Annotated in this window: 58 protein-coding genes and 5 tRNA genes (2 of these 63 running past the window's edge); 29 read left to right on the plus strand and 34 right to left on the minus strand. The window is 53.8% G+C overall.

All coding sequences use genetic code 11. The annotated features are described in order from the left end of the window. Positions 1–205: the 5' portion of a methylglyoxal synthase gene (locus AC6I8A_RS07410; RefSeq protein WP_497818259.1), read on the minus strand. Its footprint begins 257 nt before the window's first position; 205 of the gene's 462 nt are visible here — the first part of the coding sequence; its start codon is at positions 203–205; its stop codon lies off the left edge, out of view. Positions 206–273: 68 nt separating this feature from the next. After that, positions 274–900, minus strand: a complete 627-nt coding sequence (locus tag AC6I8A_RS07415) for a YccT family protein (RefSeq protein WP_479489938.1) — start codon at positions 898–900, stop codon at positions 274–276. Positions 901–1,078: 178 nt separating this feature from the next. On the opposite strand from AC6I8A_RS07415, the gene AC6I8A_RS07420 reads away from it, so the two are divergent. Next, positions 1,079–1,492, plus strand: a complete 414-nt coding sequence (locus tag AC6I8A_RS07420; protein ID WP_154181458.1) for a CoA-binding protein — start codon at positions 1,079–1,081, stop codon at positions 1,490–1,492. 32 nt (positions 1,493–1,524) lie between these two features. Here the strand turns inward: AC6I8A_RS07420 and hspQ are convergent, their stop codons facing one another. Next, on the minus strand, positions 1,525–1,842 hold the full coding sequence (gene hspQ, locus AC6I8A_RS07425) for a heat shock protein HspQ (protein ID WP_008101422.1): 318 nt from the start codon (positions 1,840–1,842) through the stop codon (positions 1,525–1,527). A 59-nt stretch (positions 1,843–1,901) separates the two neighbouring features. Then, entirely contained in the window at positions 1,902–3,092 is a 1,191-nt protein-coding gene (gene rlmI / locus AC6I8A_RS07430) for a 23S rRNA (cytosine(1962)-C(5))-methyltransferase RlmI (protein WP_256696128.1), read from the minus strand. Positions 3,093–3,177: 85 nt separating this feature from the next. On the opposite strand from rlmI, the gene yccX reads away from it, so the two are divergent. Continuing rightward, positions 3,178–3,456, plus strand: coding sequence for an acylphosphatase (yccX, locus tag AC6I8A_RS07435; protein ID WP_497818260.1), 279 nt, complete (start codon positions 3,178–3,180; stop codon positions 3,454–3,456). Here the strand turns inward: yccX and tusE are convergent, their stop codons facing one another. Then, entirely contained in the window at positions 3,457–3,783 is a 327-nt protein-coding gene (tusE, locus tag AC6I8A_RS07440) for a sulfurtransferase TusE (protein WP_061717573.1), read from the minus strand. It lies immediately after the preceding gene. Positions 3,784–3,881: 98 nt separating this feature from the next. Beyond that, entirely contained in the window at positions 3,882–4,535 is a 654-nt protein-coding gene (yccA, locus tag AC6I8A_RS07445) for an FtsH protease modulator YccA (RefSeq protein WP_007887332.1), read from the minus strand. A gap of 222 nt (positions 4,536–4,757) precedes the next feature. Between yccA and AC6I8A_RS07450 the strand changes: the two genes are divergently transcribed. The 3 genes from AC6I8A_RS07450 to agp all read left to right on the plus strand — a co-directional run bounded on the left by AC6I8A_RS07450 (position 4,758) and on the right by agp (position 6,845). Continuing rightward, positions 4,758–4,845, plus strand: a tRNA-Ser gene (locus AC6I8A_RS07450). Positions 4,846–4,883: 38 nt separating this feature from the next. Next, a tRNA-Ser gene (locus AC6I8A_RS07455) sits at positions 4,884–4,971 on the plus strand. A 257-nt stretch (positions 4,972–5,228) separates the two neighbouring features. After that, the gene (gene agp / locus AC6I8A_RS07460; protein ID WP_256696130.1) at positions 5,229–6,845 is read left to right on the plus strand and encodes a bifunctional glucose-1-phosphatase/inositol phosphatase; all 1,617 of its coding nucleotides are present in this window, start codon (positions 5,229–5,231) and stop codon (positions 6,843–6,845) included. A gap of 54 nt (positions 6,846–6,899) precedes the next feature. On the opposite strand, the gene AC6I8A_RS07465 is transcribed toward agp, so the two are convergent. The 3 genes from AC6I8A_RS07465 to wrbA are packed head-to-tail and all read right to left on the minus strand — an operon-like array spanning position 6,900 to position 9,181. Continuing rightward, positions 6,900–8,273 carry an NAD-dependent succinate-semialdehyde dehydrogenase gene (locus AC6I8A_RS07465; protein ID WP_008109425.1) on the minus strand — a complete coding sequence of 458 codons (1,374 nt, stop codon included), beginning with the start codon at positions 8,271–8,273 and terminating at the stop codon, positions 6,900–6,902. Positions 8,274–8,329: 56 nt separating this feature from the next. Next, positions 8,330–8,560: a YccJ family protein gene (locus AC6I8A_RS07470; protein WP_007887329.1), complete on the minus strand. Its 231-nt coding sequence runs from the start codon at positions 8,558–8,560 to the stop codon at positions 8,330–8,332. 21 nt (positions 8,561–8,581) lie between these two features. Then, complete coding sequence (gene wrbA / locus AC6I8A_RS07475) at positions 8,582–9,181, minus strand: NAD(P)H:quinone oxidoreductase (RefSeq protein ID WP_256696132.1); 600 nt, start codon at positions 9,179–9,181, stop codon at positions 8,582–8,584. A gap of 297 nt (positions 9,182–9,478) precedes the next feature. Here wrbA and AC6I8A_RS07480 point away from each other — a divergent pair, with 297 nt between their 5' ends. Together AC6I8A_RS07480 and AC6I8A_RS07485 are read left to right on the plus strand one after the other, a co-directional pair. After that, complete coding sequence (locus tag AC6I8A_RS07480; RefSeq protein ID WP_061717065.1) at positions 9,479–9,643, plus strand: con-10 family general stress protein; 165 nt, start codon at positions 9,479–9,481, stop codon at positions 9,641–9,643. Between the two features lie 109 nt (positions 9,644–9,752). Then, the gene (locus AC6I8A_RS07485; RefSeq protein ID WP_256696133.1) at positions 9,753–10,667 is read left to right on the plus strand and encodes a DMT family transporter; all 915 of its coding nucleotides are present in this window, start codon (positions 9,753–9,755) and stop codon (positions 10,665–10,667) included. Here the strand turns inward: AC6I8A_RS07485 and rutG are convergent. From rutG to rutA, 6 genes are read right to left on the minus strand one after another with little or no spacing between them, the layout of a single operon-like run. After that, positions 10,664–11,989, minus strand: a complete 1,326-nt coding sequence (gene rutG / locus AC6I8A_RS07490; protein ID WP_256696134.1) for a pyrimidine utilization transport protein G — start codon at positions 11,987–11,989, stop codon at positions 10,664–10,666. The genes AC6I8A_RS07485 and rutG overlap by 4 nt on opposite strands. Before the next feature lie 45 nt (positions 11,990–12,034). Continuing rightward, positions 12,035–12,556 (minus strand): NADH-dependent FMN reductase RutF, encoded by a 522-nt coding sequence (rutF, locus tag AC6I8A_RS07495; protein WP_265297129.1) that lies wholly within the window; start codon positions 12,554–12,556, stop codon positions 12,035–12,037. Positions 12,557–12,571: 15 nt separating this feature from the next. Beyond that, positions 12,572–13,375 (minus strand): pyrimidine utilization protein D, encoded by an 804-nt coding sequence (rutD, locus tag AC6I8A_RS07500; protein ID WP_436332259.1) that lies wholly within the window; start codon positions 13,373–13,375, stop codon positions 12,572–12,574. After that, positions 13,375–13,770 carry a pyrimidine utilization protein C gene (gene rutC / locus AC6I8A_RS07505; RefSeq protein WP_265297126.1) on the minus strand — a complete coding sequence of 132 codons (396 nt, stop codon included), beginning with the start codon at positions 13,768–13,770 and terminating at the stop codon, positions 13,375–13,377. The genes rutD and rutC overlap by 1 nt, the downstream gene beginning before the upstream one ends. A 42-nt stretch (positions 13,771–13,812) precedes the next feature. Further along, the gene (rutB, locus tag AC6I8A_RS07510; protein ID WP_179451326.1) at positions 13,813–14,523 is read right to left on the minus strand and encodes a pyrimidine utilization protein B; all 711 of its coding nucleotides are present in this window, start codon (positions 14,521–14,523) and stop codon (positions 13,813–13,815) included. Continuing rightward, complete coding sequence (rutA, locus tag AC6I8A_RS07515) at positions 14,523–15,614, minus strand: pyrimidine utilization protein A (protein ID WP_008109441.1); 1,092 nt, start codon at positions 15,612–15,614, stop codon at positions 14,523–14,525. The genes rutB and rutA overlap by 1 nt, the downstream gene beginning before the upstream one ends. Positions 15,615–15,921: 307 nt before the next feature. On the opposite strand from rutA, the gene rutR reads away from it, so the two are divergent. Next, complete coding sequence (gene rutR / locus AC6I8A_RS07520; RefSeq protein ID WP_036649823.1) at positions 15,922–16,557, plus strand: HTH-type transcriptional regulator RutR; 636 nt, start codon at positions 15,922–15,924, stop codon at positions 16,555–16,557. A 22-nt stretch (positions 16,558–16,579) separates the two neighbouring features. Beyond that, the gene (locus tag AC6I8A_RS07525; protein ID WP_479486898.1) at positions 16,580–17,554 is read left to right on the plus strand and encodes a metal-dependent hydrolase; all 975 of its coding nucleotides are present in this window, start codon (positions 16,580–16,582) and stop codon (positions 17,552–17,554) included. A gap of 79 nt (positions 17,555–17,633) precedes the next feature. Here the strand turns inward: AC6I8A_RS07525 and cycA are convergent, their stop codons facing one another. Further along, a complete protein-coding gene (cycA, locus tag AC6I8A_RS07530; RefSeq protein ID WP_265297121.1) occupies positions 17,634–19,025 on the minus strand; it encodes a D-serine/D-alanine/glycine transporter in 1,392 nt (463 codons plus the stop codon). A gap of 408 nt (positions 19,026–19,433) precedes the next feature. On the opposite strand from cycA, the gene AC6I8A_RS07535 reads away from it, so the two are divergent. Beyond that, positions 19,434–20,132, plus strand: coding sequence for an extensin-like domain-containing protein (locus tag AC6I8A_RS07535; protein WP_256696139.1), 699 nt, complete (start codon positions 19,434–19,436; stop codon positions 20,130–20,132). Here the strand turns inward: AC6I8A_RS07535 and AC6I8A_RS07540 are convergent, their stop codons facing one another. After that, complete coding sequence (locus AC6I8A_RS07540; RefSeq protein ID WP_265297120.1) at positions 20,133–20,807, minus strand: DUF4396 domain-containing protein; 675 nt, start codon at positions 20,805–20,807, stop codon at positions 20,133–20,135. 565 nt (positions 20,808–21,372) lie between these two features. On the opposite strand from AC6I8A_RS07540, the gene AC6I8A_RS07545 reads away from it, so the two are divergent. Both AC6I8A_RS07545 and AC6I8A_RS07550 read left to right on the plus strand, forming a co-directional pair. Further along, a complete protein-coding gene (locus AC6I8A_RS07545; protein WP_256696141.1) occupies positions 21,373–22,095 on the plus strand; it encodes an autoinducer binding domain-containing protein in 723 nt (240 codons plus the stop codon). Positions 22,096–22,216: 121 nt separating this feature from the next. Next, positions 22,217–22,828 carry an acyl-homoserine-lactone synthase gene (locus AC6I8A_RS07550; RefSeq protein ID WP_256698392.1) on the plus strand — a complete coding sequence of 204 codons (612 nt, stop codon included), beginning with the start codon at positions 22,217–22,219 and terminating at the stop codon, positions 22,826–22,828. Between the two features lie 32 nt (positions 22,829–22,860). Here the strand turns inward: AC6I8A_RS07550 and AC6I8A_RS07555 are convergent, their stop codons facing one another. Then, positions 22,861–23,088 (minus strand): DUF2594 family protein, encoded by a 228-nt coding sequence (locus tag AC6I8A_RS07555; RefSeq protein ID WP_007887303.1) that lies wholly within the window; start codon positions 23,086–23,088, stop codon positions 22,861–22,863. A 430-nt stretch (positions 23,089–23,518) separates the two neighbouring features. On the opposite strand from AC6I8A_RS07555, the gene uvrY reads away from it, so the two are divergent. The 6 genes from uvrY (at position 23,519) to AC6I8A_RS07585 (ending at position 27,179) form a co-directional block, all read left to right on the plus strand. Then, a complete protein-coding gene (gene uvrY, locus AC6I8A_RS07560; RefSeq protein WP_008102320.1) occupies positions 23,519–24,178 on the plus strand; it encodes a UvrY/SirA/GacA family response regulator transcription factor in 660 nt (219 codons plus the stop codon). Further along, complete coding sequence (uvrC, locus tag AC6I8A_RS07565) at positions 24,171–26,003, plus strand: excinuclease ABC subunit UvrC (protein ID WP_265297119.1); 1,833 nt, start codon at positions 24,171–24,173, stop codon at positions 26,001–26,003. Before uvrY ends, uvrC begins: the two co-directional genes overlap by 8 nt. A 68-nt stretch (positions 26,004–26,071) precedes the next feature. Further along, the gene (gene pgsA, locus AC6I8A_RS07570; protein WP_265297118.1) at positions 26,072–26,620 is read left to right on the plus strand and encodes a CDP-diacylglycerol--glycerol-3-phosphate 3-phosphatidyltransferase; all 549 of its coding nucleotides are present in this window, start codon (positions 26,072–26,074) and stop codon (positions 26,618–26,620) included. 270 nt (positions 26,621–26,890) lie between these two features. Beyond that, positions 26,891–26,966: transfer RNA gene (locus AC6I8A_RS07575), tRNA-Gly, on the plus strand. A gap of 42 nt (positions 26,967–27,008) precedes the next feature. Continuing rightward, positions 27,009–27,082, plus strand: a tRNA-Cys gene (locus AC6I8A_RS07580). A gap of 11 nt (positions 27,083–27,093) precedes the next feature. Continuing rightward, positions 27,094–27,179 (plus strand) — tRNA-Leu (locus AC6I8A_RS07585). A gap of 127 nt (positions 27,180–27,306) precedes the next feature. Here AC6I8A_RS07585 and AC6I8A_RS07590 read toward each other — a convergent pair. The 3 genes from AC6I8A_RS07590 to AC6I8A_RS07600 form a co-directional block, all read right to left on the minus strand. After that, on the minus strand, positions 27,307–27,477 hold the full coding sequence (locus AC6I8A_RS07590) for a hypothetical protein (protein ID WP_265297117.1): 171 nt from the start codon (positions 27,475–27,477) through the stop codon (positions 27,307–27,309). A gap of 166 nt (positions 27,478–27,643) precedes the next feature. Further along, on the minus strand, positions 27,644–29,143 hold the full coding sequence (locus AC6I8A_RS07595) for a SulP family inorganic anion transporter (protein ID WP_265297116.1): 1,500 nt from the start codon (positions 29,141–29,143) through the stop codon (positions 27,644–27,646). A gap of 151 nt (positions 29,144–29,294) precedes the next feature. Continuing rightward, positions 29,295–29,552 carry a biofilm/acid-resistance regulator YmgB/AriR gene (locus AC6I8A_RS07600; RefSeq protein WP_008102310.1) on the minus strand — a complete coding sequence of 86 codons (258 nt, stop codon included), beginning with the start codon at positions 29,550–29,552 and terminating at the stop codon, positions 29,295–29,297. Between the two features lie 484 nt (positions 29,553–30,036). On the opposite strand from AC6I8A_RS07600, the gene AC6I8A_RS07605 reads away from it, so the two are divergent. The 6 genes from AC6I8A_RS07605 to AC6I8A_RS07630 all read left to right on the plus strand — a co-directional run bounded on the left by AC6I8A_RS07605 (position 30,037) and on the right by AC6I8A_RS07630 (position 37,438). Continuing rightward, the gene (locus tag AC6I8A_RS07605; RefSeq protein WP_265297114.1) at positions 30,037–30,468 is read left to right on the plus strand and encodes a MarR family winged helix-turn-helix transcriptional regulator; all 432 of its coding nucleotides are present in this window, start codon (positions 30,037–30,039) and stop codon (positions 30,466–30,468) included. Between the two features lie 2 nt (positions 30,469–30,470). Next, complete coding sequence (locus tag AC6I8A_RS07610; RefSeq protein WP_256696151.1) at positions 30,471–32,138, plus strand: MFS transporter; 1,668 nt, start codon at positions 30,471–30,473, stop codon at positions 32,136–32,138. Then, positions 32,135–33,226: an HlyD family secretion protein gene (locus tag AC6I8A_RS07615; RefSeq protein ID WP_293796061.1), complete on the plus strand. Its 1,092-nt coding sequence runs from the start codon at positions 32,135–32,137 to the stop codon at positions 33,224–33,226. The genes AC6I8A_RS07610 and AC6I8A_RS07615 overlap by 4 nt, the downstream gene beginning before the upstream one ends. After that, positions 33,223–34,593 carry an efflux transporter outer membrane subunit gene (locus AC6I8A_RS07620; protein WP_436332253.1) on the plus strand — a complete coding sequence of 457 codons (1,371 nt, stop codon included), beginning with the start codon at positions 33,223–33,225 and terminating at the stop codon, positions 34,591–34,593. Before AC6I8A_RS07615 ends, AC6I8A_RS07620 begins: the two co-directional genes overlap by 4 nt. A gap of 157 nt (positions 34,594–34,750) precedes the next feature. Beyond that, entirely contained in the window at positions 34,751–36,952 is a 2,202-nt protein-coding gene (locus AC6I8A_RS07625) for a TonB-dependent receptor (protein WP_256696167.1), read from the plus strand. Positions 36,953–37,264: 312 nt separating this feature from the next. After that, positions 37,265–37,438 (plus strand): hypothetical protein, encoded by a 174-nt coding sequence (locus tag AC6I8A_RS07630; RefSeq protein ID WP_256696168.1) that lies wholly within the window; start codon positions 37,265–37,267, stop codon positions 37,436–37,438. Here the strand turns inward: AC6I8A_RS07630 and AC6I8A_RS07635 are convergent. Further along, positions 37,435–38,583 carry a beta-glucosidase gene (locus AC6I8A_RS07635; RefSeq protein ID WP_497818261.1) on the minus strand — a complete coding sequence of 383 codons (1,149 nt, stop codon included), beginning with the start codon at positions 38,581–38,583 and terminating at the stop codon, positions 37,435–37,437. The two genes, AC6I8A_RS07630 and AC6I8A_RS07635, sit on opposite strands and share 4 nt — an antisense overlap. Before the next feature lie 160 nt (positions 38,584–38,743). On the opposite strand from AC6I8A_RS07635, the gene AC6I8A_RS07640 reads away from it, so the two are divergent. Then, positions 38,744–40,207, plus strand: a complete 1,464-nt coding sequence (locus AC6I8A_RS07640; protein ID WP_312182303.1) for a phospholipase D-like domain-containing protein — start codon at positions 38,744–38,746, stop codon at positions 40,205–40,207. Positions 40,208–40,238: 31 nt separating this feature from the next. Here AC6I8A_RS07640 and mdoC read toward each other — a convergent pair whose 3' ends face one another. Further along, a complete protein-coding gene (mdoC, locus tag AC6I8A_RS07645; protein WP_497818262.1) occupies positions 40,239–41,363 on the minus strand; it encodes a glucans biosynthesis protein MdoC in 1,125 nt (374 codons plus the stop codon). A 278-nt stretch (positions 41,364–41,641) separates the two neighbouring features. Between mdoC and AC6I8A_RS07650 the strand changes: the two genes are divergently transcribed. From AC6I8A_RS07650 to AC6I8A_RS07660, 3 genes are all read left to right on the plus strand, one after another. Continuing rightward, positions 41,642–43,177 (plus strand): glucan biosynthesis protein G, encoded by a 1,536-nt coding sequence (locus AC6I8A_RS07650; protein ID WP_256698395.1) that lies wholly within the window; start codon positions 41,642–41,644, stop codon positions 43,175–43,177. Then, positions 43,170–45,719, plus strand: a complete 2,550-nt coding sequence (gene mdoH / locus AC6I8A_RS07655; protein WP_256696171.1) for a glucans biosynthesis glucosyltransferase MdoH — start codon at positions 43,170–43,172, stop codon at positions 45,717–45,719. Before AC6I8A_RS07650 ends, mdoH begins: the two co-directional genes overlap by 8 nt. 134 nt (positions 45,720–45,853) lie before the next feature. Further along, positions 45,854–46,093 (plus strand): YceK/YidQ family lipoprotein, encoded by a 240-nt coding sequence (locus AC6I8A_RS07660; protein WP_256696172.1) that lies wholly within the window; start codon positions 45,854–45,856, stop codon positions 46,091–46,093. Between the two features lie 6 nt (positions 46,094–46,099). On the opposite strand, the gene AC6I8A_RS07665 is transcribed toward AC6I8A_RS07660, so the two are convergent. The 3 genes from AC6I8A_RS07665 to AC6I8A_RS07675 form a co-directional block, all read right to left on the minus strand. Continuing rightward, a complete protein-coding gene (locus tag AC6I8A_RS07665; protein WP_008103134.1) occupies positions 46,100–46,495 on the minus strand; it encodes a MysB family protein in 396 nt (131 codons plus the stop codon). Positions 46,496–46,614: 119 nt separating this feature from the next. Continuing rightward, a complete protein-coding gene (locus tag AC6I8A_RS07670) occupies positions 46,615–46,881 on the minus strand; it encodes a hypothetical protein (RefSeq protein WP_008103132.1) in 267 nt (88 codons plus the stop codon). Positions 46,882–47,440: 559 nt separating this feature from the next. Beyond that, positions 47,441–48,364 carry a Kdo(2)-lipid IV(A) acyltransferase gene (locus AC6I8A_RS07675; protein ID WP_008103130.1) on the minus strand — a complete coding sequence of 308 codons (924 nt, stop codon included), beginning with the start codon at positions 48,362–48,364 and terminating at the stop codon, positions 47,441–47,443. Positions 48,365–48,631: 267 nt separating this feature from the next. On the opposite strand from AC6I8A_RS07675, the gene trhO reads away from it, so the two are divergent. Further along, positions 48,632–49,687, plus strand: a complete 1,056-nt coding sequence (gene trhO / locus AC6I8A_RS07680; protein WP_497818263.1) for an oxygen-dependent tRNA uridine(34) hydroxylase TrhO — start codon at positions 48,632–48,634, stop codon at positions 49,685–49,687. A gap of 44 nt (positions 49,688–49,731) precedes the next feature. Here trhO and AC6I8A_RS07685 read toward each other — a convergent pair whose 3' ends face one another. The 8 genes from AC6I8A_RS07685 to AC6I8A_RS07720 all read right to left on the minus strand — a co-directional run. Continuing rightward, positions 49,732–50,307: a YceI family protein gene (locus AC6I8A_RS07685; protein ID WP_436332249.1), complete on the minus strand. Its 576-nt coding sequence runs from the start codon at positions 50,305–50,307 to the stop codon at positions 49,732–49,734. Between the two features lies 1 nt (position 50,308). Next, positions 50,309–50,881 carry a cytochrome b gene (locus AC6I8A_RS07690; protein WP_497818264.1) on the minus strand — a complete coding sequence of 191 codons (573 nt, stop codon included), beginning with the start codon at positions 50,879–50,881 and terminating at the stop codon, positions 50,309–50,311. Positions 50,882–51,173: 292 nt separating this feature from the next. Then, entirely contained in the window at positions 51,174–52,289 is a 1,116-nt protein-coding gene (gene solA / locus AC6I8A_RS07695) for an N-methyl-L-tryptophan oxidase (protein WP_479486907.1), read from the minus strand. 106 nt (positions 52,290–52,395) lie between these two features. Beyond that, a complete protein-coding gene (gene bssS / locus AC6I8A_RS07700; RefSeq protein WP_008103119.1) occupies positions 52,396–52,650 on the minus strand; it encodes a biofilm formation regulator BssS in 255 nt (84 codons plus the stop codon). Between the two features lie 277 nt (positions 52,651–52,927). Continuing rightward, positions 52,928–53,197 (minus strand): hypothetical protein, encoded by a 270-nt coding sequence (locus tag AC6I8A_RS07705; protein ID WP_008103116.1) that lies wholly within the window; start codon positions 53,195–53,197, stop codon positions 52,928–52,930. Positions 53,198–53,340: 143 nt separating this feature from the next. Continuing rightward, positions 53,341–53,586: a DNA damage-inducible protein I gene (dinI, locus tag AC6I8A_RS07710; protein WP_007893661.1), complete on the minus strand. Its 246-nt coding sequence runs from the start codon at positions 53,584–53,586 to the stop codon at positions 53,341–53,343. A gap of 68 nt (positions 53,587–53,654) precedes the next feature. Further along, complete coding sequence (pyrC, locus tag AC6I8A_RS07715; RefSeq protein WP_256696177.1) at positions 53,655–54,701, minus strand: dihydroorotase; 1,047 nt, start codon at positions 54,699–54,701, stop codon at positions 53,655–53,657. Positions 54,702–54,836: 135 nt separating this feature from the next. Beyond that, positions 54,837–55,390 carry the 3' portion of a lipoprotein gene (locus AC6I8A_RS07720; protein WP_008103112.1) on the minus strand. The gene runs 10 nt beyond the window's last position, so 554 of the gene's 564 nt are visible here — the last part of the coding sequence; its start codon lies off the right edge, out of view; the stop codon is at positions 54,837–54,839.

Consider the following 55,390-nt stretch of genomic DNA (forward strand, 5'->3'; position numbering starts at 1 on the left):
CCATCGGGCCGCTCAGCATGGCGTTAACGTCTAATCCCGTATGACGATTAATCAGATTTCCGGTGGTGCCGGTAGCGTAAAGCACATGCTGTTGCAGCGTGCTTTGGTTGATTTTCACCCATTCCAGTAGCGAGGCTTTGCAGTGATCGTGTGCAACGAGGGCGATATGTTTATGAACCTGAAGGGTACGAACGGTCTGCTCCATAGGGCTTCCTGTTTCTTCTCATGCATTATGTGTTAATGCAGGAGTTTACCCTTGGCGTTTCATCACTATCAACTTGTGCGTAAGGTTTTCATCCAGCTAATAAAACGCAGACGTGTGGCAGCATCAAAACGCTTAAACCAGACTTGCAAAGAGGGAAGATCGCTAACGTCCTGCCAGGCGTAATCCATATCCAATTGCGCCTCGCTTACGCTCAGCGAATGCAAGGCAAAACGTGGAACCGAAGCGGCGTGGGCATCACGATTATAATTCACCATCGCCTTTTCGAAATCGTTATCACTTTCCTTCGGCAAATGGTCGCGCAGGCTGGTGATCTCTATGCCACGTTCATCAATCAGCTGGAAGTTGAGCGTTTTGTCGAAGGTGGTGCGTTCGCGGCGATTATTGAGCGCGGGCAAACGAATCGCCACCGAATGGGCGTTAGCGTTAAAAGTGACGATCATCGGTACGGATTGAAAGTGCGCGGCGTCAGCGCCCGGTTTTTCCACACGAAACAGAAACTGATGCTGCCCACGCTCCAGCTCAAGGCTGCCAGCACCTTTCAGCAGTGAGCCTGAGATTTTACGCCCGTCCAGCACCAGCAGTTCGATCTCGGGATCGAGCTTGAGAGTGATGGCCTGGCATGAGGCTGATACGAGCAACAGCAGTAAACCCGTAGCAGTTAAAGACAGCTTCATTTCAACTCCCGGCAGAAGGGGGGTAAATCGATTATGTGTAGCAAAGTATTACATTATGGCAGTAAATTTACATTTTTACATATTTATTCGTGCTGCTGTGCAAAGTTCTCATGCCCGGCAGTTGCAGCCTAATGCGCAATGCCATCTACACTTAAGCGAATGAACCAGGAGAAAAAAGATGAATGATCAAACGATTCGCGATGTGCTGACTAAAACCAAACGTATCGCATTAGTGGGTGCCAGCGATCGCCCCGACCGCCCAAGCTATGGCGTGATGAAATACTTGCTCGATCAGGGATACGACGTGATTCCAGTGAGCCCTAAACTGGCGGGTCAACAACTTCTTGGTCAAACCGCTTATGCCACGCTGGCGGATGTTCCTGGAAAAGTGGATATGGTGGATGTGTTTCGCAATGCCGAAGCGGCGTGGGGGGTAGCGCAGGAAGCGATTGCCATCGGTGCAGACACGTTGTGGTTACAGCTGGGCGTGATTAATGAGCAAGCGGCGGTGCTGGCGCAGGACGCGGGTATGACCGTCGTGATGGATCGCTGTCCAAAGATTGAAATTCCGCGACTGGGTATCACGCGCTAAAACAAAAACGGCGACCTGAGTCGCCGTTGTCATTAATGTCGCAGGCTGGGTGCCTGCAGCTGCTGCCGAATTGACGCGGCCAGCTCATCCATTGAAGGTTGTTCGGGATGTTCAAAGGAGGTTTCTCCCGCCAGCTGAACTTCCGCCACGTAGGTATGCACCTGATCGCCTTCTTCATCTTCCATCACTACATGATACCAGGGCGCGGCGCGCAGCGTTTCGCTGGCAGCGACATCATCAACTTCTGGCTCATCAAGCGAAAACTCCGGATCGACATCCACGATAACGCCGAGCACGCCGGAGAGACGATGTCGGACCTGCTGTCCAATTCCAAATTTAGTCGTAATCATTGTGACCTCCCAAAAGACTGCCCTGTTACCAATATGGAGGCAGGGACAGCGTTTTCAAGTCACAGCACGCGGCAGGCAAAACCTTTCAGATAAAGCCCTTCAGGATAGCTGGCGATCACTGGATGGTCGGCTGCCTGACGGAACTGCTCAATAAATTGTACATCACGACCGGCATCAACGGCGGCATCCGCGATGATTTTCTGGAACAAATCGGTCGGCATCAGGCCAGAACAGGAGAAGGTCAGCAACACGCCGCCGGGATTCAACAGCTGAATAGCCAGCATGTTGATGTCTTTATAGCCGCGACACGCGCCCATCAACTGGTTCTTGTTCTCAACGAATTTCGGCGGATCCATGACGATCAGGTCGAACTTCTCGCCGCTGTCGCGATAACGACGCAGCAGCTTGAACACATCGTCACGCACGAACTGGGCGCGCGACACATCCAGACCATTAAGCTCAACATTCTGTTTCGCCACGTCGAGTGCGTCCTGCGAAGTATCAACGCTGATCACTTCACGGCAGCCGCCCATCAAGGCCGAAACCGCAAATCCGCCGGTGTAAGAGAAGCAGTTCAGCACGCGTGCATTCTCTGCGTAGCCACGCGTGGCAAAACGGCTGTCACGCTGATCAAGGTAATAACCGGTTTTATGGCCGCCCTGAATATCCACCAATAGCTTCATACCGTGTTCGGTAATCGGCAGCAGCGGTGGCGGCAGTTCACCCGAAACCGCGCCTTGCGCCAGCTCCAGTCCCTCTTTTTTACGCACCGCCACGTCTGAGCGATCGTAAATAGCGCAATCCGGGAAGCACTGCTGCAAAGCTGAAACGATGGCTGGACGTTGATACTCGGCACCCGCAGATAACAGCTGCAGCACCAGGAAGTTACCGAAGCGATCGATGGTAACGCCCGGCATGCCATCGGACTCACCGGCAATCAGGCGATAGCTGTCCAGCCCGTCACGTTTTGCCAGCCAGTCACGCCACAGCTGCGCTTGCTCAAAGCGGCGCACGAAGAAGGTGATGTCAATTGACTCATCCTGTTGCCAGCTCCAGACGCGTGCGCGAATTTGTGATTGCGGAGAGTACGCGGCGCGAGCCAGCCATTTGCCATTGCTGTCACAGACATCAATGGTTTCACCAGACTGGGCTTTACCTTCCATACGTGCAACGGCACCAGAAAACACCCACGGATGGCGGCGGAGCAGGGATTTTTCACGTCCCTTTGCGAGAATCAATCGAACGGTCATAGTTTGCTATGCTTACCTGAAAAAATGAGGCGCCATTTTCCGGCGGATGGCGGCAAATTGCAACGCAAGGTGATGGGAGAACGCAATGGCAACCACATGCTGCAAAATTTGGGTACATGGCATCGTGCAGGGCGTGGGGTTTCGCTACCACACGCAAGCGCAGGCCAAACAGTTGAATCTTAACGGTTATGCGCACAATCTGGCGGACGGCAGCGTTGAAGTGCTGGCGTCCGGTGAAGCGCAGCAGGTCGATGAATTGATCAGTTGGCTAAAAGCAGGTGGGCCGCGTAGCGCGCGCGTGGACAAAGTGCTGGTGGAGCCACATCAGCCCAGGGAAGTGCCTACCCGATTCACCACTGGCTGATTACAAACACTTGGCCGGTTTTGGCAATCCGGCAATTTTGGTCGCTTGCTTCGCTGGGCCTTCCGGAAACAGGCGGAACAGATAGCGGCTGTTGCCTTTCTCCTCCCCATACTTTTGCGCCATGGCTTTCACCAGCATGCGTACCGCCGGCGAGGTATTAAATTCCTGATAAAACGCGCGCACAAAGTGCACCACTTCCCAGTGCGCTTCACTCATCACGATCGCCTCTTGCTCCGCAATGGCGGCGGCCAGCGGTTCGCTCCAGTCCGCGCTATTTTTCAAATAGCCTTCCGCATCGGTGGCAATCTCTTTACCGGCAAAATTCACAGTCATTCCTCATTGCGTTAATGGACACATTGTAAATTCGCCCAGCCATAAAAAGCAAAAACCCCGCCGAAGCGGGGTTTGATAACGGTTACGGCATCTTAATCGCGGTTAGCGAAGCCCAGCAGGCTCAACAGGCTAACAAAGATGTTATACAGCGAGACATACAGACTCACGGTGGCGCGAATGTAGTTGGTTTCGCCGCCGTGAATGATGTTGCTGGTTTCCCACAGAATGGCACCGGCAGAGAACAGAATAAATAGGGCGCTAATCGCCAGATGCAGCGCAGGCAGTTGCAGGAAGATGTTGGCAACTACCGCTACCAGCAGCACCACAAAGCCCGCCATCATCATGCCGCTCAGGAATGACATGTCGCGGCGCGTGGTCAGTACATAGGCTGAGCAACCGAAAAATACCAGCGCCGTGCCGCCCAAGGCCATGGCGATCACATCACCCATGCCCGCAGTGAGGAACGAACTGAGGATTGGGCCAAGGCAGTAACCGAGAAAACCGGTAAAGGCGAAGGCGGCCAGAATACCTGCTGGGCTGTTAGCCAGTTTATGCGTCAGGAACATCAAACCATAAAAGCCCACCAGCATCAGAATCAGACCCGGCGAAGGCAATGCAAACACGGTGCTCAGTGTTGCGGTAACCGCCGAGAAGGCCAGCGTAAAGCCAAGTAACAAATAAGTATTGCGCAGCACCTTGTGGGTGCTGACTAACGACTGCTGCGACGAGCTAAAAATTCTTTCCATCACGCGCTCCTTAAAGAGAGAAACACCAAATATGGCACGAGGATACGCAGCGCCTGAAAGACAGAAAAGGCGTTTTACCCATCTTTACGCGATAAATTGCTGTTTCGCTGAGCAGAATGGCGAAATTGACGCCGAATAAATAGAATTTGGCTGTTTTTCAGCCGAACGATTCATTGCAGGCTTTACATCGTTATAGGGGATGTTTATAGTGCGCCTCATTGCGGAGGGGTGGCCGAGTGGCTTAAGGCAACGGTCTTGAAAACCGTCGATGGGAAACCATCCGAGAGTTCGAATCTCTCCTCCTCCGCCATCTCTCTTGCTGAGAGATGACGCAACAAAAAAATCCCCGGAGGGATGGCCGAGTGGCTTAAGGCAACGGTCTTGAAAACCGTCGATGGGAAACCATCCCAGAGTTCGAATCTCTGTTCCTCCGCCATATTAAAGAAGCCCGCAGAAATGCGGGCTTTTTGCTTTTCTACGTTCACAGATTCCGAAAAACATCGCGTTGCTTTTCAATCTGCTGCCCTTGCCCAACGCCAGGCGCGTTTACTGCTATATTCCATGCACGGTTTTTTGCAAACATCTGGCGATTTTCCGATGCAAGCTGAGTTACACTGTGCGGTAATTCGCTCTTTGGCGGGCTAATCGTTTGAAAGCCAGAGTGTTTCACTGATGAATTATGGAATAGGCACAATGATCAAGAAACTGAGTCTTTGCGCGTTGTCAGTCATCGCTGCGCTCCCGATGGGCATGTCCGCCTATGCTGCGGATGGAGATATGCAACTCCAGCAGGTGCTGATGTTAAGCCGTCATAACCTGCGTGCGCCGCTCGCCAATAACGGCAGCGTACTGGAACAATCCACCAGGAAGAGCTGGCCGCAGTGGGATGTCGCGGGCGGTGAGCTCACCACCAAAGGTGGCGTGCTGGAAGTCTACATGGGGAATTACACCCGTCAGTGGCTGGCACAGCAGGGCTTAGTCCAGAACGGAACTTGCCCGGACAGCAGCAACATCTTTGTCTACGCCAACAGCCTGCAGCGCACCGTGGCGACCGCGCAGTACTTTATCACTGGCGCCTTCCCAGGCTGTGATATCGCGGTAACGCATCAGGATGCGATGGGCACCATGGATCCTATCTTCAATCCGGTCGTCACCGACGGCAGCGAGGAATTCAACAAGAAAGCGTTGGCTGCGATGACCGCCGCCAATGAAAAGCTGGCACTGAAACCTGCCTTCCAGCATCTGGAAAAAATCGTTGATTACAAATCTGCCCCGGCCTGTAACGGCAAAAAGCAGTGTGATTTGAGCAGCGGCGATAACACCTTCAGCGCGGATAACGGTAAAGAGCCAAACGTAAGCGGTCCGCTGAAAATCGGCAACTCGCTGGTGGATGCGTTTACGCTGCAATATTACGAAGGTTTCCCGGCCGATCAGGTTGCCTGGGGCCAGATCAAAACGCCTGAGCAGTGGAAAGAGCTGGCGTCGATCAAAAACGGTTATCAGGATGCGCTGTTCGCCTCTCCTGAAGTGGCGCGCGAAGTGGCCGCACCGCTGGTGGATTACATCCGCAGCCAGTTAGTCGATCAGGACAAAGCCAACGCGCCAAAAGTGACGCTGATGGTCGGTCATGATTCCAACATTGCCTCCTTACTCAGCGCGCTGCAGGTTAAACCTTATGAACTGCCGGGCAACGATGAGAAAACGCCAATTGGTGGCCAGGTGGTATTCGAACGCTGGCACGATGTGAAGAACAACAAAGATCTGCTGAAAATTGAGTATGTCTATCAAACGGCCGATCAGCTGCGCGATGCCGATGTGCTGAGCCTGAAAAATCCACCGAAGCGCGTCACGCTGCAACTGGCAGGCTGTGAAACGGATGCCAACGGCTACTGCAGCTGGGATCAATTCACCGGCGCTCTGAATGGCGCTCTGCAAGGTACGCCACTGCAGCCTGCTGCTGCACCAGCTCCGGCAGAACAGCCAGCACCAGCGGCGGCGGCACCGGCCGCAGATGATGCCAAGCAGAAAGCCGATCAGGCCGCTGCCGATAAAGCGGCTGCAGACAAAGCAGCAGCGGATAAGGCCGCAGCACAGAAGGCCGCAGATGCGAAAGCGGCTGAAGAGAAAGTGAAGGCGGATAAAGCTGCCGCGCAGAAAGCCGCTGACGAGAAAGCCAAAGCCGAGAAAGCCACTGCCCAGAAAGCAGCGGATGACAAAGCTAAGGCCGATGCGGCAGCTGCACAGAAAGCACAAGCCGATGCGACGCCAGCCAAGCCAGAAGAGCCGGCCAAGGCGGCGACCAGCAACTGAGTTTGCTGAAAAAACAAAACCCCGCCGAAGCGGGGTTTTTTTATGCCTGTGAACTTAACCGGCAACCACCACCAATTTTTGGTTGGCGAACTCTTTAATACCCAAATCCGACAACTCACGTCCGTAACCCGAACGTTTCACGCCACCAAACGGCAGCTCTGCTGAGGTATCGCTCTGCGAATTGATGAACACCATGCCCGTTTCAATCTGCGACGCCATCTTACGTCCGCGCGCAATATCTTTGGTCCAGACCGAACCGCCAAGGCCGTAATTTGAATCATTCGCCAGCGCCACAGCGGCACGATCGTCCGCCACCACATACACCTGCGCCACCGGGCCAAAAAATTCCTGATAGTAAGCCGGATTATCTGGCGTCAGACCGGTAAGCACCGTTGGCTGGTAATAGCAGCCGACGCCATCAATGGCGCGTCCACCAAATTCCACGCGCGCGCCATTTTTCACTGCTTCATCAACCTGTTTCACTAAACGATCGCGCGCATCTTTAGAAGAGAGTGGACCGAGCGTGGTCTTCTCGTCGAGCGGATCGCCCGGCGTGGCCGATTGCAGAGCCGCGCTGAATTTGGCCATAAACGTATCGGCAATTTTCTCGTGCAGAATAAAGCGCTTGGCGGCGGTACAGACCTGGCCGCAGTTGCTGAGGCGAGCTTGCGCGCCCTGACGTACCGCTTCATCGATATCGGCATCGTCCAGCACCACAAACACATCGTTACCGCCCAGTTCCAGCGTCGATTTCTTCAGATGTTTACCGGCCTGTTCCGCCACGGCGCTACCGGCGCGTTCGGAACCGGTCAGCGCCACACCTTGCACACGTGGATCGGCGATGAGATCCGCAACCTGATCGGTAGAGATAAACAAGTTTGTCCACGCGCCTTTTGGCGCCCCGGCTTCTTCCACCAATTTTTCAAATACATCGGCGCAGTGCGGCACGATGTTGGCGTGTTTTGCCAGTACCGGATTGCCCAGCGCCAGGTTTGGCGCCAGCACGCGCATCAGCTGATAGTAAGGGAAGTTCCACGGTTCAACCGCGACAATCACGCCAATCGGATGATATTCAAGCCAGGCATCGCCCACATCGCTGGCGTAGGGTTGTGGCTGTAAAAAGGTCGCGGCATGTTCCGCGTAGTAGCGGGCGATCTGCGAACAGATTTTCACTTCACCGCGACTTTGCCCAATTAACTTGCCCATCTCTTTACTGGCGATGGTCGCCAGCTCTTCGACGCGTTGGTCGATCAGGTCGGCTAAACGGTGCAGCACCTGCAAACGCGGCTGAATATCGCCTTTACTCCACGCGGAATGATAAAGCGCATCTGCGGTTTTCAGCGCCTGTTGTGCATAGGCATCATCGTGCTCGTTCCACGCTTTTAGCAGTTGGTTATTGGCTGGATTGATACTTTGATAGGCAGACATACAAGGCTCCTTGGTGATGTAAAGGTAACAAAGGCGGGACAATGCCCGCCTGTCACTCAAACGTTTTTGCGCTCGACCGTTTTGTCGTCCCAGGTCAGAACATCCTGGTCGGTCTTTTTGAAGGCGCGAATCAGTACTTCATCGCTGCCTTGCTGGCTCCAGATCTGCTCGGCTAAACGTTCGTCGTAGTTGGCTACCTCAAAAATGGCTTCAGCGATTTCGCGTGAAGTGTGGCGCAGTGATGCCCATTCGCCCACGTGATGCTCTTTCGACTGTTCTGTTGTCATGAAGGTCTCCTGTTGTGGATTTTATCCCTGTAGCTTAACCGCCAGTCCGGCGACGTGTTGGCCCTGATAACGGGCAATATCCAGTTCTTCCGCCGAAGGTTGACGTGATCCATCTCCGCCCGCCAGCGTAGTCGCGCCGTAAGGCGTTCCGCCGCGTACGTGAGAAATGTCGAAAAGTTCTTTAGTGCCATAACCGATAGGAACGATCACCATGCCGTGGTGGGCGAGGGTGGTCCAGACGGAGGTGATGGTTTGTTCCTGGCCGCCGCCGGTGCCGGTGGAGGCAAAAACGCTGGCGATTTTGCCGTACAGCGCGCCCGAAGCCCACAGACCGCCAGTGCGATCCCAGAAGTTACGCATCTGGCCCGCCATGTTGCCGAAACGCGTGGGAGTGCCAACGATGATGGCATCGTACTGCGGCAAATCTTCCGGCTTCGCTTCAGGCGCAGCCTGATTCACTTTGCCGCCAACCTGAGCGAAACGCTCGGCATCCATGCTTTCCGGCACGCGTAATATCGTGACTTCCGCGCCACTCACGCTCTTTGCACCGTCGGCCACGGCTTGCGCCATGGTTTCAATATGTCCGTACATCGAATAATAGAGCACCAAAATCTTTGCCATAGTTTTCATCCTGCTGGGGTGATGAGTAATCAGAAGTATAGAAGAGCCTGCGCAGGCTGCTGTACAGAGGTTAAGCAGGCGCCAATTAGTGTCGGCTAACTGCTTGTAACGCGGCGGTAAATTTGGTTTTTCGCAGTGAAATGAGTGGATTATCTGTTTCAAATTATGAATATCAGGCTCATTTCAGCGTTGCGTTGTCTATTCTTTAATCAGGCGTGCGGGATATCCGCCGCCGTGCTCTTCACGGCAGCATCGTGATCAGCCCCTAACCTGAACGCTCAATCCCTGGAGGAAATGATGGCCGAACATCGTGGAGGATCAGGCAATTTCGCAGAGGACCGTGAAAGGGCCGCAGAAGCGGGTCGCAAAGGCGGCAAAAACAGCGGGGGTAATTTCAGAAACGACCCACAGCGCGCTTCTGTAGCCGGAGAAAAAGGGGGACGCAGCCGCGGCAAGAAATAGCGCGACTGTCCGTTGATCCCCGGCCGCCGGGTTCGCCCGGCGGTAACAAGCATTGCAATTTCCCCGCTCTCTGAGCAAACTGACCGCCAACTGATTATTCTGGTGCGTTATGTCCGCTTCCTCTTCTCGTCTCAGCCTGCGTATTTCGCGTCAGGAGCTGGTGCTCATTTTTATTACCATGGTTTGGGGCGGCACCTTTTTGGTTGTACACCGCGCGATGGCGCATTCCGGTCCATTCTTCTTTGTCGGATTACGTTTTGCCACGGCATCGCTGCTGCTGGCCTTTTTCTTCCGTCGTTATCTCAAGCAGGTGACCTGGCTGGAAATTAAAGCTGGTGCGTTGATCGGGTTGTCGATTGCCGGCGGCTACGGTCTGCAAACCTGGGGCATGCAAACCATTTCCAGCAGCCAGTCGGCATTCATTACCGCGCTGTATGTGCCGGTGGTGCCGCTGCTGCAGTGGTTATTCCTGCGTCGTCCGCCGGGATTAATGGCGTGGCTGGGCATTTTGCTGGCGTTTACCGGTTTAGTGCTGGTGGCCGGTCCGCAGGATGGCAGTTTGACGCTGAACGCCGGTGAAATCGCTACCTTGCTGAGTACGCTGGCGATCGCGGCAGAGATCATCCTGATCAGCCGCTATGCCGGACAGGTTGATGTGCGCCGCGTCACGCTGATTCAGCTGATGGTGGCATCGGCCTGTGCCTTTGTTCTGATGATCCCGAATGGCGAATCGGTTCCTGCTCTGTCAACGCCGCTTCTGTTGAGCGCGTTGGGTTTGGGCGCAGCCAGTGCCTTAATTCAGGTGACGATGAACTGGGCGCAACGCAGCGTGTCGCCGACGCGTGCCACAGTGATTTACGCCGGTGAACCGGTGTGGGCGGGCGTAGTGGGACGTTTGGCGGGTGAGCGTTTACCTGCGGCGGCGCTGCTGGGCGCGGCATTGATTGTTTGTGGGGTGATCGTCAGCGAACTGCGTCTTCGTCGCAAGAAAGCGGTGCCCGATCAGGCACCGCTGGAACCTTAAGGATGTTGCCGTGCCGTCTGGTTCGCCAGTGCGGCGCCGCGACGTTGTAAAATGGCGTTCAGGATGATGGCACCAAAGGTGGCAGTGCCAATGCCGCCGATGGTGAAGCTGCCAATCTTCAGAGCAAAATCACCCGCGCCGAGCACCAGCGTGGTCGCTACCATGATCAAATTGCCATTCTGATTGAAATCCACGTGGTTCTGCACCCAAATGCGTGCGCCTGCCACCGCAATCAAACCAAACACCACAATCGATGCGCCACCAATCACCGGACCAGGAATGGTGTGAATCAGTGCGCCAAATTTCGGTGAGAAACCGAGCACCAAAGCAATCGCTGCTGCGGCCACGAAGGCCAGCGTGGAATAGACTTTGGTTACTGCCATCACGCCGATATTTTCCGCGTAGGTGGTGACGCCGCTGCCGCCGATTGAGCCCGACAGCATGGTTGCCAGGCCGTCGCCAACAAAGGCGCGCCCCATCCAGGGATCGAGGTTGCGTCCGGTCATGCCCGCTACGGCTTTGATGTGGCCAAGGTTTTCCGCCACCAGAATGATCGCCACCGGCGCGATCATCACGATGGCCTGCATATCAAAGATCGGAGCGGTGGTGTGCGGTAGGCCAAACCACGGCGCGTTGGCAAGGCCGCTGAAATCCACCGGTTTGCCAAAGCCCATCACGTTGGTCAGCAGCGCGTAGATCGCCCACGCGACAATCAGGCCGACCAGAATCAGCAGGCGCTGGATCATACCGCGTGTGAACACCGCCACCAGACCAATGCACAGCACCGTCATCACCGCCATCCAGCTGTCGAACATCGATCCGGAAACGCCGTGCACCGCAATCGGTGCCAGGTTCAGACCAATTGCCATCACCACCGCGCCCGTGACCACCGGCGGCATCAGACGCTCGATCCAACCGGTGCCGACTTTCATCACGATCAGGCCAATCACGGTATAGAGCGCGCCGCAGGCGATAACGCCGCCCAGCGCCAGCGCCAGATTGGGGTTGAGTCCCTGGCCGTTAAAGCCGGTTACCGCAATGATTACGCCGACAAACGCCGCGCTGGATCCGAGATAGCTGGGTACGCGTCCGCCGGTGATCAGGAAGAACAGCAGCGTACCGATGCCCGAAACCAGAATCGCCAGATTGGGGTCCAGTCCCATTAGCAACGGCATCAGCACCGTTGCGCCAAACATTGCCACAGCATGCTGCAGGCCAAGGACGACCGTCTGCGCAAACGGCAGCGTTTCGTCCGGCGCAATCAGCCCATCATCGGTCAAGGCTGACTTTTTCTGCCAGCGGGGGAACCAGGAACTCGCCATCGTCATCTCCAGGGTGTCAGTGAAAGCGGGCCGCACAAGGCGGCGTTAGCGGGCGTCCTGCCGTAAAAGGTGATGATAGCCACGGTCAAACCATGCCAGACCGTGGGTTTCATCATTGCGTACCAGCGCCTGCACTTCGCAAAACAGAATGTCGTGCGTGCCCACGCTGACCACTTGCGCCACTTTGCAATCAAACGACACCAGCGCGCCGTCTAACAGCGGTGAACCGCTGGCCAGCGTGTGCCAGTCAGCGGCGGCAAAGCGGTCTGCCATTGGCGTTTTGCCGCCAAACAGCGTCGAGAGTTCTTCATGCCCAGCGGCAAGTGTGTTGACGCACAGATAACCGTTGTCGCGGAAAATCGGCCACACCGACGCTGAGCGATTAAGACAAACCAACAGCGTCGGCGGCGAATCGGTGACGCTGCACACCGCCGAGGCGGTAAAACCGGCGCGTCCGGCGGGGCCGTCGGTGGTGATGATATTGACCGCTGCGCCTAAGCACGCCATCGCGTTGCGAAATGCATCGCGTTCTACAGCGGGTAAAACCGGCAGTTCATGCACGCTCATTGGCTGCTCCTGTGATTAGCTGGCCGCACGCTGAGCAGGCGCAGCCGTGTCGGCCAGCCAGCGCAGCAGCAGCGCATTAAAGTTGTCGGCATCGGTGACGCTCATCGCATGTCCACCCCAGGCCATCTCAATCAGGCTGCCGTTGGGCAGCGTCTGCGCCAGCTGCGGTGAGCAGCTCCACGGCACCAGCAGATCGTCCTGGCTGCAAATCGCTAATACTGGCTGGGTGATGCGCGCCACCTGTGGCCGGAAATCCGCGCTCTTTAGCGCATGCAAGCGGCGCAGCAGGTTTTCCATGCCCTGGAAATGGGCAACATGGTGTGCATCTTCCGCGTTAATGCGCTCCTGATTGCGCGCCAGCCATTCAGCGGGATAGAGGAACAGCGGCTGTGCACGCACAAAGGCTTCGACGCCGACGTTCATCAGCAGATCCTGACGTACCTGGAAGCAGCGTTGCGTGTGCGCATCGAGCGAAAGCCAGCCGTTGATCACCACCACGCGGCCCACGCGCTGCGGGAAGTCCAGCGCCAGCTGCAGGCCGATTAAGCCGCCCAGCGCATGGCCGATAATGTCGTAACGCTGGATGCCGTGCTGTTCCAGTGCCTCCGCCAGTTCTGCTGCCATCATCGCCATGCTGTAGCCGTCCGGCAGCGTATCTGCGCTGCGGCCGGTGCCGCGCTGATCGTAGGTCACCACGCGATAATGCGGCGTCAGCGCCGCCAGCTGCGGCTGCCAGAAACCGGCGACGCCGCCCAAACCAGAGGCGAGCACCAGCGTCGGCGCATCTTCAGTGGTTAAACCCTGAATCTCCAGATGCATCACGCCTCCTGTTTCCCAATATGCGCAACGGTGGCAATTTCAATCAGCGCATCCGGTTTCACTAAGCCGCACTGGATGCAGAAGCGTGCCGGTTTATCGCCGGGGAAATATTCGGCATAGATTTGGTTAATCGCCGCGTAGTTGCTCCAGTCGGTGAGAAAAATCGAGTTGAAGGTCACGTCGTCCATCGTGCCGCCAGCGGTTTCGATCACCTTTTTGATGGTCTCCAGCACGTGACGCGTTTGCGCGGCGGCATCACCGATGTGCACCACATTGTTGTTGGCATCGAACGGCAAGGTGCCGGAGACGTACACAATACCGTCAGCTAAGGTGCCGGGCACGAATGGCGCGATTGGCGTACCGCTGCCGGGCGGAATAATCACACTTTTAGGCATGGCGAAATCCTCTTCTTATTGATGTGCAGGTGAATTGAGGCGTTAACTTTTCAACGTTTCGCAGAACGTGTCGGTATCGCTGACCCAGCCAAAAAACGTTTCAATGTTGAAAATGGCTGCCTGCTGCGCAAACGCCGGGCCTGCCTGATAGGTCGCGTCCTCCAGCACCACGCCGAAATACTCCAGGAAGAAGCCGTCACGCAACGTCGATTCCACACAGACGTTGGTAGCAATGCCGGTAAACACCAGATGGCGAATGCCACGGCTGCGCAGCATGCTGTCGAGCGAAGTGTTGAAAAAGCCGCTGTAACGCGGTTTCGGCAGCACGATATCGCCTTCCTGCGGCACCAGTTCATCGACCAGCGCATAATCCCAGCCGCCTTTCGACAGCAGCGTGCCCTGCAATTCCGGGCGCTTGCGCATGGTTTTCAGCGCGTTGGATTTGTGGAAGTTCGGGGATCCCGCGTCACCGGCTTCAACGTATTGGTCATCCCAACCGTTCTGGAACCAGATGATCTGCATCCCGGCGGCACGCGCGGCGGTGACCGCCTGATGGATTTTGGCAATCACCGGTTTGGTGGCGGAGACATCAAAGCCCGCCAGATCGAGATAGCCGCCTTGCGTGGCGTAGGCGTTTTGCATATCCACCACAATCAGCGCACTTTGCGCGGGCGGCAGCGCGATGGCTTCCGGGCGCGCCGGCAAGGTGACGTTCGGTAACGTTGAGGTGTGGGCGCAAACAACGGTACTCATCAGGCAACCTCCTGCTGGGATGCGATTAAATCGTGGCGACACTGCATTAAGGGCTGAATACGTTCACCGAAATCTTCGATGCCTTGCAGGAAGTCGTCAAAGGTGAGCAACACGCCTTGCGTACCATCGACTAAAGCAACCTCATCCAACATTCGTGCCACATTGGCGTAAGAACCCACCAGCGTGCCCATGTTGATGTTGACGGCGGAGGTCGGATCGGCCATCTGGCGCACGTTGGTGTCGCTACCGGATTTGGTGTCCTGCTGACTTTGCGTGGTGAGCCAGGCGAGCGCCTCTTCATCGGCACCGGCTTTGTAGTGCTCCCATTTGGCGCGTGCAGCTTCGTCGCTCTCGGCGGCAATGATCATAAACAGCACATAAGAACCGACGTCGCGGCCCGCTTTATCAGCAGCCTGCTTCATACGCGCGGCGGTTGGCGCGAAGGCGGTTGGCGTGTTGACGCCTTTGCCAAAGCAGAAGTTGTAATCGGCATGCTGCGCCGAGAACGCCATGCCCGCATCGCTCTGGCCGGCGCAGATCACTTTCATCGGTTTCTGCGGCTGCGGGCTGACGCGGCAATCGTTCATGGTAAAGAACTCGCCTTTGAAGTCGCTTTGGCCGGTGCCCCACAGATCGCGCAGCACGGTGACGTATTCGGTCAGGTATTCGTAACGACTGGAGAAGTAGGCATCGCCCGGCCATAAGCCCATCTGCTCGTACTCGGGTTTCTGCCAGCCGGTAACGAGGTTGACGCCGAAGCGGCCATTGGAGATGGAGTCAATGGTGGACGCCATACGCGCCACAATCGCGGGCGGTAAGGTGAGCGTGGCGGCGGTGGCGTAAATCTCAATGCGTGAGGTCACCGCCGCGAGTCCCGCCATCAGCGTGAAGGATTCGAGGTTGTGATCCCAAAACTCGGTTTTACCGCCAAAGCCGCGCAGCTTGATCATCGAAAGGGCAAAGTCGAAATGATAATGCTCTGCTTTCAGCACGATCTCTTTGTTCAGTTCAAAAGTCGGTTTGTATTGCGGTGCATGGGTGGAGATCAGCCAGCCGTTATTACCAATCGGGATAAAGACGCCAATTTTCATGTGAAACCTCTCTGCATTAGACGGGGACTGCTTCACGCGCTGCGCTGCTTCCTGCACGCATCCTGCGGGCGGCGCTCCATCACAAAATTGCAAAGGCTGTGCCACATTTTCAAAAGACTTAAATAACAATGTGTTAAAAGTAGCGATGTTTGTAAACTGGAGTGATTGGTCCAATTTAGACCGTTTGGTCAAAACGTTCTGCACGTTTTTCATGCGCGACATGGTCAAAAAAGGTGCAGGCGGGCGATTAGGCAGGAAAGAAGGCCTTTGTTATGATGCGTTCACGCAGGACGGAAGAGGTAACAGTGTGAAAAGCGATGAAAAAAAACCGGGACGCCGTTCGCGTGCGGTCGCCGCAAAGCGGGCAGCCATTCTGGAAGCGGCATTAGCCTTCTTCTCGCAATACGGCATTCACGGTACCAGCCTGGATAAAGTGGCGGAGCGCGCCGATGTCTCGAAAACCAATCTGCTGTATTACTATCCATCGAAAGAAGTGCTGTATGTGGCGGTTTTAAAAGAGATTCTTGATGTGTGGCTGGCGCCGTTGCGTGCGCTGCAGCACGATCACGATCCGCTGACGGCCATTCGTCAATACATTCGCCTCAAACTGGAAGTCTCGCGCGATCATCCACAAGCTTCGCGGTTGTTCTGCCTTGAGATGTTGCAAGGCGCGCCGCTGCTCAAAGGTGAACTGGCCGGTGATTTAAAAGCGCTGGTGGATGAGAAGGCAGCGATTATCGAGCAGTGGATCGCCGAAGGGCGGCTGGCGGGCGTGCAGCCACAGCACCTGTTTTTCCTGCTGTGGGCGACCACGCAGCACTATGCGGATTTCGCCTCGCAGGTGGAAGCGATTACCGGTCAGACGTTGAACGATGCGGCGTTCTTTGAACAGACGCTGGAAAATGTGCAACGCATGATTATTGAAGGGATCCGCGTGCGCTGATCCCGCTGGTTCAGGAGAGTGCATGGATTCGTTATCACAACTGACGTTAGGCGCGGCGGTCACCGTTGCGGTGATGGGCAAACGCGTTCCGCTGTGGCAAGCCGCGCTGGTGGGCGGGGTGGCGGGCACTTTGCCGGATCTCGACGTGTTTATCGATCACGGCGATGCTATCCGTAATATGACGCTGCATCGTACCGAAAGTCATGCGCTGATATTTCTCACTTTATTTGCACCGCTGCTCGGCTGGCTGGTGGCCGGTGCGACACGCAGTCGCGCGCACTGGCGCGGCTGGACGCTGGCGATGTGGCTGGCGCTGATAACGCATCCGCTGCTGGATCTCACCACGGTTTACGGCACGCAGTTGGGCCTGCCGCTCACCGATTTCCCCTATGCCATTGGCAGCATGTACATCATCGATCCGCTGTATACCTTGCCGTTGCTGATTGCGCTGCTGGTCGCCCTGTGGCGACGCGATGCGGTGGGGTTGCGCTGGAATCAGGCGGGATTACTGGTGAGTACGCTCTATCTCGGCTGGAGCATGGTGGCACAGAGCATTGCGACGCAGCACATTGAGCAAGCGCTGACGCAGCAATCGGTGCAGCCGGAGCAACTGCTGGTGACGCCGACCGCGTTTAATACGCTGGTGTGGCGCACGGTGATCATGACGCCGGATCGCTATGGCGAAGCCTATTGGTCGCTGCTGTCACCGGAGCGTCCGCTGCAAATCAGCTGGCACGATCGTCAGCCCGCGCTGTTTGCGCCGTTCAAAGGGCAATGGCATGCCGAGCGTGTGGCGTGGTTTAGTCATGGTTTTTACGCGATGAAGCAGCAGGGCGATCGTACGTTGATCAGCGATTTGCGCATGGGGGAAGAGCCGGATTACACCTTTACTTTTAATCTGGGGTCGCCGCAGTCGCCAGCGCTCGCGCCACAACGTGAACCGTCGATGCGTCCCTCGCTGTCGCAAGCATGGCACAAACTCCGCGAACGACTCTGATTCCGTAGGGTCGCCATTCATGGCGACCAATGCTTATGGGGAATCGATCGCCATAAATGGCGACCCTACGACTAACGTTTTACGCTTTACGGCGGCGCAGCAACCAGCCCATGGTCAAGATCACAAACCACAGCGGCGTTATCATCAGCGCCTGACGGGTATCTTCCTGCAGCGTCAGTAGCACCAGCACAAAGGCGAAGAACGCCATGCACGCCCAGCACATAAACTTACCCAGCGGCATTTTGAACGTCGATTCGGCATGACGCTGTGGATGCTGCTTACGGTACGCCAGATAGCTGCACAGGATGATGGTCCAGACGAACATAAACAGAATCGCCGACACCGTAGTAACCATGGTGAACACCGTCATCACATCCGGAATCAGGTAGATCAGCGCCACGCCCGCCAGCAGACACAGGCAGGAGAAGAACAGGCCGGTGGTTGGCACCGCACGCGCGGAGAGGCGACCAAAGGCTTTATGCGCCACGCCTTGTTCCGCCAGACCGTACAACATGCGGCTAGTGGAGAAGATTCCGCTATTGGCGGAAGAGGCGGCGGAGGTCAGTACCACGAAGTTGACGATGCTGGCAGCAGCAGGCAAGCCAATCAATACAAACATCTCAACGAACGGGCTGCGATTCGGCAGCACCTGATTCCACGGCGTTACCGCCATGATCACCATCAGCGCCAGCACGTAAAACATAATGATACGCAGCGGAATGGCGTTGATCGCGCGTGGCAGAACTTTGTGCGGATCTTTGGTTTCTGCTGCCGCAGTGCCAACCAGCTCAATACCGACAAAGGCGAAAACCGCAATCTGGAAGCCGGCAAAGAAGCCGCTCAGTCCTTTCGGGAACATGCCGCCGTGATCCCAGATATTGCTCAGGGAAGCGGTGCCACCGTTCGGCGACGGATAATGCATGCTCACCAGCACAATGCCGGTAATAATCAGTGCCACAATGGCGACGATTTTGATAATCGCGAACCAGAATTCCATCTCACCAAATAGCTTCACCGTGGCGATGTTCAACGCAAGGAAGACAAAGACGCACAGTAGGGCGCTCATCCAGATGGAGAAGTCCGGGAACCACAACTGAAAATAGGCGCTGATGGCGACTACGTCGGCAATGCCGGTCACCACCCAACAAAACCAGTATGTCCAGCCGGTAAAATAGCCCGCCCACGGACCAAGTAAATCAGCGGCGAAATCGCTGAAGGATTTGTATTCGAGGTTGGATAACAGCAGTTCGCCCATGGCGCGCATGACGAAGAACAGCATAAAGCCAATGATCATATAGACGAAAATGATCGACGGCCCGGCGAGGCTGATGGTTTTACCCGAGCCCATAAACAGCCCGGTGCCGATGGCGCCACCGATGGCAATTAGCTGAATGTGGCGATTATGCAGGCTACGCTGGAGCTTATCCGGCTGTTCGGCCTCAACGAGCGCCTCTTTTAATTGATCAACCATAAATTATTCTTTCCTGTCGGGATGTTGTGTCAGCTCTAATGGCTGTTTTGCCCGTCATACTTCGAGCCGCAGATGCGTTGGCTACGCGTGTTCACCCCAGTCACTTACTAAAGTAAGCTCCTGAGGATTCACACACTTGCCGCCTTCCTGCGGCTCGAATTATTTAGGGCAATCGTTATGAGCCGTTGTATAGGCAAGTGGCATAAGATAGTGGAAAGCTAAGCAGTTTCGGTAATGGTTTTTCCCCCTTTGTGACCTTTTACGCGCTTTGCTGTGTCAGTAATTATTTACAGAGTTTAAAGCGCAGTCATTTTGCGTAAATCTTCAACAATTAAGCGATTTACGTCACTTTCCATCCGCATGACTTCTACACTTGTTAGTTCATTTCATCAGGAAAAGTGAGGCATTGTGCGCGCTCTGTTCGCCGTCGCGTTGCTGGCTGTTTGCGGCTGGCTCAGTTTGCCGTGGTTAAAAAGCCATCTGCCGCCTCAGTGGAATCCCTTCACGCCACTCAACGTTACCGATCCGCCCGGTTGGATGACGCGCTACAAGCTGAAAAAGCTAAGTGGCGATCCGGCCGCCTGCATGGCGGTGATGCGGCAAGCCAGCGAACAGCAGCTGGTGCAGTTTCGCGCCGTGCCGCCGATGCAGGGTGATTGTCCAATCGAACAGCCGTTACGCATCAGCGGCTATGGCGATGTTTCTCTTAGCAGCAGTTTTCTCGCCAGCTGTCCAATGGCGGTGACCAGCACCATGTTCGTGACTAACAGCGATAGCGCGTTACGCCAGGCCGGTTTTGACAGCCCGCTGAAACGCATTGCTCATGTTGGCAGCTACGCTTGTCGCAATATCTATCATCGCCAGGAAGGGCGTTTGAGTGAGCACGCCAGCGCTGATGCCTGGGATATCACTGGATTTCAGCTGGCGAACGGGCGTTGGTTACAGGTCGGGAAAAACTGGCAACAGCCGGAGGATGCGGCGGCAGGACTGCATGCGCTGTGGCGTAACGGCTGCGCCACGTTCGGTAATGCGCTGGGCCCTGATTACAACGCTGCGCATGCCAGCCATTTTCATCTCGGCATGCGCGGTACAGGTTACTGTCGTTAGCTATACTGCAGGATTAAGCCCACGCTTTATCAGGAAATGATTAGCCGGCCAGGAGAAAATAAAGCCAATCATTATTGCCAGCTGCAGCATAAACCAGAATGCCACCAGCAGCGGATTGACTTGCTCGTGCAGCACAAACTTTAGGGCCAGCGCCATAAAGATAAAAATACCTAATTGATAAATCAGCAGGGGGAAAATCTCGGTTTTCAACGCCAATAATAATGCGCCGCCAAATGAATGTTTTTCACGTTGACGAATCGCCAGGAATTGAAATAGTAATCCGATGAACAATGAAACGATAATGCAAATAAGCGCCTGTATCCCCATCGTTGGATTAAAGGCAAATTGTTTTAGTAATGTGACTATCGGGATTGTCATTATATCGCCGAATATACAGGCCGCTGCAGATAATGAAGTAGAAATAAATATGGTTTGCCAACTGGCATTACTGCGTATTTCTTGAGGAACCAGCAGCGCAAGTTTTTGCTGTTGTGATGGCTTACGGCCTAAGTACCACCAGGCTATCCAGCCAATAAAAGGCATATACAAGCCAGTAACAGGCCAAATGATATTCATCACCGCGACAGGATGCGGATGGCGTAACAGGTCTTTTAGAATCATCAGGGCAGTACAGCCGCCCAGAACAAGGAAAGGTAATGCCAACTGGTTCAACATAGTCGGTTCCGCTAAGTTTCCCACCTACCTACGACAATGCGCCTGAGTCGTTCGGCAGCACTGATCCCATTGCCTCTTTGCCTTCATTTCTCATGCAGCGAGTATTAAGCGTAGCCGTGAATCAGCATGAGAGTAATCACATTATTACCAAAAGCATTATCTTAACCGCAGAAACAAATGGGATTAAGATCGAGTCAAAACTAATTCAACGCAGAAATGCCGTTGATAGCAAAAGAATGTGCTTTTTCACACGTTAATTTTAGTTATTGACGATGCTAAAAATTTATCAATCTAACGTCCATTTTCAATCAAACGGGTGATTGAAACTACTTCAGAAAAATCCTATTCTAATCTGCTGAGGAATTAAAGTTGTGAACCTGTTAACAAATAGCGAGAACTTACACATTTCCCTTACGTTAACGCATTGACATTAGGAGAGTTATGCTCATTGCTGACAAATATGCTCTCTTTTCAATCAATATTTTTTGTCTGGCTAATTTATTTTTTTTGCGTTAACAAGAATCAATTTCAGAATGTAAAAGCGTGAAACAGCGCTAAGGCAATAATGACGACCGATAATTATTTCGCCTGGCGAGGCGAAATGGAAAATGAATTTCTGTCGCTAACACAAGTAGCGCATTTGAAATCGCTATTGCAGCAGCAGATTGAAAAGCTGGGTTTTGATTACTTCGCTTTTTTGGTTCAGCATCCGGTGCCTTTTACCCGGCCGCGCCTGTTTTTGTTTAGTACGTACCCGGAAAGCTGGGTAAAACGCTACGAAAATGAGAACTATTATACGGTCGATCCGGTGCTGCTACTCTGTCAGCGGCCGGGACGCGGTGTGGAATGGACGCGCGATTTATTTACTGGTGCGGGTAATTTATGGGCGGAAGCTAACGCCGCAGGATTAATGAGCGGCTTTTCCTGCTCAGCAATGGCACCCAATCGTACCATTGGTATATTATCTATTGCATCGACGCTTCACAGTAAGACCCAACACTTACGTGTACAGCTAGAGGTGAAACTGCATCTTCTGGCGGAACTGAGTTTGCGCGTGCTGAAGCGTCTGAATGATGATTCTATGGTCGTTTTATCTAACGATTTTAGTCAGCGCGAATTAGAAATTCTGAAATGGACGGCGGAAGGAAAAACGTCTGCGGAAATTTCACTTATTTTAGCCATATCTGAACATACGGTGAATTTTCACCAAAAGAATATGCAAAAGCGTTTTAATGTTTCCAATAAAACGCAGATTGCCTGTTATGCCGCAGCGGTTGGCCTGATATAGCGAAAACGCAACTACTAATTTTAGTAGTTCCTTCTCCAGTGTCAGTTGTCTACCCTGCGCGCAATGTTGCCAGGCTGGCTCAAAGAAATCATTGCATACATGGGGATGTCAGAGGCGCATGATGAAAGTAATTCAAACACAGCTTAAGGATATGCCGTCCTCACTGTTGGCAGAACTGGGAACGTATCGCTACAGCGTGTTTGCGCGCGGCGAAGGGTGGTCTATTCCACCACGATTAAGTACGCCAGGACAAGAGTACGACCGGTTTGATCGTTCAGATGTTACCTGGCTGATTGCCTGGAACGCACGTCAGGGTATTTGCGGTTGCGCACGTCTGTTGCCATGGCATGAACCTGAAGTGCCTGAGGGTTTTGTTCTGCCTTTCGATCAGGAAAAGGTTTGGGAAATGTCGCGCTTCTCGGCGCGCCTTGAAGTCGATGCAGAGCTGCCGCTGAGTATTTTGTGGCACTCTGTGCAATTAGCAGAACTGAGCGGCATGGAGTTTTTGATCAGTTCGGCGACGCCGATGCTTGAGAAGATGTTTGAACAGCATCAGGTGGTCTACGAGCCGCTTTCACCGGGCTTGATTCAATCTGAAGACAATCTGTTTGCTATTCGCATTCCGGTTGATCAACCTGCGCTGGCGGAGAAGTATCGTGGAACGCGACGCTTTAGCCCGGAAGAGGTGCTGCCATCGCTGGGTGTTTCAGTGAACTGGCAATCGCACAGCTAAATACCCCGCGCATCGCGCGCGGGGCATACCGCTTACTGACGGTAAGCGGTTTTGATTTGACGAATCGTATTATTAAACACTTCCGCCTGCGGCTTATCGCCTAACGAAGCTTGCACATAACGCTCCATGTTGATGATCACCTTACCGGCATCGGCCTGTCCCATTCCTTTCAGAATCAGCGTCACCATCATTTTCAGACAGGCGACTTCGTCTGCCAGCGCCTGCGTGTCTCGTGAAGTTGCGAAATCTTCATCACTCATAATTGACTCCTTGGTGGTATTACTCGATGTAGACACATTCTTCCTGTGCGTAAAAAGAGAGTATATCATAGGGTTGTCACACGAATTTTAATGTAGGCGAAGCGGTAAAAGCCAAACCGCTATTTAATTGCCCATTGCGCTATTCGTCAGCAATCATAATTAGCGTTGAGCTGATATTTATCCGGCAAACTGAGTGTGGCAATAAAATCGAGCTATAAATTATAACTTAATGATATTAGGTGTAATTTTACTTATCCATTTTTGCATGCTTTCGCCCGGTGCTATAAAAGCAAGATCAAAAGAATGTTATTGATTTGCATCATTTCATTTGAGATTTATCTGTGGCGATAGATGTTTTTTCCACCTGAAAACCGGTAAGATAGCCGCTCTGAAATATATTTCCCTTTCTTAACCTGCGGAGTACGTCCCGTTGATCAGCCTGCTTCTTGTTGATGACCATGAACTGGTCCGCGCCGGTATTCGCCGCATTCTGGAAGATATGAAAGGACTCGTCATTGCCGGTGAAGCGGCCTGCGGTGAAGACGCCGTAAAATGGTGCCGCAGTAATCCGGTTGACGTAGTGCTGATGGACATGAACATGCCGGGTATTGGCGGCCTGGAAGCGACACGCAAAATTGTGCGCTTTAACCCGGATATCCGCATCATCATGCTCACCATTCATACCGAAAATCCACTGCCGGCGAAGGTGATGCAGGCGGGCGCAGCGGGTTATCTCAGTAAAGGCGCCGCGCCGCAGGAAGTGGTGAGTGCGATTCGCTCGGTGCATTCAGGGCAACGCTATATCGCTTCGGATATTGCCCAGCAAATGGCACTTAGCCAGATCGAACCGCAAAAAGCCGAATCACCCTTCAGCTGTTTGTCGGAAAGGGAATTGCAGATTATGCTGATGATCACACGCGGGCAGAAAGTGACGGAAATCTCCGAACAGCTGAGCCTCAGCCCGAAAACCGTTAACAGTTACCGCTATCGCATGTTCAGTAAGCTGAATATCAGTGGCGACGTCGAGTTAACGCATTTGGCCATTCGACATGGCTTGTTCAATGCGGAGCCATTAATCAGTAGTGAGTAACGTCTTCAATTCCAAAGCCTTTCTCAGCACCGTGACCAGCCAACCCGGCGTCTACCGTATGTACGATGCGACCGGCACGGTGATCTATGTTGGTAAAGCCAAAGACCTTAAAAAGCGCCTGACCAGCTACTTCCGTACGCAGGTGGGCAGTCGCAAAACTGAAGTGCTGGTCAGCAACATCCAGAACATCGACGTCACCGTGACGCACACCGAAACGGAAGCGCTGCTGCTAGAGCATAACTACATCAAGCTCTACCAGCCGCGCTATAACGTGCTGCTGCGCGATGACAAATCCTATCCTTACATTTTCCTCAGTGGCGATAGCCATCCGCGTCTGGCGATGCACCGTGGCGCGAAGCACGCCAAAGGCGAATACTTTGGCCCGTTTCCGAACGGCTATGCGGTGCGTGAAACCCTCGCGCTGCTGCAGAAGGTATTCCCGATTCGCCAGTGTGAAAACAGCGTGTATCGCAACCGTTCTCGTCCGTGTTTGCAGTATCAAATTGGTCGCTGCCTTGGACCCTGCGTTTCGGGTTTGGTTAGCGAAGAGGAGTATGCGCAGCAAACCGATTACGTGCGTCTGTTCCTCGCGGGCAAAGATGATCAGGTGATCAATCAGCTGGTCAAGCGCATGGAAAAGGCCAGTGAGGAACTGCGTTTTGAAGAAGCAGGGATCTTACGCGATCAGATTCAGGCGGTAAGGCGCGTTACCGAGCGGCAGTTCGTCTCCAACCAAGGAGAAGACCTGGATGTGATGGGCGTGGCCTTTGATGCCGGCATGGCTTGTTTGCACGTGCTGTTTATTCGTCAGGGCAAAGTGCTCGGCAGCCGCAGCTACTTCCCGAAAGTGCCCGCCGATACCGAACTGACTGAAGTGGTGCAAACCTTTGTCGGCCAGTTCTATCTGCAAGGCAGTGAAGCGCGCACTTTACCGGCGGAAATCCTGCTGGACTTTAATCTGCCAGAACGTGAGCTGCTGGCCGAATCGCTTAGCGTGCTAGCGGGGCGCAAGGTGAATATTCAAAGTAAGCCGCGTGGGGACCGCGCGCGCTACCTGAAACTGGCGCGCACCAATGCGGCAACCGCGCTGGTCACCAAGCTGTCGCAGCACTCGACCATTCAACAGCGTCTGGCAGCGCTGGCGACGTTCCTCGAGCTCGACACCATTCATCGCATGGAGTGCTTCGACATCAGCCATACCATGGGCGAGCAAACCATTGCGTCGTGCGTGGTGTTCAACCGTGATGGCCCGCTGCGTTCCGATTATCGTCGCTACAACATTGAAGGTATCACGCCGGGCGATGATTACGCGGCGATGAATCAGGTGCTGCGCCGTCGTTATGGCAAAGCGCTGGAAGAGGACAAAATCCCCGACGTGATTATTATCGACGGCGGTAAAGGCCAGTTAGCGCAGGCGAAACAGGTGTTCGCCGAGCTGAATGTGCCGTGGGATAAAGATCGTCCGATTTTACTCGGCGTGGCGAAGGGCAGCGATCGTAAAGCCGGGCTGGAAACGCTGTTCTTTGAAGCGGAAGGCGAGGGCGTTTCTTTGCCGCCGGACTCGCCTGCACTGCATGTGATCCAGCATATTCGTGATGACTCTCACAATCATGCGATTTCAGGTCACCGAAAAAAACGCGCCAAAGTGAAGAACACCAGCGCACTGGAAAGCATTGAAGGCGTTGGACCCAAACGGCGCCAACAGCTGCTCAAGTATATGGGCGGCCTGCAACCGTTGATGAACGCCAGCGTCGATGAGATCGCCAAAGTGCCGGGAATTTCTACCGCGCTGGCGGAAAAAATCTACTACTCACTGAAACACTAACGTTGAAAGAGGGGGGGCAATGTAGGAACATACATGAAACCCTACTCACACCAGACAGTTACTGGCATATGCAATTTAACATTCCGACGTGTCTTACCCTGTTTCGAGTCGTACTTATTCCCTTCTTTGTCCTGGCGTTTTATCTGCCATTTCAATGGGCTCCTTTTGCTACTGCACTGATCTTTGTGATTGCTGCGGTCACTGACTGGTTTGATGGTTATTTAGCGCGTCGCTGGAAGCAGACCACGCGTTTTGGCGCGTTCCTCGATCCGGTGGCGGATAAAGTGCTGGTGGCGATTGCGCTGGTGCTGGTGGCTGAGCATTTCCACGCGTGGTGGATTACGCTGCCTGCGGCAACCATGATCGCCCGCGAAATCATTATTTCTGCACTGCGTGAATGGATGGCGGAGATTGGCAAACGCAGCAGCGTGGCGGTGTCGTGGATCGGCAAGGTGAAAACCACCGCGCAAATGTTCTCACTGTTTGCCTTGCTGTGGCGTCCTGAAGCCACGGTGGTAGGCGTGGGTGTGGTTGCGCTGTACATCGCCGCGGTGCTGACTTTCTGGTCAATGTTCCAGTATTTGAGCGCCGCGCGCGGCGATTTGCTCGATAGCTGATCGATGCGATTTAAAAAGCAGCAAACGGACGCAGTGTGTGGATAATTATATTGACTCACTGCGTCAGATAAGTAGAATGCATCGCATCGAACAGCAGCGAGTATGCAAGAAGCTGAGTGAAATCAGTAAGTTCGATGAAGAAATACAGAATCGAGTATTTCAGTTTGTAGCAAGGCAGCAACTGAACGAATCACAGAGAGCTTACTTCAGTAAGTGATCTGTGTGAGTGAAGGAAGCTAAGGCAGCAACAAATTGAAAGACGAAGATTATGCGGGAATAGCTCAGTTGGTAGAGCACGACCTTGCCAAGGTCGGGGTCGCGAGTTCGAGTCTCGTTTCCCGCTCCAAATTTAGTAATTCGTATTCAACGGATTACATATCAGATTAAAGGCGCGTTGGCAGAGTGGCCATGCAACGGATTGCAAATCCGTCTACCTCGGTTCGACTCCGGGACGCGCCTCCAATTTAAACCCTGCCCGGGTGGTGAAATCGGTAGACACAAGGGATTTAAAATCCCTCGGCTTATGGCTGTGCGGGTTCAAGTCCCGCCCCGGGCACCATATTCGCAGTTGATAAAACGAATAAAATAAAGCAATAAGCAGTAATGTCGTAACCGCCCAAGGGCGGTTTTTTTGTTTTTGTCTTTTACCTAAATCAATAAAAAACCCGGCAAAGCCGGGCAAGTCATTACGATTGCGGTTGTCCTACCGGACCTGCACCTTCGCTAGCGCCTGGCACCGGTTGGTTACTTGGCGCATGTGGACGACCATCGCCGCCGACCGCATCACTTTTGTGCATACAGCCCGCCAGCGAGACCAACGTTAACGTTACCAATGCTGCTTTTACTAAAACTTTCATCTATTGCTCCTCATAAATGAGCGATTGAGTAACCAATCTCTTAGAGATCAAAGGATTGACCTTAAGGTAAGCAAAGTCAGTGACAGCACATTACGCAAGCGAAGCGCGGTGTTAAGCATAAAAAACGCCGAATTTTCGGCGTTTTTCGTCTCAATCCTAATAATTGCTAACCCAGATTCCCACTCAGCCGCTCGCGGAAATCGCTGCTGCGGTTATCCAGCCCGATAAAGGTAACTTTCGCGCCATGGCGCTGATAGCGATATTCGATGGCATCGAGTGCCGCCACGCTGGAGGCGTCCCAAATCTGCGCATGGGTTAAATCGATGGTGACAGCTTTAGGATCGTGGCCGTAATTGAAGTGTTCAAACAAATCATTGCTGCTGCCGAAGAACAGCGGGCCGCGCACGGTGTAATTGACCTGTTCACCGTCGTCGCTCAACCGACGTTCAGCGTGAATCACATGGGCGATGCGGCGCGCAAACAGCATCATTGCCAGAATCACACCAACCAGTACGCCAATCGCCAGGTTGCCGGTCCACACGGTGACCGCCACCGTCAGCACCATCACCAAGGTTTCAGACCACGGCATGCGTTTCAGCGTTGCCGGTTGCAGGCTATGCCAGTTCACGGTTTTCACTGCCACTACCATCATAATACCCGCCAGCACCACCATTGGGATCTGCGCCATAATCTGGCTCAGTCCGGTCACTAATAACAGCAGCACGATACCCGCCGCGATAGTCGAAATACGCGTACGTGCTTTGCCCAGCTCGACGTTAACGATGGTTTGACCAATCATCGCGCAACCGGCGATGCCGCCATAAAAGCCCGCCAGAATATTGCCAACGCCGAGCGCCCAGGATTCGCGGCGTTTACCGGAAGGCGTATCAGTGATGTCATCCACCAGTTTGGCGGTCAGCAGCGATTCCATCAGGCCAACAAAGGCGATGCTCAAGGCGGTTGGCCAGATGATTTGCAGGGTGTGCAGATTGATTGGCACCAATAAGGTGGTGAAGCCAGGCAGACCAGCAGTCATTGGCCCTTCATCGCCGACATTTGGTACACGATAGCCGAGCAGCAACGCGACAGCCGTCACCACCACAATCGCGACCAGCGGTGATGGGACGCTTTTCAGCACTTTCGGCAGCAGCAGAACAATCGCCAGCGTGACGCCGAACAGTGCCCATACCAAAGCGGACTGGCCCCAAACGTGCGGGACTTGCGCAAAGAAGATCAGGATGCCGAGGGCGTTGACGAAGCCGATCATTACCGAGCGCGGGATATAGCGCATCATGCGCGACAGTCCAGCGAGTCCAAAAATAATCTGGATAACGCCGCCCATAATCACGGCGGGCAGAATGTATTCGACGCCGTGCGCATGCACCATCGGGCCGATCACCAGCGCCACCGAACCGGCTGCAGCGGTAACCATCGCCGGGCGGCCGCCGAGAATCGACAGCGTCAGGCACAGCACCACCGAGGCCACAAGGCTGACTTTGGGATCGACACCGGCAATCACGGAGAAGGAGATCACTTCAGGGATCAGCGCCAGCGCGGTAATAATGCCGGCCAGACACTCGCGGGTTAGCAGGGCGGGCGAACGTAATACGCGCCCCACGGTGATATCGCTCTCCACCGCAGTGGCGCGCTCAGTTGGTTGGCTCATAGATTGTGCAGGCTCTTTTATTATTGTGCGCATACCGTCGCGGTACGGCAGTAACCAGTTAGAATTTTCGAGAGAGGATGTTACCGGGCAATAAGGTAAGACGCTAGCGCGTTGGGACAGGTGAGGGTGATTCCATCCCTGGAATCCGGCTTTAGACCGCGAGATCGTCAGGTGTTTTATTCACAACCAATTCTAGCAGGTGGCGATAAATATCCAGCTGAATCACATCGCTTTCCATCTCAAGACGGTTAATCAGCGATGCAATAATCGCTTTATTGGAAACCGGCATACCGGCTTGCAGGATTTCGGCGATGATCTGCCCGAAAACTTCCATCTCACTGCTGTCGCTGTTTCCGGCCAGTTTGAAGTAGTCAGCGATGGCAGCGCTACTGTTTGCGGCGTTTTGCATATGTGAAGCCCTTAAGATCGGCCTGATGGCAATGTGCCTTCAGCTCCATGATGAAAAAACGTGCACGCGGACAGGCGCGCACCACCCAACTCATCAACCAACGCAAAAAGACACCTCTGAAGGTGGAAATCCACAACACCTTCAGAGGCGACGCAAAGTGCATCATTCGTTACGGAGCCATCAGCTGGCTCGCGGTATGTAAACTTATACAATCTGAAGCAACTTGTACAACTAGTAACTTAAGCAATTTGTGCTAATTCATATTTAACAATGACTTATAATTTGTAATGTTTTCTGAAATCTATACAAACCTATGCAGGAACAGCAGAAATTTCCGCGAGTTGTACAACTGATACAGAAAGCTGGAGATTTTTTGCCGTGCCCACTACGTTTGCTGATGTAAGCGAGGTTTTCATTGGTGAGCGGCTTCGCCTATAATAACGCTCCCGTTTAGTTAGATACCTAACCATTAGGCCACTACGTTTTGAGCGACTATCCGCAACCCTTTTCTCGTTTGCTGCATCTCACCGCGCACGCGTGGCGTTTGGCCGTTGATCGTCGCCTCAAAGAGAGCGGATTAAGTATGAGCAGCTGGATGGCGATTGCCAGCGTGGCTACCGCCGCCGAGCCGCCAACGCAAAAAGCCCTGGCGCAATTGCTCGGTCTTGAAGAGGCCAGCGTCGTGCCCTTGGTCGATCGCCTGGTGAAGCAACAGCTGTTGGCGCGCGTGCAGCCGCTGGAAGATCGCCGTAAGCGCCTGCTGATTCTGACAGAACAAGGCAGCGTGGCCTTTGCCGAAGTGAAAACCCAGGCCGATGCGCTACGTGCGCAGTTGCTGGCGGATATCGATCCCGAATCGCTGGCGATAACGGAACAGGTGCTGAAACAACTGCTGGCGCGTCTGGGAAGTGTTTAACCGTGGCGAAACGTAATCCTTATGCCCCACGCGAATGGCTGCCACATGAAAAGCCGATGCTGCCGGGCTCGCCCTCAACGCCGCTGCATTCGCCCTCGAAGCGCATCGCGTTTGGCATCATCGGCTTACTGATCTCCCTTACCGGTGCGCTGAGTAACGCGTTGGTATCTGCCAACCTCACCAATCTGCAAGGCACTTTTGGCGCCTATAGCAATGAAATCGCCTGGCTGCCTGCGGTGTATGTGATGGGCAACATCTCCATCAACCTGTTGTTGGTGAAGTTCCGCCAGCAGTTTGGTCTGCGGCTGTTCACCGAAGCGTTTCTGGTGCTGTATGTGATCGTGGCGTTTTTCCACCTGCTGGCCAACGATCTCAGCTCAGCCATCATTGTGCGCACCGCGCACGGCATGGTCGGCGCGGCGCTGAGTTCGCTCGGCATTTATTACCAGATTCAGGCGTGGCCCGCGAAGCATCGGCTTAAAGCGTTGGTGATCGGTATCACCGCGTCGCAGCTGGCGATTCCGCTGGCACGATTGTTTTCCACCGAACTGCTGCAGCTGCAAGAGTGGCGCGGTTTGTACCTGTTTGAACTCGGTCTGGCGCTGATCTCGCTGGGCTGCGTGCTGGTGGTGAAACTGCCGCCCGGCGACCGCATCAAAGCGTTTGAAAAAATGGATTTCCTCACCTTCATGCTGATGGCGCCGGGCATGGCGCTGTTGTGTGCGGTGCTGTCGCTGGGACGCATCGAATGGTGGTTTAGCACGCCGTGGCTCGGTGTGGCATTGGCGCTGGCGCTGGTATTGATCGTGGCGGCGATCGTCGTCGAGCACAATCGCAAGAATCCGTTGATCAACACGCGTTGGCTAAGCAACGGCATGATTGTGCGGCTCGGCATTGTGATGATCATGATGCGTATTCTGCTGGCTGAACAAAACACCGGTGCGGTCGGCTTCCTGCAGCAACTCGGTTTACTCAACGATCAGATGCGCGGTCTGGCGTTAGCGATCATCGCCGGGGTAATTTGCGGCATGATCGCCAGCGCGTTAACCATCAAGCCTACGCATCTGAGCTGGCCGATTGTCGCGTCGCTGGTGGTGATGATCGTCGCCTCACTCATGGATGCGCAATCCAGCCCGTTGACGCGTGCCAACAATCTTTACTTTAGCCAGTTTTTACTCGGCTTTGGCAGCGCCTTCTTCCTCGGGCCCGCCATGCTGCTGGGGATTGGCGGCGTGGTGACGCAGCCGAAAAACCTGGTGAGTTTCTCGGTGCTGTTTGGCATGAGCCAGAACTTAGGCGGTTTGATCGGCGCGGCCATTCTCGGCACGTTCCAGACGTGGCGCGAAAAGTATCACTCCAGCTTGTTGGGCGATCAGCTGTCGCAGCTCGATCCCAACGTCACCGAACGCCTCAGCCAGTACAGCTCGCTGTTTAGCAGCCAGTTGCCGGATAGCGTGCTACTCAGCGCGCAAAGCAGCAGCCAGCTGCAAACGGTGGCAACACTGCAAGCTAACGTGCTGGCCTATAACGACACCTATCTTCTTACCGCCGCGCTGGCCTTCATCACCTTAATCTGGGTGTTGTATCGCCTGACGCGTTTACGCTATATCAACTGGCGTCAGACCAAAATGAATGCGGCACAACCAGTAACCCCGACGGAGAATTCATGAGCCAACAGGACGACATTCAGGCGGCAGAGCGCGAGCGCACCAACCGCCGACGCATTCTTTCCATCGCCGCCGGCAGCGGCATTGTTATCGTCGGCGTACTGGTGATTCTGTATGCCTGGCAGCTGTGGCCGTTCACCAGCACCGTTCAGTCGACAGAAAACGCCTACGTGCGCGGCCAGGTGACCTTTATTAGCCCGCAGGTGAATGGCTATCTGACGGAGGTTAACGTGGTGGATTTGCAGCCGGTGACCAAAGGCCAGCTGCTGATGACCATTGACGATCGCATCTACCGTCAGCGCGTGCATCAGGCGCAGGCGCAGTTGGATATGAAAATCGCTGCGCAGAATAATAACCAGCAGCAGCGTAAAAGTGCCGAAGCCAACATTCTCAGCAACAAAGCCGCACTGGAAAATGCCAAAGCGCAGGCGCTGAAAAGCAGCCTCGATCTCAAGCGTGTAGAAAATCTGGCGGCTGACGGCTCGCTGTCGGTACGTGAACGTGACGCTGCGCGCGCGGCGAATGCCCAGGCACAGGCGCAATTGCGTCAGGCGGATGCGCAGGTCGCCGTTTCACAACAGAATCTGCAAACCGTGGTGGTAAATAAGGCTTCACTGCAAGGCGATGTCGCCAGTGCGCAGGCGGCGTTAGAGCTGGCAAACATCGACCTGGCGAATACACGCATCATCGCGCCGGACAGTGGCCAGCTTGGTCAGCTGTCGGTGCGTAAAGGCACTTATGTTACTGCTGGCACGCGTTTGACTTCGGTGGTGCCGGAAAATAAATGGATCATCGCCAATTTCAAAGAAACCCAGCTGGCGCACGTGCGTCCCGGCTTACCGGTGAACATCCGCGTCGATGCGTTAGACGGAAGGCATTACGATGGCCGCGTCGAGTTTATCTCGCCTGCCGCCGGTTCCGAATTCAGCGCTATCTCGCCGGATAACGCCACCGGCAACTTTGTGAAAATTGCCCAGCGTATTCCGGTGCGCATCAAAATTCTTGACGACGATCTGCACGCGCTGCGTCCTGGCATGTCGGTGGAAGTGAGCATTGATACCGCCGCTGAACCGCACAAGGATGCGCCATGAAGCGCTTACTGTTAGCCACGTGCGTGGCATTAATGGTGGGCGGCTGTGCGACGGAAGTGGATAAAGCGCCGTCATCGTTGCCGATTCCCGATAGCTGGCGTCAGCAGGTTGGCCCGCATGCGCTGCCGGAAGCGCAGTGGTGGCAGAACTTTGGCGATGCCGATCTCAATCGTCTTGTCACGCTGGCGTTGCAGCACAACAGCGATATTCTCACGGCGCGTTCACGCGTGGATCAATACCGTGCCGAATTACGTGCCGCGCAGGGCGATAATTTCCCGACGCTGTCGGCGGGCGTTGCGGCTACGCATCAACGTGCGCTGTCGGCGGCGACCGGTCAGCCCTATGAAAACGCGGTGTTTCAGGGGTTGCTGCAGGCCAACTATGAAGTGGATTTATGGGGCAGCCGCAGCAACAGCATTCGCGCCGCGCAAGCTTCGCTGGATGCGCAGCGTGCCGCCGCGTCTGCCGCTGAGCTCACCGTCGCCAGTTCGGTGGCATCGGGCTATCTTAGCTTGTGCGCACTCGATGAGCAGCTACGCGTCACAGAAGCCACGTTAGCCACGCGCGAAAACTCGCTCAACCTGGCGCAGCGCCAGTTTGAAACTGGCTACACCTCGCGTCTCGAATGGATGCAGGCCGCCTCAGAATATCAAACCGCTAAAGCGCAGATCCCGCAGTTGCAGCATCAGATCGAGCAGCAGGAGAATGCGCTCAGTGTGCTGGTGGGCATGAACCCGCGTGAAATTGCGCGCAGTAGCCAGTTCGACCATATCAAACCGCAAACCTTGCCATCGCTGCTGCCGTCGCAGTTGCTGAATCGCCGGCCGGATATCGTGCAGGCGCAGCGCCAGCTGCTGGCCGCCGACGCGTCACTGGCGTCATCCCAGGCCAAACTGTTGCCGTCGCTTAATCTCACCGCCAGCGGCACCCTGCAAAGCGGTGAACTGCATCAGCTGTTGGATAATCCGTTCCGTTTGTGGAGCATCGGCGGCAGCATTCTGGCACCGCTGCTGAATCGCGAAGCGCTGACTGCTCAGGTTGATGTGGCGATGGCAACGCGCAATCAGGCGCTTTATGGCTATGAGAAAGTGGTGCGCAATGCGTTCTCCGATGTGGATAACGCGCTGGATGCCATTCGCCGCAGTCAGGAGCAGCTTGAAGAGTTGCAGAAGCAGGAAGGTTATGTGGCGGAAGCGTATCGCATTGCGCATAACCGCTATCAAAACGGTTACGCCTCCTATCTCGATGAGCTCGACGCCCAGCGCACGCTGTTCAGCACGCAGCTCAATATCGTGTCAGTGAAAAATACGCTGCTGCTGGCACAAATCGATCTTTATCGTTCGCTCGGTGGCGGCTGGCAGGGTTAAACCCCTTATAATTCTTTCTAAAAAGGCGGTTTCTCTTGGGTGAGGCCGCCTTTTTTTGATCAGAAAGTTGGGAATTTTCTTGCTTTCGCCCTTTGGCTGCGCATAATCGCAAACCGCAATAATAATGATTATCACTTCGTTTGCATTAGGGGATCCCATGCGCGCTATGCCTTTCAATCCCGGACTGAAACCGACGCTGTTGGCCGTAATGGTCAGCGCCGGTTGTTTGCCAGTGATGGCTGCTACTACCAACACCACAACTCAAACCAACGCGAAAAACGAGCAGCAGACGCTGACCGTGACCGCGACACCGCAAACCGATTTCAAACCCGGCGGCGACGATCTGGTACCGGCGTTCCTTGATGGTCAGGTTGCACACGGCGGCCGTCTTGGCATGCTGGGTGAGCAAAACGCCATGGACGTGCCGTTCAACGTCATCGGTTTTACCTCGAAAATGATTCAGGACCAGCAGGCGCAAACCATCGGTGATGTGGTGCGCAACGATGCTGGCGTGCAGAATCTGAAAGGCTACGGCAACTTTGCCGAGAGCTATCGCATTCGTGGCTTCAAGCTGGACGGCGATGCCATGACCTACGGCGGCCTGGCCGGTATCGTGCCGCGTCAGGTGATGGATGCCTCGCTGATTGATCGCGTAGAAATTTTCAAAGGTGCTAACGCCTTGCTGAACGGTTCGGCGGAGAGCGGCGTCGGCGGCATGATTAACCTCGAGCCGAAGCACGCTGATGACACGCCGCTGACGCGCATCGGCGTGGATTACACGTCAGGTTCACAAGTGGGCGGTACCGCCGATATTGGCCGTCGTTTTGGCGACAATAACCAGTTTGGCGTGCGTCTGAATGCGGTTCACCGCGAAGGCGGCACGGAGGTGAATGGCGAAAAGAAACGCACCACCGCTGCGTCACTCGGCCTGGATTATCGTGGCGATCGTCTGCGTACGTCGCTCGACGTCGGCTACCAGAAAAAGACCTTCCACGATGCGCGTAACGGCATCAACATCAGCGGCATCGATTTCATTCCTGATGTGCCGTCCAACTCGAAAAACTACAGCCAGAATTGGGTGTTCAGCGATATCGAGTCGGAGTTTGGTCTGGCGAAAGCCGAATACGATCTGACCGATCAGTGGACCGCTTATGCAGGCCTCGGCGCACAGCACACCCATGAAGTGGGCAACTACGGCATTCCAAAGATCCTCGATAGCGCCGGCAACGCCACCATTGGCCGCTTCCGTACCAATCGTGTGCAGGACAACATGAGCGGCATGGTTGGCCTGCGTGGTGATTTCACCACCGGTCCGGTGACGCATAAAGTGAACTTCGGCTATTCGGCGATGACCGCGAATGCGAAAAACAGCTATCGCATGTCGTCGGGTAACGATGCCAATGTGAACATTTACAACCCGCAGGATGTGGCCGAACCGGATAGCATGTTTGCCGGTGGCGCTAAGTTCAGCGATCCACTCACCACGTATCGTTCTCGTTCACAGGGCTACCTGCTGAGCGATACGCTGGGCTTCTTCGATGACACCTTGCTGGCAACCGTCGGCGCGCGTCATCAGAAAGTGGTGGTGCGTAACTACGGTTATGACGGCGCTGAAGATACCGCGACACGTTTCGACAGCAGCCGCTGGTTGCCAGCGTACGGTTTGCTGTATAAAGCCACGCAGAATATCTCGCTGTATGCCAACCATACCGAATCGCTGACGCCGGGCACCGCCGCGCCGTTTACCGCCACCAACTACGGTAGTGTGACCGGCATCGTGCATGCGAAGCAGAACGAAGTGGGTGTCAAAGCGGACTTTGGTCGCGTTGGCGGATCGCTGGCGCTGTTTGAAATCAAACAGCCGGTTGGTGTGCTGAACAATTCGGTTTACCAACTGAATGGCGAGCAGCGTAACCGTGGCGTGGAGCTGAATGTATTCGGTGAGCCGGTGCTGGGCCTGCGTCTCAACAGCAGCGCCACCTGGATCGATCCGGATATGACCAAAACCGGTGACAGCGATCAGAATGGTAAAAACGCCATTGGCGTACCGCGCTTCACTGCGGCGCTGGGTGCGGAGTATGACATCAAGCCGGTGGACGGTTTGACTGCCACAGCATTACTGAACTACACCGGTTCGCAATACGCCGACCTGGCAAACAACATGAAGCTGGATGATTACACCACGCTGGATTTAGGGCTGCGTTACCGCATGAAGGTTAACCAGAACGATATGGTGTGGCGCGTGGGGGTTGATAACGTCACCAATGAGAAATATTGGGCCAACGTCGATGACAGCGGCACCTATTTGTCTCAGGGTGAACCGCGCACGGTGAAGGTTTCACTGAGCTACGATTTCTAATCCTTTCTTCACGGGGCGCCTGCGCCCCGTTATTATCTCCGCCAGAAATAATCCTGTAACTTTAAGCACATTGCATTACACTCAGTCCGGCAATCCTGCACGAAAACTCGCCATTATTCTTGAGTCATCATGAGTTCACCTGCACCACCAGACGACCACGACGAACCTTATCGGCAGCCGCTCGACGACGCGCTCTTCGCTATTGTGGTACTTGCAGTCACTTCGGTTACGCTTATAATCTTCGTCCTGATGATTACGCTGTGGATGAGTTAAGGTCAGCACCGGGAAAAGGAAGCCTGCAAGGAGATGTCGATGGAATCCAGAGATGACAAACTGATCGCCATAATTGGTCTGCTCTCCGCCTGTTTAATTGGCGTGGTGTTTCTCTTCACTATGACGTGGCTCACCGACGTGCGTCACCCCGCGGATCCTTCACTTGATGTGCAAACCTGTCCGCAAAAACCTGCCACCACGCAACAGTCTTAACTGTTTGTCTGCCAGTTCTGCCACTTAATCTGTTGACTGCGCAACTCCAGCGCCAGCGCCTCATGCAAGGTGCGATTGCCATTGGGATCGCCAAGGCCAAACAGCGCGCCCGGTGAACGCCGATCGTCGGCCCAGGCCGGATACTCCACCACCGGATAGAGCGAAATGCCTTCCAGCGCCACGCCGTGATCCAGCGCCAGACGCGCTTCTTCACTAATCTGCCGCAGCCAGGGCGCACGCGCCTCACCTTCAGCGCCGGTTTCGGCCAGAATCATTGGGCGCTGATAGCGTTGCCAGCACTGCATTAACAAACGGTGCAGCGGTTGACGCGTCGGATGGTCATGCGGAATGGTTTCGCCTGAGAAAAACCAGTGATTGTCGGGATAGTAATTGAGACCCAGAATATCGAGGAAATCCGCGCGGCCACCCAGTTCCGGCGCATCGCGTCCGCCAATCCAATCCCAGGCTTCAAACTGCGCCTGATGCTGCGCGTCGGCATAAGGTTTGCTGTCAGGGTTATCGGGATCGGTCGCCACCTGCACCAGTGGATCGGTCAGCACAAAGCGTGCATCGGGATAAACCTCGCGAATGGCGTGCATCGCCGCTAGCGAGGCGCGCACTAATTGGCGCTTCAGCTCGCGACCGCGATCGCTGGCGTAAGGATCGAGCCAGGAAACGTCCGCGCCCGCCCACGACCAGAATGAGATTTGGTTGATCGGCGTGAAAAAGGGTTTCTCAATGCCTTCATCGCGCATCAGTTGTGCCATGGCGCGGGCGAAGCGTTCAAAGTGATCGACAAAGCTGGCTTTCCAGATATCCAGGTGATCGGGATAGCCAAAGTGCGCCAGCTCCCAGATAATCTGCATATCGTGACGCGCCGCGGCGTGCACCATCGGCAGAAAGGTGCGCCAGTCATATTCATTGGGCACGGCTTCAATCAGATGCCAGCGAGCGCCATCGCGCGCGGTGTGCAAACCTTCCTGCGCCAGTGCGGCATAATCTTTCTCCAGCAGCATGTCGTGGCCGCTGCTGATCACCATATCGAGCCGACGTCCGCCTGCGCGACGGGCGGTTGAACAGGGAAAACTGCCCTGAAAGAAACTGCGGAACAGCTGAGGGTGATGGCGCAGGGATTGCTGGGTCATAATCCTCTCCTCACGGTGAACGCCGGATGCAGAATGCAGAACGCCTGGCTAAGTCTAGACTAAATTGACGGTGCGCCATTGGGCAGAAAAGGAAGCCTCCGATTGCTTGTTAGCGCATTGATACCAACAATAATAGGTCCACAGCTTTCAGGGATTCACTATGAGTGAAGCAGCAACTTCTTTGCCGCCTGAGGAACAGTCGGGCAACGGGCTGAAACCGAGTGTTGAGGCGCGTTGTGCGCGGCATCCGGGCATGAGCGGCATTCATCCGCTTAATGATGGATTGGATGCTTTTGCTGCGCGCTATCAGATGATGAGCATGGCGCAGCACACCATTGATGTGCAGTACTACATTTGGCACAACGACATGTCTGGTCGCTTGCTGTTTAGCGCGCTGCTGGATGCCGCCGAGCGCGGAGTGAAAGTGCGACTGCTGCTGGATGACAACAACACGCCGGGTTTGGATGAAACGCTGGCGGAACTCGATCGTCACGTCAATATCGCCGTGCGCTTGTTCAATCCGTTCTCGTTCCGCACGTTGCGCGCGCTCGGTTATCTCACCGATTTTTCCCGCCTCAATCGACGTATGCACAATAAAAGTTTGACGGTGGATGGCGCGGCGACGCTGGTGGGCGGGCGCAATATCGGCGACGAATATTTTGGTACCGGCAATGAGCCGCTGTTTACCGATCTCGATGTGCTGGCGATTGGGCCGGTGGTCGACGAAGTGACGCAGGATTTCGAACGCTACTGGCGCAGTAAAGCCGTTTCGCCGCTGCGCAAGGTGGTTGATGTGAGCGGCGATGCGCATCAGGCGGTGCGCTTGCCGCCGGAGTGGCAGCAGAGTGAAGCGGTGGAGCGCTATCTGGCACGGCTGGAGCATTCGTCGTTTATCAGTCAGATGGAGCAGGGCGAGCTGGAGATGACGTGGGCGGAATCGCGTCTGCTGAGCGACGATCCGCGTAAAGGTCTCGGCAAAGCAAAACGCCGCAGTTTGCTGCCGCAGCGCATGCTGGAGGTGATCGGCACGCCGCAGCAGCAGTTCGATATCATCTCGGCCTATTTTGTTCCAACGCGTGCTGGCGTGGCGCAACTGCTGGCGTTGAAGCGGCGCGGGGTGAAGATTGCGATACTCACCAATTCACTGGCGGCGAATGACGTTACGGTGGTACACGCCGGTTATGCGCGCTGGCGGAAAAAACTGCTGCGCCACGGTATCGCGTTGTATGAACTGAAGCCGCAGGATAATCCGCAGAGTGCGCCACACGATCGCGGCATCACCGGTAATTCGGGTTCCAGTTTGCATGCCAAAACCTTCACCGTGGACAATCGCAAAGTGTTTATCGGCTCGTTCAATTTCGATCCGCGCTCCGCCATGCTGAACACCGAAATGGGGTTGGTCATCGAGAGTGAAACGCTGGCGCAGCAAACCCATCAGCGCTTTATTGCCGGGATGCGCGATCGCGCCTGGACGCTGCGCCTGGATAAGTGGGGACGCGTCAATTGGGTGGAGTTTGCGAACGAGCAGGGCGAAGTGGTGCATAAACACGAACCGCAGTGCACGCTACTGCAGCGCTTGCTGGTGCGACTGGTGTGGCGTTTGCCGGTTGAGTGGTTGCTTTAAATATAAGGGCCAGCTAACCTGGCCCTTATATTTATTTGCGTTCCGGCTTACCGGAGAACAGGAAGCGCAGCAGCGGAATGCGCAGATGGATTTCATACAGCGTAAACGCCACGCCGAACACCATCAGCAAGCCGACGAAGAAGCCGAGCGTGTCGCTACCAATGTGCGGCGTGATGTAGATGCCGTACAAAATGGTCAGCGGATGGTGTACCAGATAGATAAACAGTGAGGCATTCACCAGATACATGATGCGCGGTGAATGGCTGTTTAGCAGCTTATGCCCGAAGCTAAAACAGACGTTTAGCATGCACAAACCCATCAGCGTCGAAATGATCATATCGATCTCGTACAGCCAACCTTCACCGCTGCTGTAACGCTGATTCAGGCTATAGGCGATGAATACTGCGATAGCGCCAAAGCACATTACCGGATTAAAGCGCACAAACAACGCTTTCAGCGCCTGATGCTTCCAGCTCAACGCACCCAGCATAAAGAACGGCAGGAACATCAGCGTTTGCATCACGGCAATGCTGATCAGGCCATCGGCAAACACGGCCGGAACGAAATAAAACAGCACGCGGCGCAACGCACACCAAATTAAGGCATAAGTCAGTAGTGCCAGCGTCAATTTACCCCAGCCAATTTGCTGATAATCGATGCTGCGCTGCTGCTTATTCAGCCAGCGAAACGCCACCATACCGAACGTCGTCAGAATCACCAGTACCAATAAAAACCACAGATGAGATATCAGCTCCCACGCCAGCGTGTTGTACTTGTCGTACAGCGAGAAACTGCTCCAGTCGCCGATTTTATCGGTGAGATTTTTCGTGATGAAAAACTGCGGCAAGGTAATCAGCGGCACGGCAGTCAACATCGGGATGCCGACACGCTCCAGACGCACTTTCAACCAGCGCTGCGGCTGGTAGCGTAAGTAGAGCATGTAGGAAAAATAGCCTGAAATAACAAAGAACACCTGCATGCGGAAGGCGTGAATAAAGTCGTTTAGCACCGTCAACCACATTGAGGCGTCATGACTGTTCACCGCCCATTTCTGCGTGGAGTAAATCAGGGAGACGTGAAAAGGCACGCCCAATAACATTAAATACGCGCGAATCGAATCGAGGAAATATTCACGTTCGGGTTTAGCTGAACTCATAATCTTCCAATAGTCAGTTTACTTGCCGGTTTCGCCCTGAAACCGGATTATGCCGAAGGAAAATTCTACCGGCTGTAAACAGGGTATACTATCAGGTGAATCTGTATGTGATTTTGCGGGGTTTAATTATCCTAAAAGCACATTTTCAGCTTACAAATCAGCGGAACAATCTATTACATACGCTGTCGGAAAACCGAATAATCCTTTAAGATAATCGGGTTTGATCTAAGCACACGAAAGGGGGGGATGTGCTGAATAATGTGAATAATAAAGTGGGACTGGTAAAGATGCGCTGGGTAGGCGCGGCAGTTCTGCTGGCTATGTATGCCAACAATAGTTGGGCGTTTAACATTGATGATGTTGCAAAACAAGCCAAGGCGTTGGCAGGGAAAAGTTTCGAAGCGCCAAAAAGCAATTTACCCTCTCAGTTTCGTGAAATGAAGTTTGCTGACTATCAGCAGATCCAGTTTAACCACGACAAAGCTTATTGGGGCAAACTGCGCACGCCGTTTAAGCTTGAGTTCTATCATCAGGGCATGTATTTCGATACGCCGGTGAAAATCAACGAAGTGACGGCGTCTTCAGTACGTGAAATTAAATATAACCCTGACTACTTCAATTTCGGCAACGTAAAACACGATGCTGATGCAGTCAAAAATCTCGGCTTTGCTGGGTTTAAGGTGTTGTATCCATTAAACAAAAAGGGCAAAGACGACGAAATCACCAGCTTCCTCGGCGCCAGCTATTTCCGTGTGATTGGCGAAGGCCAGGTGTACGGTCTTTCGGCGCGCGGTCTGGCGATTGATACCGCCTTGCCGTCCGGCGAAGAGTTCCCGCGCTTTAAAGAGTTCTGGATTGAGCGTCCAAAACCGCAGGACAAACAGCTGGTGATCTATGCGCTGCTGGATTCGCCACGTGCGACCGGTGCCTATCGCTTCATCATCAAACCGGGCAAAGAATCGACGGTTGATGTGCAATCCAAAGTTTACCTGCGTGATAACGTCGGTAAACTGGGCGTTGCGCCGTTGACCAGTATGTTCCTGTTTGGTGCGAACCAGCCTTCGCCGGTGACCAACTTCCGTTCAGAGCTGCACGATTCGAATGGTCTTTCGATTCATGCCGGTAACGGTGAGTGGATTTGGCGTCCGCTGAATAACCCGAAACATCTGGCGGTCAGCACCTTCACCGTTGAGAATCCGAAAGGCTTTGGTCTGCTGCAACGCACGCGAGATTTCAGCCGTTTCCAGGATCTTGACGATCGTTACGATCTGCGCCCAAGTGGCTGGGTTGAGCCGCAGGGTGATTGGGGCAAAGGTCGCGTTGAGCTGGTAGAGATTCCAACCGCGGATGAAACCAACGACAACATCGTTGCGTTCTGGACGCCGGAAAAACTGCCTGAGCCAGGCAAAGAGATGAACTTCCAGTATCGTCTGCACTTCACCCGTGACGAGAATCAGCTGCACTCCGACGATATCGCCTGGGTGAAAGACACGCTGCGCTCTGCCGGGGATGTGAAGCAGTCGAATCTGGTGCGTCAGCCTGATGGTTCTATCGCCTTCACCGTGGATTTCGTTGGCAAAGCGATGAGCAAGCTGCCGGAAGATACGCAAGTGGCACCGCAGGTTAGCGTGGGTAATAACGCTGACGTGGTTGAGCAGAGTGTGCGCTACAACCCGGTGACCAAAGGCTGGCGTCTGGTGTTGCGTCTGCGTGTGAAAGATAACAAGCAGCCGACTGAGATGCGTGCGGCGCTGGTGAGCGGCGACAAGACATTGACGGAAACCTGGAGCTATCAGCTACCTGCCAATGAATAAATCGATATTTCTACCTCAATCTTACGTGGAGGCGCTGCCGCTTGATGCGGCAGGGCGCGCCCGTCTGAGCGATTCGCTACAGAATGCGCAGGCGTTCCACGCTATTCATACGTCGCTGGGGCAGGATAACGCCGCCAGCGAGCGCCCGGATGATGCGCCGCTGAAATCGGTGTCATCCCGTGTGCAAATGGCCTGGCCAGACTCTTTGGCGGACGGACAGCAGCTCAGCAAGGATTATCTCGATCGCACCACACTCAAGGCGATGCCGAAAGTGAAGCGTTCGCTGATGTTCCCGGAAATCTGGCGCACCAACCCGATTGCGCGCGCCTGGGATTCCCTGCGCGGTCAGAAATCCAATCCACGTTATGCCACCGTTGAAGAGCAGAAAACGGAGGACAAGTGGCGCCACGTTGGCTCTATGCGTCGCTATGTGCTGCTGATTCTGACGATTTTGCAGACCGTAGTGGCAACCTGGTACATGAAAACCATTCTGCCGTATCAGGGCTGGACGCTGATCGATCCGATCGAGATGTTCAACCAGAACTGGCTGCAGTCGGTTGAGCTGATTCTGCCGTATATCCTGCAAACCGGAATTCTGTTCTTGTTCGCCATTCTGTTCTGCTGGGTTTCTGCCGGTTTCTGGACCGCGCTGATGGGCTTCCTGCAGTTGCTGATTGGCCGCGATAAGTACAGCATTTCGTATTCGACCACCGGCGATGAGCCGCTGAATCCGGAACATCGTACCGCGCTGATCATGCCGATCTGTAATGAAGACGTAGAACGCGTGTTTGCCGGCCTGCGTGCGACCTGGGAATCGGTCAAACGTACCGGCAACGCCGAGCACTTCGACGTCTACATTCTGAGCGACAGCTACGATGCGGATATCGCCATCGCCGAGCAAAAAGCCTGGATGGAACTGGTGCGTGATGTTGGTGGCGCGGGCAAGATTTTCTATCGTCGTCGTCGTCGTCGTGTGAAGCGTAAAAGCGGCAACATCGATGACTTCTGCCGTCGCTGGGGCAGCAACTACAGTTACATGGTGGTGCTGGACGCCGACAGCGTAATGAGCGGTGAGTGTCTTACCGGTTTAGTGCGCATGATGGATGCTAACCCGAACGCCGGTATTATCCAGTCGTCGCCAAAAGCGTCAGGTATGGATACGCTGTATGCCCGTTGCCAGCAGTTCGCGACGCGCGTGTACGGTCCGCTGTTCACCGCCGGTCTGCACTTCTGGCAGTTGGGTGAATCACACTATTGGGGCCATAACGCCATCATTCGTGTGCAGCCGTTTATCGAGCACTGTGCGCTGGCACCGCTGCCGGGTGAAGGTTCCTTCGCTGGTTCGATCCTGTCGCATGACTTCGTTGAAGCCGCGCTAATGCGTCGTGCTGGTTGGGGCGTGTGGATCGCCTACGATCTGCCGGGCTCTTATGAAGAACTGCCGCCGAACCTGCTGGATGAGCTGAAGCGTGACCGTCGCTGGTGCCACGGTAACCTGATGAACTTCCGTCTGTTCCTGGTAAAAGGGATGCACCCGGTTCACCGCGCGGTGTTCCTGACGGGCGTAATGTCTTATCTCTCTGCGCCGTTGTGGTTCATGTTCCTTGCGCTGTCTACTGCCTTGCAGGTGGTGCACACGCTGATGGAACCGACCTACTTCCTGCAACCACGTCAGCTGTTCCCAGTGTGGCCGCAGTGGCGTCCGGATCTGGCGATTGCCTTGTTCTCAACCACTTTGGTGCTGTTGTTCCTGCCGAAGCTGTTGAGCGTGGTGCTGATTTGGTTCAAAGGAGCGAAACCTTACGGTGGCGCCATCCGCTTGTTCTTCTCGCTGATTCTGGAAATGCTGTTCTCGGTGCTGCTGGCGCCGGTGCGCATGCTGTTCCACACCGTATTCGTGGTCAGTGCGTTCCTTGGCTGGGAAGTGGTGTGGAACTCGCCGCAGCGTGATGATGATGCGACGCCGTGGAGCGAAGCGTTCCGTCGTCATGGTTCACAGATGCTGTTGGGTATCGTGTGGGCGGGCGGTATGGGCATCCTCGACCTGAACTTCCTGTGGTGGCTGTCGCCGATCGTCTTCTCGCTGATCCTGTCGCCGTTTGTGTCGGTGATGTCAAGCCGTGCAACGGTAGGGCAGAAGAGTAAGAACGCCAAACTGTTCCTGATTCCGGAAGAGTATGAGCCACCCAAAGAGTTGGTCGATACCGATCATTATCTGCAGATTAACCGTCAACGCGCGCTGAAAAATGGCTTTATGCATGCGCTGTTTAACCCGGCGTTTAACGCGCTGGCGACGGCGATGGCAACATCGCGTCATAAGCAGAGCGATTTGCTGGACCATGCGCGCGACCGTCGTGTCGATCAGGCGCTGAGTGATGCGCCAGAGAAACTGAACCGCGAGCAGCGTTTGCAGCTGATTAGCGATCCAGTGGTGCTGGCGCGCGTGCACTCACGTTTGTGGGAAAGCGCGGACAAATATCATCAGTGGGTGGAAAGCTATCAGAAGCTGAAGCTCAATCCTGAGGCGCTGCCACAGCGCTGAAGATGAGAAAATGAAAAGCGGCAGAGATGCCGCTTTTTTTTTGCGCGGAATATGACGCAATCTTTACGCGTCAGGAGTGGTTATTCCACCTCGCAGGCGGTTAAACTAACGCCAGTTCATTGTGAGTAAATGTTGTGAATTATTTACTGAAAATAACCGCGCTTAGCGCCGCCATTCTTCTGCTCACCGGTTGTGGCAGTATTATCAGCCGCACCTTGCCCGGACAAGGTCACGGCAATCAATATTATCCCGGCGTGCAGTGGGACGTTCGTGACGGACCGTGGCGTGTGCTGACCATTCTCGATTTGCCGCTATCGCTGGTGATGGACACGCTGTTACTGCCCGTGGATGCCAGTCACGGCCCGTACGAATAATCGTTATTACAGATTGTCAGAAGGGCTGTTGTCGTCTTCCCACTCCTGCGCCGCCGCTTCACCCTCTTCGAGGTCACGCGGCGGTTCCAGCTGGAATTCGCCTTCATCCCATTCATGCAGCGTATTTTCCGCCTGCCACTCCTGACGTAGTTCGACTTCATCAAAATCGCCGTCAAAAATTGCCTGTGCGGCTTCTCCGCTGGAGATAGGCAGGCATTCACCCTGGCCATCCTCTTCAGCGAAAAATTCAGCCTGCCACATAATGTCGCCATCCTGCATCACATACTTCTGCAGGGCAAACTGGCTGACGCTGGCATCTTCTTCGGCGATCTCAGGTTGGCTGGCGAGAAACTCTTCGCGGGCGGCTTCAATGGCTTCTTCAAGGGTGCTAAACAGGCTCATCATCAACTCCATGTCTGTAAAAAAGGGATTTCACAGAAGGATAGACGAAAAATCGTGAAGTGCAGGGCGGAGAGGAAATATCGGTTGGGCGGTTGCGTAAAATTCAACCGCCCAACCGGTCAGGCTATTTTCTGCGGGAAATGCAATACCGGGCGTACTGATTCATGAATAATTGGAGCAGAGTAACGAATACAACATTTAATACAGGGCTTAACCTTTTTAAAATTAATACGCGCGGTTGATAATGCCTGATTTAAATTATACAGAGTGCCGATAAAAACCATATCCTCCTTTACGGGTAGCCGTTTACACTCTTTTCGATGCAGAAGATGATAACCTTCCTGATCGGTACTGATCGTCACGTAGTAGTAGATGCCTTTATTCATTTTATAATTGTCCTGAGATATATTTGCTGTGTGAAATCTTTTTATATTTTTTTAAAAGTGAACGTAGCGTTCTAACTGACATCACGAAATTAACTGGATTCGATTTTATCGACAAATTCCATAAGGGAATAAGAAGGTGTTATTTTCTTTAGAAAAAGAATATAGAGGATTTTATTAAGACAATACCTTGTTTAGTAAGTTAATTTTACTGCATTGATTAGCGGGGCCGAAGGGTTTAGTAAAATTAAATAGGATTACCCCTGGATGTTGGGGAATTCAGGTCCGAGACAGCATATTTTGATCCGTTAATATTTCCTTACAAGCAGCGCAAGAATCAAATGCTAAGGCAGTTGTTTACCCAGATACTGGCTTGAAAGGTTAATTTTTTACAGAGTTAAGGCAAAGAAACACGGATTTAGTGGGTAAAGTTTGGTGCTAACTGAACAATTAGCCCAAGTTCACGCTGGACCGATTAGCGAATTAATAACCGGATAAAATCACGTAATAAGGTAAATTTCTGCTGAAGGACGTGGGGCACGCAATCATGCCCCATATCACATTAATAAACCGAAGGCTCGCCTTGTGGACGCGTTTTGAAGCGGCGATGCAGCCACATATATTGTTCCGGAGCCAGTAACACTGTCTCTTCGACCACTTTATTCATCACGACAGCGGTCTCAAGTTCAGATTCCAGCGTAAATTTATCACGGATATCAGGCATCATTTTCAGCTCATAGCCGCGCGCATTGGGCAGACGTCGCGCCAGGAATGGCACCACGCTGGGGTTTGCCAGACGAATCAACATATGGGTGCCGGTGGTGGTTGCCGCATCCTGAACCGCGAAGAACGGTGCAAACACGCTGCTGCGCGGGCCATAATCATGATCCGGTGCATACCAGATAATGTCGTTGTTCTTCATCGCGCGAATCATGCCTTTCAAATCTTTGCGGTCTAGCATGCTTTTATTGGAACGCATGCGGCCCCAGGTTTGTAGCCAGTCGATGAGCTTATTGTCATTAGGGCGATATACGCCAATGCCCGGGTTATGCATACCAAATACTCGCGCGCCCAATTCCAGAGTCAGAAAGTGCATACCAATTAATAATATGCCCCGCTTCTCGGCCAGTGCGTTAGCAACATGTTCAAGACCGCTGGTGGTGACCCATTTACGGATGCGCCAGTCTGGCCAGAACCATGCCATACCGGTTTCGATCAGTCCCATGCCCACCGATTCAAAATTGTGTTTGACCATCGCGTCGCGTTCGTTGGTCGGCATGGTGGGAAAGCACACTTCAAGATTGCGCTGCGCCACTTCAACACGACGTTTCATGAAACGCATGGCAATGCGACCCAATCCACAGCCAATGGCATGCAACACTGGATAGGGCAACAGCACCAGCAGGTAGAGGAAACCAATGCCGAGCCAGGTCAGCCAATAGCGTGGATAGAGGAGTTCACGGGTGAGTTTGGGAAGTTGAGTCATGGAAATGTCAGTATCCTGCGTCTTATGCCAGAGAGTCCGGTTTCTGTAATTTTTTGTCATTATGCCATTTTTTCATTCTGGCTGAAATCAAGCATAGACCGTGGGTGGCTATCTGGCAGCAGGTATGCGCACGAAAACGCAATTGTGTCGCAGAAATGCGCCTGTAATTACATCCGTCAGGTTTATCACACCAAAATTTTTGTATCCGGCAGAATTCGGGTATTATACGCGCGCTCAATTTCTCTGATTGCTAACAGGACGAACACCATGCCAGTGTTACATAACCTTGTTTCCAATAAAGAGCTGAAGGAACGTATGTTGGCGGAAACCGAACCACGTACCACAGTCTCTTTTTATAAATATTTCCAGATCGCCGATCCCAAAGCCTTCCGTGATGCTCTTTACGTTGAGTTAACCAAACTCAAGGTGTTTGGTCGCGTCTATGTCGCGCATGAAGGCATCAACGCACAAATCAGCGTGCCAGCCAGCCGCTACGAAAAGATGAAGGCAGTTTTGTATGCCTTTGATGCGGCGCTGAACAATCTGCGCATGAACATTGCGCTGGATGATGACGGTAAATCTTTTTGGGTGCTGCGCCTGAAAGTGCGTGAGCGCATTGTGGCGGATGGGATTGTAGATAATAGCTTCGATGCCAGCGATGTGGGCGCTTACCTGAAAGCCGCTGACGTTAACGCGATGCTCGACGATCCGGATGCGCTGTTCGTGGATATGCGTAACCACTACGAATATGAAGTGGGACGCTTTGATAACGCCATGGAAGTGCCGGCCGATACTTTTCGCGATCAGCTGCCGATGGCCGTTGATATGCTGCAGGATAAGAAAGACAAAAAGATTGTCATGTACTGCACCGGCGGCATTCGTTGTGAAAAAGCCAGCGCCTGGATGAAGCACAACGGCTTCAATGATGTTTATCACATTGAGGGCGGGATTATTGAATATACCCGTCGCGCGCGCGAGCAGGGCTTACCGGTGCGTTTTAAGGGCAAAAACTTTGTCTTTGATGAGCGCATGGGCGAGCGTATCTCAGACGATATTCTGTCCAGCTGTCATCAGTGCGGCACGCCTTGCGATAGCCACACCAACTGCATCAATGATGGCTGTCATTTGTTGTTCATTCAGTGCCCAAGCTGTGCGGAGAAGTACCACAACTGCTGCAGCCCAATCTGCATGGAAGAGTCAACGTTGTCGCCAGAAGAGCAGCGTGCACGCCGTGCGGGCCGTGAAAATGGCAACAAGGTGTTTAACAAATCACGTGGTTTGCTGAACATGACGATGGCGATACCCGCGCCAGATAAAAAATAAGCGCAAAACAGCCTGAAGTCACCGGACTTCAGGCTGCATTTAGGTTACTTACGCACGCCTTCCACCGAAATAATCAATTCAGCTTTCTGCGATGCCGGGCCAAGATCTTTGCTGATGTTGAACTCTTTCAACACGATCTCACCGCTGGCTTCAAATCCTGCACGATAGCCGCCCCACGGATCTTTGCCTTCTCCCATCAATTTTGCATTCAGCGTCACGGGCTTGGTCACGCCATTCAGCGTCAAGTCGCCAGTGATTTTGTAATCCTTGCCGTCTTTCTTCACCGCGGTAGAAGCAAAGGTCGCCTGCGGGAACTTACCGGTGTTGAGGAAATCCGCGCTGCGCAGGTGTTTATCACGTTCAGCATGGTTGGTATCGAGGCTGTTAGTGTTGATGGTCACGTTGACTTTATCTGCTGCAGGATTGGCTTCATCAAACGTGAAGCTGCCGTCAAAATCTTTAAAGGTACCGTACAACCAGCTGTAGCCCAGATGCTGAATGCGGAACTGAACAAACGCGTGCTGGCCTTCCTTATCAAATTTATAGTCAGCTGCGCTGGCCGTCAGGCTGGCGCTTAATAAGCCGGCCGCTGCTACTGCCAATAATGTCTTCTTTAGCATGTTACTTTTCCTTTTCAGAGGTTAACGGGATGCGGTAACCCAACATCCTTTTCAATGTCACATCACGGTCGATAAAATGGTGTTTCAGGGCTGCCAGCGCGTGCAGTGCAGAGAACAGCACCAAACCCCACGCCAGCCAAAGATGAATGTCGCCTGCCAGATCTGCTTGTTGCGCAGCACCGCTGAACAGTGCGGGAACCTCGAACCAGCCAAATACGGAGATCGGTTTTCCATCGGCGGTGGAGATGAGATAACCGCTGAACAGCAGCACAATTAGTAAGCTGTATAACATCCAGTGCGCGGCAGTGGCACCGCGCCGAACGGCGGGGGAATAGCTCGCCAACGGTTTGGGTAGCGGCGAAATAAAACGCCAGCCGAGGCGCAGCAGCAGTGCAGCAAACAGCAGCATGCCGATGCCTTTATGAATTTCAGGCGCGTCGTGATACCAGCCGTCGTAATAACCCAATCCGACCATCCACAAACCCAGCGCAAACATGCCGTAAATAGCCAGCGCCATAATCCAATGCAATAAAATGGAGATGGCACCGAAATGCTGTGTGGAATTACGCCACATATGAAGTTCCAGAAATGAAATAAGTGGCAATGAGCATCTACATTTTGCAATGAAAGATCAATTAACCTTACTTTTCTATAAAGTCGAAAATCATCTTCGGAATAAATGAGGATTTAATTAAAACTCAGTCAGGATAATTGAAGGGATGACGTAAAACACGAGGGCTATTGCGGGATATTGCATATTGACTACACCAAATGCGGCATACCGCTGCATTGAATGTTTATTTAGGTAATTAAATGTCAACTTACGTCAATCTTGCCGACGCAGAGTGAGCGCCGGCATCTGTGCATCAGTCAAATCGCGCGAGTGAGAAGGGCTTCATATCGAAAGAGAATGGTTTATTCTGCGCAAATTCACTGGCAAGCTCACCCAACACGCTGGCGAATTTGAAACCGTGTCCGCTTAAACCGGTGATAATCAGGCGATTCGGCTCACCAGGCAGCGTATCAATAATGAAATCTTCATCCGGCGTATTGTCGTAGCTGCAGGCTTCACCATGCAAACAGACGCCCACGCCCGGCAGAAATTGACGCAGGAAGTTAAATGACTCGTTACCATCCACCGCGATGCTGCCAAAAGGTTTGCGATCGGCCGGCGTTTGCATCAATTGGCCACCATCGTGACGTCCCACTTTCAGCGCATTGTTATCCGCCGGGAAGCCATAAAAGTGACTGCCATCGCTCATCTCCACAGTGAAGCCGGGGAATTTGTTGTTTTCGCTGTAGCGACCATCTGCCTGATACCAGGCGAAAACTTTACGCACCGGCGCAACCGGCAAATCAGCGACCAACTGGCTCACCCAGGTTCCGGCGCTGACCAGCAATTTACGCGCGCGGAAAATGCCTTCGCTGGTAGTGACCTGCTGCAGATCGCCATCGCGACCCATATCTGTCACCGGGCAGTTAAACAGCTGCGCGCATCCGGCTTGTTCCGCCAGCTGCACCCAGCTGCGCACCGCCTGCTCGCATTTGAGGAAGCCGGAGTTAGGCTCGAACACGCCAATATAGCCATCTGGCACCGTGAACTGCGGCCAGCGCGCGCGCACTTCATCGGCTTGCAGGATTTTCACATCCAGCTGCCACGCTTTCGCGCTATCGATAACATTTTGAATAAAGGTGGAGGTGATAGGCGCTAAGTTGAGGATGCCGCTGCGATGCATGATGCGATCGCCGCTCTGGCGTTCCAGTTCATCCCACAGCGTCTGCGCGCGCAGCACCAGCGGCACGTAACGTTCACCTTCGCCATAAGCATGGCGAATCAGGCGGGTTTCGCCATGATGCGTGCCCTGGCTGTGCGGGGGATGGGCGCTATCAATCATTAGCACTGATAAGCCAGCCTGCGTGGCGTAAAACCCGGCTGCTGCGCCTACCGAACCGCTTCCCACCACAATCAGATCATAAACCATAACGACATCACTCCAGCAAAACGGTGAAATTTTTCAACAGCATATCAAAAGAGAGCGCCCATGAAAAAGGCACCCTGTTGGGTGCCCTTTCACGCGATAGTAGAAGTTAATGCTTTTGATTGTCGCGTAGATACTGCTCGGTAGACTCTATTTTTGCAATGCCAGCTTCGAGAAGTGAGATAAACTGTCTGGCAACATCAGTAGTCAGCCAGTAGGTCGGGCCCACGTCAGCTTCTTCTTCTTTCTGCCCCTGCGAGGAGAGCGAGTGCAGGCGAATCATCATGGCGTCATAACTGTCTACGGTGCTGATATCCCATCCTACCAACGGATGAGTCTGGATGACGTCTTTATTTCTGTCCATTATAACCTCCGTATTACTCGTTAAACGAAGTGCTTCTTGAGGTTCAATGCGGCTGTATCGTGCACTAGCGAAACAATTATAACATGAAATAGCGAGTACAATAGTTAAAAGGTATGACGAACCTAATCAGAGTGAAAATAAACGCACTTCACATTGACGTTATAGCGAATAATAAAATGCCCGAAACGTCAGGCATTTTATTGGAAATATTATTGGCAGTAGTGACGAAATTATCGGCTTTTGTAAGAGGAAACTTTAGGCCGAAAAAGAGAATCTTTTAGGCGTGTGGCTCGCTTGGCAGCAGGCCGTGACGTTTCTGAATCTCTTCCGCTAGCCGGGTAAAATGCTGCTGTAACTGCTCGTCATGGTTCTGGTTTTGCGCTTCCAGCGTCAGGTTGTGGACCAGCAACTGATTGGCGCGATCGTCGAGACAGAAGGTCAAGGTGGCAAACGCATTTTCTAATACGGTTAAGCGGCGCTGTTGCTCAGCAATAAATGCCAGCAACTCTCCGAAGGTCATCGCCTCTTCTGGTTTTTCAGTAGTCATGTAAAACACCTCCTGTAAGCATGACGAGGCAAGAATAGGGGATCGTTTAACATGAGTCTAGATGCAGGCAGTTTTTCTGGCGAGAGGGAAATAAAAACAAAAAAGCCGGGTGGCGAAACCCGGCAAAAACGGCACAGTGGCTGTTAATCGTTATTAAACCAGTCGTCAGCGCTTTCCCAGGTTTCTTGTAACAGTTCGCTGATGCGTTCGCGTGACTCTTTGCAGCCACCAAACACGCTAAGTTGGTTGCCGCCGGCATAACGCACTTTGACGTGATGATCGTCGTCAGGGAAATCCTGCGTAATGCGACGGACCAGTTCGATGCTGAGTGCATCCAGTGCACCTGCAGGAAGGGGCGAAGTTTTTGCTACGGTAATTTCAACGCGCATAGAAGCCTCCGGAATAATATACTGTTTATTTGTACAGTATATTTATCCCGAAGGCAAGCAGCAGAAAATTATTCTTTGATGCGCCAGTTCAGCGTCTCACCGGCAAGGAAAGGCACCAGCGTGTCATCCGCCAGGGCAATGCTCTCTTCAACCTGCCAGGATTCACGCACCAGCGTCAGCGTGCCTTCATTCAGCGGCAAACCATAGAAGTTCGCGCCGTTCTCTGAGCAGAAGGCTTCAAAATGTTCCAGCGCCTTCAGCTCCTCAAACACCGTGGCGTAAGCAGGCAAGGAGGTCGGCGCATTGAACACACCGGCGCAGCCGCAACTTGCTTCTTTCAGGTGACGCAGATGGGGGGCGGTATCGGTACCGAGGAATACGCGACGATTACCGCTGGCGACCAGCTTACGCAGCGCTTCCTGATGAATATTGCGTTTCAAAATCGGCAAGCAGTAGAGATGCGGACGCACACCGCCAACCAGCATGTGGTTGCGGTTGAACATCAGGTGTTGTGGCGTGATGGTGGCGCCCAGCAACTCGTTTCCTGCCGCCAGATACTCCGCTGCTTCTTTGGTGGTGATGTGCTCCATCACCACTTTTAGTGCCGGGAACTGTTTGCGCAGCGGCTCCAGCACAGTTTCAATAAAGCGCGCTTCGCGATCAAAAATATCGATATGGGAATCGGTCACTTCACCGTGCACCAGCATGGGCATGCCGATCTGCTGCATGCGATCCAGCACCTTCGCGATCGCGGCGATATTGGTCACGCCGTGGCTGGAGTTGGTGGTGGCATGCGCAGGGTAGAGTTTGGCAGCGGTAAAAGTGCCGTCACGGAAGCCGCGTTCGATCTCATCGGGATCGAGTGAGTCGGTGAGATAGCAGGTCATCAGCGGAGTAAAAGCATGCTCAGCAGGTAACGCAGCCATGATGCGCTCGCGGTAAGCCACGGCAGCGGCCACGCTGATAACCGGTGGAACCAGGTTCGGCATGACAATCGCTCGACCATTCACTGCGCTGGTATAAGGCAGTACGGCGTTGAGCATCGCGCCATCGCGCAGATGAATATGCCAGTCGTCAGGGCGGCGGATGGTAATTTGCTGAGGTTGGGCTGTCATTCAAAAAGACTCCGGCTGAGAAGAAAACGAGAGGCGCGTTTAGGCCGGGGAGTAATCATAAGGATGTGGGCAACCGTTTGCACGGGATTTTATTGTGACAAACAAAAACCGCACCCGAAGGTGCGGCTACGCGGATTAATCAGTAAACGGAATCACCAATTGTCCCGGTTTCACTTCTATCCCTTTAGCGAGTTTCTTCGCCAGCGCTTCTCCTTTACTGCGGTCTGCGCTCAGCACGTAGGCGGGTTTCTCATTGAAATAACGCTTTAGCGACTCATTGAGATAAGGCGTTAGGGTTTTCATGATCGACGCCATTTTTTCTGGCTGCACCTGCGCATCGACAATCTCCATGTCATGCAGATAAATCGCGCCTTCCTGCGCGTTGTAAACCGGCTGCGCCTTCATCTTCAGCAGCATTTCGGCCTGCTGCGGACCAAACAGCGAGCTGACATTGATATTGGCTTTACCTGAGAGGGTGATTTTGCCAGGTTCTTCACGGCCAATCTGGCTGTTGAGATCGCTCAGCACAATGTGTGCATTCACCAGCCCGGAAACGCCGATGTCTTTTTCGAAGTTATTGCGCTTTTGCAGCGCCTGATTCACTTCCTGTTCGCTGATAGTGTATTGCGTCAATTGGTTACAGCCGCTGAGTAGCACGGCAAAAAGCAGGGCGACAAGCCCGGTAAACG

The organism is Pantoea sp. X-Soil-ISGK-275 (assembly GCF_059730795.1).

What these genes read in the sequence shown, in the direction of transcription:
- AC6I8A_RS07415 (WP_479489938.1), bottom strand. Translation starts at nt 900, where the DNA reads ATGAAGCTGTCTTTAACTGCTACGGGTTTACTGCTGTTGCTCGTATCA.
- AC6I8A_RS07420 (WP_154181458.1), top strand. Translation starts at nt 1,079, where the DNA reads ATGAATGATCAAACGATTCGCGATGTGCTGACTAAAACCAAACGTATC.
- hspQ (WP_008101422.1), bottom strand. Translation starts at nt 1,842, where the DNA reads ATGATTACGACTAAATTTGGAATTGGACAGCAGGTCCGACATCGTCTC.
- rlmI (WP_256696128.1), bottom strand. Translation starts at nt 3,092, where the DNA reads ATGACCGTTCGATTGATTCTCGCAAAGGGACGTGAAAAATCCCTGCTC.
- yccX (WP_497818260.1), top strand. Translation starts at nt 3,178, where the DNA reads ATGGCAACCACATGCTGCAAAATTTGGGTACATGGCATCGTGCAGGGC.
- yccA (WP_007887332.1), bottom strand. Translation starts at nt 4,535, where the DNA reads ATGGAAAGAATTTTTAGCTCGTCGCAGCAGTCGTTAGTCAGCACCCAC.
- agp (WP_256696130.1), top strand. Translation starts at nt 5,229, where the DNA reads ATGATCAAGAAACTGAGTCTTTGCGCGTTGTCAGTCATCGCTGCGCTC.
- AC6I8A_RS07465 (WP_008109425.1), bottom strand. Translation starts at nt 8,273, where the DNA reads ATGTCTGCCTATCAAAGTATCAATCCAGCCAATAACCAACTGCTAAAA.
- AC6I8A_RS07470 (WP_007887329.1), bottom strand. Translation starts at nt 8,560, where the DNA reads ATGACAACAGAACAGTCGAAAGAGCATCACGTGGGCGAATGGGCATCA.
- wrbA (WP_256696132.1), bottom strand. Translation starts at nt 9,181, where the DNA reads ATGGCAAAGATTTTGGTGCTCTATTATTCGATGTACGGACATATTGAA.
- AC6I8A_RS07480 (WP_061717065.1), top strand. Translation starts at nt 9,479, where the DNA reads ATGGCCGAACATCGTGGAGGATCAGGCAATTTCGCAGAGGACCGTGAA.
- AC6I8A_RS07485 (WP_256696133.1), top strand. Translation starts at nt 9,753, where the DNA reads ATGTCCGCTTCCTCTTCTCGTCTCAGCCTGCGTATTTCGCGTCAGGAG.
- rutG (WP_256696134.1), bottom strand. Translation starts at nt 11,989, where the DNA reads ATGGCGAGTTCCTGGTTCCCCCGCTGGCAGAAAAAGTCAGCCTTGACC.
- rutF (WP_265297129.1), bottom strand. Translation starts at nt 12,556, where the DNA reads ATGAGCGTGCATGAACTGCCGGTTTTACCCGCTGTAGAACGCGATGCA.
- rutD (WP_436332259.1), bottom strand. Translation starts at nt 13,375, where the DNA reads ATGCATCTGGAGATTCAGGGTTTAACCACTGAAGATGCGCCGACGCTG.
- rutC (WP_265297126.1), bottom strand. Translation starts at nt 13,770, where the DNA reads ATGCCTAAAAGTGTGATTATTCCGCCCGGCAGCGGTACGCCAATCGCG.
- rutB (WP_179451326.1), bottom strand. Translation starts at nt 14,523, where the DNA reads ATGAGTACCGTTGTTTGCGCCCACACCTCAACGTTACCGAACGTCACC.
- rutA (WP_008109441.1), bottom strand. Translation starts at nt 15,614, where the DNA reads ATGAAAATTGGCGTCTTTATCCCGATTGGTAATAACGGCTGGCTGATC.
- AC6I8A_RS07525 (WP_479486898.1), top strand. Translation starts at nt 16,580, where the DNA reads ATGGATTCGTTATCACAACTGACGTTAGGCGCGGCGGTCACCGTTGCG.
- cycA (WP_265297121.1), bottom strand. Translation starts at nt 19,025, where the DNA reads ATGGTTGATCAATTAAAAGAGGCGCTCGTTGAGGCCGAACAGCCGGAT.
- AC6I8A_RS07540 (WP_265297120.1), bottom strand. Translation starts at nt 20,807, where the DNA reads ATGTTGAACCAGTTGGCATTACCTTTCCTTGTTCTGGGCGGCTGTACT.
- AC6I8A_RS07545 (WP_256696141.1), top strand. Translation starts at nt 21,373, where the DNA reads ATGACGACCGATAATTATTTCGCCTGGCGAGGCGAAATGGAAAATGAA.
- AC6I8A_RS07550 (WP_256698392.1), top strand. Translation starts at nt 22,217, where the DNA reads ATGAAAGTAATTCAAACACAGCTTAAGGATATGCCGTCCTCACTGTTG.
- AC6I8A_RS07555 (WP_007887303.1), bottom strand. Translation starts at nt 23,088, where the DNA reads ATGAGTGATGAAGATTTCGCAACTTCACGAGACACGCAGGCGCTGGCA.
- pgsA (WP_265297118.1), top strand. Translation starts at nt 26,072, where the DNA reads ATGCAATTTAACATTCCGACGTGTCTTACCCTGTTTCGAGTCGTACTT.
- AC6I8A_RS07590 (WP_265297117.1), bottom strand. Translation starts at nt 27,477, where the DNA reads ATGAAAGTTTTAGTAAAAGCAGCATTGGTAACGTTAACGTTGGTCTCG.
- AC6I8A_RS07595 (WP_265297116.1), bottom strand. Translation starts at nt 29,143, where the DNA reads ATGAGCCAACCAACTGAGCGCGCCACTGCGGTGGAGAGCGATATCACC.
- AC6I8A_RS07600 (WP_008102310.1), bottom strand. Translation starts at nt 29,552, where the DNA reads ATGCAAAACGCCGCAAACAGTAGCGCTGCCATCGCTGACTACTTCAAA.
- AC6I8A_RS07615 (WP_293796061.1), top strand. Translation starts at nt 32,135, where the DNA reads ATGAGCCAACAGGACGACATTCAGGCGGCAGAGCGCGAGCGCACCAAC.
- AC6I8A_RS07620 (WP_436332253.1), top strand. Translation starts at nt 33,223, where the DNA reads ATGAAGCGCTTACTGTTAGCCACGTGCGTGGCATTAATGGTGGGCGGC.
- AC6I8A_RS07625 (WP_256696167.1), top strand. Translation starts at nt 34,751, where the DNA reads ATGCGCGCTATGCCTTTCAATCCCGGACTGAAACCGACGCTGTTGGCC.
- AC6I8A_RS07630 (WP_256696168.1), top strand. Translation starts at nt 37,265, where the DNA reads ATGGAATCCAGAGATGACAAACTGATCGCCATAATTGGTCTGCTCTCC.
- AC6I8A_RS07635 (WP_497818261.1), bottom strand. Translation starts at nt 38,583, where the DNA reads ATGACCCAGCAATCCCTGCGCCATCACCCTCAGCTGTTCCGCAGTTTC.
- AC6I8A_RS07640 (WP_312182303.1), top strand. Translation starts at nt 38,744, where the DNA reads ATGAGTGAAGCAGCAACTTCTTTGCCGCCTGAGGAACAGTCGGGCAAC.
- mdoC (WP_497818262.1), bottom strand. Translation starts at nt 41,363, where the DNA reads ATGAGTTCAGCTAAACCCGAACGTGAATATTTCCTCGATTCGATTCGC.
- mdoH (WP_256696171.1), top strand. Translation starts at nt 43,170, where the DNA reads ATGAATAAATCGATATTTCTACCTCAATCTTACGTGGAGGCGCTGCCG.
- AC6I8A_RS07665 (WP_008103134.1), bottom strand. Translation starts at nt 46,495, where the DNA reads ATGAGCCTGTTTAGCACCCTTGAAGAAGCCATTGAAGCCGCCCGCGAA.
- AC6I8A_RS07670 (WP_008103132.1), bottom strand. Translation starts at nt 46,881, where the DNA reads ATGAATAAAGGCATCTACTACTACGTGACGATCAGTACCGATCAGGAA.
- AC6I8A_RS07675 (WP_008103130.1), bottom strand. Translation starts at nt 48,364, where the DNA reads ATGACTCAACTTCCCAAACTCACCCGTGAACTCCTCTATCCACGCTAT.
- trhO (WP_497818263.1), top strand. Translation starts at nt 48,632, where the DNA reads ATGCCAGTGTTACATAACCTTGTTTCCAATAAAGAGCTGAAGGAACGT.
- AC6I8A_RS07685 (WP_436332249.1), bottom strand. Translation starts at nt 50,307, where the DNA reads ATGCTAAAGAAGACATTATTGGCAGTAGCAGCGGCCGGCTTATTAAGC.
- AC6I8A_RS07690 (WP_497818264.1), bottom strand. Translation starts at nt 50,881, where the DNA reads ATGTGGCGTAATTCCACACAGCATTTCGGTGCCATCTCCATTTTATTG.
- solA (WP_479486907.1), bottom strand. Translation starts at nt 52,289, where the DNA reads ATGGTTTATGATCTGATTGTGGTGGGAAGCGGTTCGGTAGGCGCAGCA.
- bssS (WP_008103119.1), bottom strand. Translation starts at nt 52,650, where the DNA reads ATGGACAGAAATAAAGACGTCATCCAGACTCATCCGTTGGTAGGATGG.
- AC6I8A_RS07705 (WP_008103116.1), bottom strand. Translation starts at nt 53,197, where the DNA reads ATGACTACTGAAAAACCAGAAGAGGCGATGACCTTCGGAGAGTTGCTG.
- dinI (WP_007893661.1), bottom strand. Translation starts at nt 53,586, where the DNA reads ATGCGCGTTGAAATTACCGTAGCAAAAACTTCGCCCCTTCCTGCAGGT.
- pyrC (WP_256696177.1), bottom strand. Translation starts at nt 54,701, where the DNA reads ATGACAGCCCAACCTCAGCAAATTACCATCCGCCGCCCTGACGACTGG.